Source organism: Marinobacter sp., from assembly GCF_052091845.1.
Classification (GTDB): Bacteria; Pseudomonadota; Gammaproteobacteria; order Pseudomonadales; family Oleiphilaceae; genus Marinobacter.
Genome location: NZ_JBQDCO010000016.1, coordinates 1 through 57351, shown reverse-complemented (window position 1 = coordinate 57351; position 57351 = coordinate 1). Strand labels below are relative to the sequence as shown.

Here is a 57351-nt window from a genome sequence, read left to right as displayed (position 1 = left end):
TGCACAACCCGGGGCAGTCACGACACCCGCACCGACACTCTGCGTGATCGTGCTCATCAGGCCATGCTTGAAGCCCGCCGCCGCGGTGCCGATTCTGCCTGGTTCAGCCCGGAAGAAACCCTCCGAACATGAGCAGCGACTGGCTTGCGGACCTGACCGCATGGCTAAGTGCCAACCCCGGGTGGTTGGCGTTGGCCATATTCAGCACCGCTTTTACGGAATCCTTAGCGATTGCAGGCATTATCGTACCCGGCGTCGCGCTCCTCTTTACCATTTCGGTAATGGCCGCCCAAACCGGCATGCCGCTTATGACCGTGCTAATCTGGGCCGGCCTGGGCGCGATAGCCGGTGATGTGTTGAGCTTTGCCCTTGGCCGGATTTTTCAGGGCCGGCTCACCAGCGTATGGCCATTGAGCCGCTACCCGGAACAGATCTACAAAGCAGAAGGCTTCTTTCGGCAGCACGGTGGGAAAAGCGTGATTATCGGCCGGTTCGTTGGGCCACTCCGGCCGGTCATACCTATGATTGCGGGGGCACTACTCATGCCCTGGCGTCGTTTCCTCGCATTCAATATAGGATCTGCCGTCGGCTGGGCACTGGTTTATATGTTGCCCGGATACCTGGTGGGCGGGGCTCTGACAAGCGATGTGCAGCCTCCCGCCCACGTATACCTGGTCACCGGCACAAGCTTGGCGACACTGGCGGCAATATATCTGGTTATGCTTCGCTTTCAGCTGGGCCTTGGCGGCAACGGTCGCCTTTATCACTGGCTGCAGCAAAAAATGGCGCAGTATGAAACCACTCACCACTTTTGGCGGCTATACACCAACGAACGGCCGGCAGAGGAAGGCGAGTTTCCGCTGGCCTCATTGATGCTGGCATTTGGGGCCTTGGCGCTATTTGTGCTTTGGGGTCAACTGGTGACCATGACACAGGCAATTGAGCTGTTTGATCAATTGGCTATGCAGTGGTTCGGTGATCTGCGTCAGCCGTTGCTCGATGCGCCAGCTATCGCCGCCACACTGCTGGGCGACCCGCCGGTTCTCACTGCCGCCGCTGTATTGGCTTGCCTGACACTGGCGTTTCGAGGCCACTACGCTGCTGCGGTACACATTGCGCTGGCAGCTATTGCCACCATAATATTAGTGTGGGGGCTCAAATCAGCCACCGGAATTGCACGCCCGGACCAGGTGTTCAACCCGCCCACGTCTGGCTCCTTTCCCAGCGGACATACGACCGGCATTACGGTATTTGTCACGCTGCTAGCCAGCTTTGTGGCAGCAGAAAGCCACAACCGCGAGCGCTGGAAGACCTATATTATGTTGTCCATACCACTGATTCCGGTAGCCATAAGCAGGCTTTATCTGGGCGTACACTGGTTCAGCGATATTGTAGGGGGGCTACTGCTGGGGCTCGCAATAACTGGCGCTACAAGAGCCAGCTTTAGCCGGTTTGACCGCGTGCCCCTTGCCCCGGACGTGCTGACTATTTCGGCTGGCTTGGGCTGGCTTGCTTTCGTTTGCGGTTACATCTGGGTGATGTGGTCGGATGCCGTGCAACACTACGCATCCACCCTTTGACGCCCTCACCGAATAGACAGCAACCCCTGCACCTCATCCACCCGCGCCCGCGCTTTGGTCAGAACCTCCAGACTGCGGGATGCGTTTAACTCCAGGTTGCCCAGCCTGCGATAAGCCGGCACCTGGTCAAATGGTGGCAAGCCCTGATTCTGGTTGGAACCAATCATGGCGTGAAGTTGCGCCACGATCACAACATCCACCAGCTGTGGCTCCACCTCCCGGCTCTCAAAACTCCAGTTTTCTGCGTGTCTTACCGCATCCACAAACGCGGGCGGGAACGTCCAGTTTTCCAACACAGCAATGCCGACATCTGCCCGGAGCTCGCGGATGGCATTTTGCAGGTTGGTGTCATCGGCAAACAGATTTACGTGGTGTTCTGCCTGCACAAGAACCGGCACTACGCCAATATCGTGAAGCAGGCCCGCCAACAGCGCTTCCTCAGGGTTCAGGCGGGTTGCATGGTCTGCTAACACCCAGCAAAGGGCCGCCACTTCACGGGAGTGTCGCCAAAGTTTTTCCATCTCTTTTTGTAACGACGGGTGCCGGCTTTTGAACACTTCCCGCAGCGAGAATACGGTCACCAACTGGCGGGTCGTTCGCATGCCCAGCCGAATAACCGACTCACGGACATTACGCACATCGCTGAAGCCCCGGTAAAGCGGGCTGTTGCAGGCACGTACCAACTTGGCTGCCATGGCCGGATCAGCCGATATCGCACTGGCCACCTGGTCGGCGGTGGAATCGTCTTTATCGGCCATGCGCCGCACTTCCCAGGCCACATCCGGCACACTGGGCAGTTTGAGCTGATTGGAGCGAAGCTCTGCGTAAAACTCCATTAACAGGTGATGTTCTTCGCTCTCGCCACCATCGTGCCCCTCCCCGGAATCCATCTCCACCTGGGCGACCGGCGCGGCCCGCAGAAGCTGATTGAGCACATCCTGCTCCACCACCAGAAACTCGCATGACTTTACCGCTATCACGTCGTACATTCTTGGTTGCAGCCTGGCGATAGGGTTCAATGCTTTTTCAGTCTCGGCTTCAACCACAGAGGTGCGGCCATCCACCGATTCCAGTTCGACCTTTCCGGTGACCAGAAAATAGTCCAACCCATCGCGCACACCCCGTTCCAACACACGCTGACCCGGACCGTGAACCCTGCGCTCGGCACGACTGGCAAGCAACACCAACTGCTCGTCAGTCAAACGGTTCAGCGGCTGAAATGCTTTCAAGCGGCGTAGCGGCAGGCCTTCCTGGCTAGCCATAGGCAGCCTCCTCTGTCGGCTCCGGGCGGTGAAGTGTGGCATCTGTTAACGATTGTAGTTTGAGGGCAAGGCCCGGGTTCGGGCGGTATCTTCAGCCCTGAAAGCTTATGCGCTACTAGCCACCAGCGCGGATAAGGGCGCCGTCAGGGATTTGGAGAAACCAGGCTGAGCTGATCAGAAGAACGACCAACCGCCGTCGTCCTCTTCTTCCTCAACGGCTTCTTCCTCAACAGGCTCGGGTTTGCTGGTTACAGCAGCCTGGGCTTTTTCCGGTTTGGAGGCAGGCGCGGCGGCCGCAACCTGAACGCTGATCATACCCAGTGCTTTTTTGGTTGGTTCATCCAGAATGCCGTTAGCCTGAAGCCCATTGTCTTCCTGAAAACGAGACAGTTCTGACCGGGTGGCATCGTCCATACCGGAGCTAACACTGGTAATATTATACCCGGCGCCATACAAGGCATTCTTGAGCGCAACCGATTCATCGGCAAAAGCGGCGGGCGCGAAACCCATGACAGCTACTGTGCCGACTGCGAGAGCTAAACGGCCCGTATGAGTAAACGCGTTTTTCATGATGCTCACCTGTTCTACTCCTGATATCTCTGCGATATCCGTTTCTTTCTTGTTGTGTGGCGCCCATCTCCACAGGCTGGGGCGGATCGATAAAAGCCTAGCATATTTTTGTCTCATATCGCCTTAATCGACATCAACATCTTTATCAGCGACTTTTTGCGACTCCTCACTAAACTCCCGAATAAAAATCCCCCAAAATGCCATAAACAAAGCGGCAACCAGCGGCCCCATTACAAACCCATTAATACCAAACATTGCGATGCCACCCAGGGTAGATAGCAGCACAATATAATCGGGCAGCCGGGTATCCCGGCCAACCAGAATGGGGCGTAGCAAGTTATCTGCAAGCCCTATCACCACCAGGCCGAATAGAGTGAGCACTATGGCCGGAACGGTATTGCCCACAGCAGCCAGATAAATCGCAGCCGGCACCCACACCAGCGCTGCACCTATTGCCGGCAACAGTGAAAAGATGGCCATAACCACCCCCCACAACAACGCCCCGCCAATGCCAAGAATCCAAAAAATGATGCCACCCAATGCGCCCTGAATAATGGCAATCAGCAGATTACCTTTTACCGTTGCCCGGGTTACTTCGGCAAACTTGGCAAACAGCAGGCGCTCGCGTTCATCGCCAAGGGGAAGTGCGCGAATCATCAAATCAATCAACTTGTTACCATCGCGCAACAGGAAGAACGCCAGATACACCATAAGCGCCAGCCCGAGAAAAAACTGGAAGGTATTTTGGCCAACGCCAATCGCTTGCTTGGCAAGAAACTGGCTACCGCCCACAAACAGGCTGACCACCCGATCACGAATTTCACTAAAACTAATATCAAACTGTGCCAGGAAAGACTGTATAGCCGGGAAAGACCTGTTTACCTGATCTATATACTCACCAGGCTTTATTTCGCCATCCTGAATTTTCTGATAAATGCCCACACCTTCAGCCGCCAGCGACGTCACCAACACCAGCACAGGAATCACCACAATCAGCATGCAGACCGTTAAGGTAATCAGCGCATTTATGTTTGGCCGCTCACCAAGCCGACGTACCAAAAACATCTGAAACGGATGAAAAATCAGTGCAATGGCGATAGCCCAGAAAATGGGTCCGAAAAAAGGCTTCATGAGAAGCACAAAAGCCAAAGATACTCCCACCAGCATGGCAAGAAAGGTTCGTGTCTCAAGTTTTGGGTACATAATTCCACTTTCCCGGTCGAATTCAGTCGCACTGTAGCCTAACACGCTCGCATGGCCACTGGCGTATGCTTCAGGTTATAGTGGGAAGTTATTGCTCAACTATTAAACAGGCGATGGCGTTGGAACTGGAAACCTTTACAACAGACACTGCCCTGAGCGCTGCAGCGGAACTGAGCCGGGTACTGGCCGCCAGAACTCATTGTCGAAAAGTCATGGGTCAAGAGGTTTGGGTACCGGGGCAACTAGGTGAAGCCTTGCAACTGCCAAGGATTATCAACCGCCTTCAAAGTAAGCAACAACGGTTGCGAGACCAAGGGTTGGATGGCTTTCAGGAGCTCTGGCCAACGCTGTCTGAAGCAACCCGGGAAAAGGTGCTCAACGCCATCGGCTGGTACGACCCCAAGAATCTCAGCTGGGAAGATAAACGTTCCAACCGCAAACCCAATGCCGATTTGGACAGGCCCTGATTCAAAGCTACTACGCTCTGTTACGCAACTCAAACACAGCAAGTTGCGAACTGACCTATCCTAGAGCCTGAAGATTGTTGTAACGGTTCCGGAAACGGCCAATCCGTAACAATCACGCAACCAATCAGTTAGGACAGTCGATGGCATGCGTATTCTGAGAACCGACGATGACCGCTTCGCGGGTCTTCCGGACTACCCTTTTACACCTCACTATTTAGATGTCGAGCCTGGACTTCGGATGCACTATGTGGACGAAGGCCCAGCCGACACATCGCCCGTTCTAATGCTCCATGGTGAACCGTCGTGGTCGTATCTATACCGCCACATGATTCCACTTGTCACCACTGCGGGACACCGTGTGTTGGCACCGGATCTTGTGGGCTTTGGAAAATCCGATAAGCCTGCATCGATAGACGACTACAGCTATAACCGCCACATTGCATGGCTGACCCATTGGCTGGAGGCCCTGGACCTCCGTAATATCACTCTGGTTTGCCAAAACTGGGGTTCGCTTCTGGGCCTGCGACTTGCGGCCGAGCACCCCGACAGATTCCAGCGCATTATTGTTGGCAATGGCATGCTGCCCACCGGTGAAACCCGTGCACCTGCGGCCTTCAGCGTATGGAAGGCGTTTGCGATGCATAGCCCCTGGTTTCCCGTTGGTCGCATCGTGCAACTGGGTACTGAACGAACCCTGAACAAGCATGAACTGGCAGCCTACGAGGCGCCCTTCCCCTCTGCAGACTACAAGGCTGGCGCTCGGGCTTTTCCCAAGCTGGTGCCTGTTTCCCCGGATGATCCGGCAAGCAGCGCCAACAAAGCTGCCTGGGAGGTACTAGGGCAGTGGCGCAAGCCATTTATTACCTGTTTTAGCAACGGCGACCCGATAACCCGCGGGGGCGACCGTTACATGCAACGCCGCGTTCCCGGCGCACTGGGGCAACCGCATATTATTTTGCGCGGGGGGCACTTTCTGCAGGAAGACTCCCCGGAAGACTTCGCGCAAATTATCATTGATGCTCTGAAAGCAGAACTGGCGGCCTAGGCCGCCAGCTTTTTTGAGCATTCATTCGGGCGCCTTTGGCTTTATTATCCGAATACCGTGACGGCCTGACGGCTGATGGCCAGCAATTCCCCCCGGGGCGTCCAGATTTCTGCATCGTAATGGCAATAGCCATTGCCTGCCTGATCAATCCTGGACTTATACAGCAGCCAGTCATCAGCCTCCAGGGGCGGCCTTGGGTGCACGATGTCTAGCATCCAGGTCAGTGAACTGGCAGGCACGGCCGATTTAAAGTGCTGGAGAACCGGCGCCGGCCATGCATCCACCAGCGCTACGATATGTGCATCTGTTAATACCTCAGGCACCTCCCGAAAGCGTACCCATCCACCCATCTCACGCCCGGTTCCGCCAGTAAAGGGCAGGTTACCGTATGCCCAGCGCATCTCGATATAATTTATAAAACCCGGAGTTAACCCTTCAATAAAAGGCAGCCCCTGACACTGATCCACAGGTTTTGCCTCCGGCGCAACTGCTCCCTCAACCTTGACAGCCGACTCCCGATCACCGGCAAACCCCGCCAAACACACCAGCCTGGGCTCTCCATTTTGCAAAATGCGGCCTTCCAGCTGGCTAACAGAGCGGCCTTCTCGCAGAACCTGCGCATCAAAAACAGCTGGCACATCAGGCTCTACCGGCCCCACAAATGACACATTCATAGAACGCATGGGCCTGTTTTCGGAAACCATACGCTCCATACGATCAAACAGCAGTGCCGTCACCAAACCGCCAAATGTCGCACGCCCCTGAGACCAGGCCGCAGGCATTGTCAGTTCCTTGCTGGCACGGCCAGCGGTAATGAGTTCATCAAAGGTCATATTGCCTTCCTGTTAGCAACCTATCGGTGAAAACAGAAAGATTGCCCAAAACACCCAGGTAACGCAATGGCAGTTCCCCGGCAATTACCTACAGGGCACCAAAGATTTTACGTATTAAAGTAAGCAAAAAGCGGTTATAATATCCTCACATAATGCATTGCCCGGGCGATGCTCTACCTTCCGAATTCCGAGTAAATCAATGTCAGAATTGTCCTTTGCCGAACTGGGGCTTGATCCAGCCGTACTGGAAGCTGTTTCCGCTATAGGCTACGAAACCCCAACGCCCATCCAGGCCCAGTGCATTCCCGCGCTGCTCGCTGGCAAACATCTACTGGGCGTTGCCCAGACCGGCACGGGTAAAACCGCGGCCTTTGCTCTACCACTGCTGAGTCGAGTTGACGCAACGGTAAGTGAGCCTCAGATACTGGTTCTTGCACCTACGCGGGAGCTGGCTATTCAGGTTGCGGAAGCATTTACCTCCTATGCTTCAAAATTCCGTCATTTTCATGTTTTACCGATCTACGGTGGTCAGGATTTTTACCCGCAGATCAAAGGCCTGAAACGTGGTGCCCAGGTTATTGTCGGCACCCCTGGTCGCATGCTCGACCACCTTCGCAAAGGCACGCTCAAGCTGGGAAACCTGAAGGCCCTGGTGTTGGACGAAGCAGATGAAATGCTGCGCATGGGCTTTATTGACGACGTAGAAGCTATTCTTGCCCAAACACCGGCTGACTGTCAGCGTGCGCTCTTCTCTGCAACCATGCCGCCACAGATTAAGAAAGTGGCGCAAACCTATCTCAGCGATGCGACTGAAGTAAAAATTCAGAGTGAAACCCGCACAGTCGAGCGCATTTCCCAGTTTGTATTGCCGGTGTATGCAGAGCGCAAGCTGGATGCTCTAACCCGCATTCTGGAAGTAGAGCCTTTTGAAGCGGCCATTATCTTCGTACGCACAAAAGCAGAAACCACACTTCTGGCGGAAAAAATCAGTGCCCGCGGGCACGCGGTTGCCCCTTTGAATGGTGATTTGAACCAGCGCCAGCGCGAGCAGACCGTTGAGGATCTGAAGCGAGGCAAAAAAGACATCATTGTGGCCACCGACGTAGCCGCACGCGGCCTGGACGTACCCAGAATCACCCACGTCATTAACTACGACGTTCCCTACGATTCGGAAGCTTACATTCACCGTGTCGGCCGTACTGGCCGCGCAGGGCGCACTGGCAAAGCTATTTTGCTGGTAACACCCCGGGAAAGAAGCTGGCTGCGCACCCTTGAGCGGGCCACCAACTCCCCCATGGAAGGCTACGAACTGCCGACGCCCATTGAATTGAAAAAAATGCGCGAACAGCAGTTTGAGACCCAGCTAATGGAGTTTGCCGAAGACAAGAAGCTGGCCAAGGCTATGGCGCTTCTGGATGACATTGCCGAGCGCAACGAAATGGATATTGCCATGGTTGCCGGCGCTCTGGCCTGCTGGATGGAAGCGTCTCAGCCGGGGGTGATGCCGCTAGAGCAGCCTGAAGCCCTGCCTGTTGTTTCTGCAACACCGCCACCGCGCCGTGATCGCAAGGGTGGCAAGCCCGGCAATTTCCGCAAAGGCCCGCCAAAGGGCGGCTTCAAAAAAGGCCGTGGCGGCCCGGGCGGAAAACCACCCGGCAAAGGTGGCAAGCCAGCCGGCAAGCGGCCTCCCCGTCAATCAGACGCAAAGCGCTGATAGACCACGAAACTGTAGTCGTAAGGGTTGTTATCGGACGCGGAGAAATCCTCCCGTCCGATTTCTTCCCACTCGTCCCAATTCACTTCCGGAAAATACGCATCGCCATCCACTTCGGCGTGCACCTGCGTAATGTAGATGCGGTCTACCATGGGTAGCGCTTCGGTATAGATTTGCCCTCCCCCGATAATCATCACTTCGTCACCACCATCCAGTTCGGCCTGGGCTTCGGCTTTTACCAAGGCGTCTTTCAGTGATGTTGTAGCCACGGTTCCAGCGGGCGCTTCCCGGCCTGCGTCCCGGGAAATAACGACGTTCATCCGGCCGGGCAATGGTCTGCCAATAGAATCCCAGGTTTTCCGGCCCATGATGATGGGCTTGCCCATGGTGGCTTGCTTGAAATATTTCAGGTCGCCGGGCAGGTACCAGGGCAGGTTATTGTTTTTGCCGATTACCCGGTTTCGGGACATGGCGACTATGAGGGCTTTACGCATGCTGGGATTCCTTTGATTCGGAGGCTACAAGGATTCGGGCAAATTGTGATATAGGCCTGCAAGTACTAAATAGCGATAGGCGCTTTGATAGCGGGATAAGGGTCATAACCCTCGAATTCGAAATCTTCCAATTCATAGTCAAAGATTGAGTCTGGCTTACGCTGGATAGCCAGTGTTGGCAACGCTCTTGGCTCACGCTTTAGCTGCTCGAACACTATGTCGCCGGTCAGGTGGTTCTGGTACAGATGGCAATCACCGAAGGTATGTACAAACTCACCAACGTCCAGATCACACTGCTGGGCGATCATGTGGGTTAGTAATGCATAGGATGCGATGTTGAACGGCACGCCGAGCATCAAATCTGCGCTGCGCTGATACAGCTGGCAGGAAAGTTTGCCGTCAAGCACATAGAACTGGAACAAACAGTGACAGGGCGCCAGCGCCATAAGGCCCTTCTCAGCATTTTCTTGAGGGCCAATCGATTCGTCCGGGAGCTCTGCGGGGTTCCAGGCTGAGACAATCAGGCGGCGGGAGTTTGGTTTGTTGCGAATCTGATGGATGACTTCGCTGATCTGATCCACCACCCGACCATCCGGGCACTGCCAGCTACGCCACTGTTTACCATAGATCGGCCCGAGGTCGCCGTTTTCCAGCGCCCACGCATTCCAGATAGAGACTTTACGTTCTTTCAGCCAGTTGTTGTCGGTGGAGCCCTTCAGGAACCAGAGCAATTCATAAATAATGCTGCGCAGATGCACTTTTTTGGTGGTGACCAGCGGAAAACCATCCTGCAAATTAAAACGGATCTGGCGTCCGAACACGGAGCGAGTGCCCACACCTGTGCGGTCCCCTTTGTCGAAACCATTGTCGACCACGTCGCGCATCAAATCGAGGTAGGCTTTCATTCCGCAGTTCTCCGGTAAGCAATAAACATCAGGACAGCGCCCGCAAGGATCATCGGGAAGGAAAGCACCTGCCCCATGGTAAGCCAGTCAAAGGCCAGATAACCCAGTTGAGCATCTGGCTGACGCACAAATTCTACCAGAAACCGGAAAATACCGTAGCAAACCAGAAACAAGCCGGATACCGCCATCCTCGGACGCGGTTTGGCTGAAAACCACCATAAAATCACAAAGAACAGTACGCCTTCCAGAGCAAACTGATAAAGCTGGGACGGGTGGCGCGCCAGGGCATCCGGGGCCTGGCGGAAAACCATACCCCAAGGTAAATCCGTGGGCTTGCCCCAAAGCTCCCCATTAATGAAGTTGCCAATCCGCCCGGCACCAAGGCCTATCGGCACTAACGGCGCAACAAAATCTGCAAGACGCCAGAACCCGGTTCCTATTTTTCGACCGTACCACCACATGGCAAACATAACGCCCAGGAGCCCACCGTGGAAGGACATACCACCCTCCCATACTCGCAAAAGCCAAAGCGGATCTGCCAAAAAGGCATCAAAGTTGTAGAAAATGACGTAACCAAAGCGCCCGCCCAGAATAACCCCAAGCGCGAGATAAAACAGAACATCTCCCATCTGCTCTTCGGTGATCGGAGACCAGGGCTTGCGAGCGCGCAGCCGGCCCAACCACCAGCCAGCCAGAAACCCTACCAGATAGGTAAGGCCGTACCAGTGAATCTTGAGCGGCCCGACCGCAATGGCAACCGGATCTATCTGAGGATGCTGAAGCATCAATAACCCCTTAATTCAAAAGAAAATTAAGCCCTACCAGCAGAAGCATGACAGCGAAAACCTGCTTCAGCACCTTGGCGTTGAGCCGGTGCGCCAGATTGGCACCGACCCGAGCGAACAGCACACTGGTCAGAATGATGCCTACCAGGGCCGGAATGTAGACAAAGCCCAAACTGTATTCCGGCACGTCAGTATGATTCCAGCCAGCCCAGATGTTGCCAATAGCCCCGGCAACCGCAATGGGCAAGCCACAGGCTGCAGACGTACCCACAGCCTGCTGCATACGGATATTGCACCAGCTGAGAAAAGGCACGGTCAGAGAGCCACCGCCAATACCAAATATCGCGGACGCCCAACCAATGCCTGCACCGGCAACGCCAAGGCCTGATTTACCCGGAACACTGCGGCCTGGCGACGGCTTTACGTCAAACAGCATTTTGAGACCGATCAATATGATGAACACACCGATAATAAGTTCCAGTGCCGCCCCACTTAGCAACGCGGCTGTCCAGGCCCCCAGAAACGCGCCCAGAACAATGCCCAGGGTCATAGGCCGAAAGATATCCCAGCGGATAGCGCGATACCCCTGGTGCGCCTTGATAGAGCTCAAAGAGGTGAACACAATGGTTGCCAGTGACGTGCCAACCGCCATATGTGCGGCTACGTCAGGGCTGAAGCCTTGCAAGCCAAAACTGAAAATCAGTACTGAAACGATGATGAGGCCACCGCCAATACCAAACAAACCGGCAAGAGTGCCTGCAAACGCTCCAAGTGCCAGATAAATTGCAAATACCGCTACCAGAGACATAGCCACTCACCCACCCGAGAAAACAAGGCTGGTATGATACACACCGACCATGGCAACTTCACCAGGAAGCCGTGCTCCCATTAAGCTTAAAAGAGCAACCTCTCATGTGCCTGATTGCATTTTCCCTTGGCCAGAGCCCCCGTTTTCCGCTGGTAGTGGCCGCCAACCGGGATGAGTTTTTTCGCCGACCTACCACGCCGCTGGACTGGTGGACAACCGAAAGCGGTAACCGGGTATTGTCAGGCAGAGACCTGCAATCCGGCGGCACCTGGCTGGCCATATCCCCCGGGGGCCAGGTAACAGCGGTAACCAATGTTCGCGAAGGCACGCCAGAAGCGGGCCACGCGAGCCGGGGTGAACTTCCCCTTCGGGCTCTGAAAGAGCCAGCATCACAGCTACAACAAAGCCTTGCAGATAACCCCGGCCGATACGCAGGGTTCAATCTCATCAGCCTTGACGACAGCACCGGCTGGTACGTGAGCAACCGCGACGCCGGCCCGGGCCGCAGCATTCACCGCGGCGTGTATGGCTTGAGCAACCATCTGCTGCAAACGCCATGGCCGAAGCTTTTGCGTCTGCGGGAGGCCGTGGGCCGCACCGTTACATCAGCCCAGGGCGACGCACAGTCTCTGCATAGCGATCTTACTCAGTTATTGCAGGATACAACGCCAGCACCCGACCACCTGCTCCCCGACACTGGTGTAAATCGTGATACCGAGCGCTTTCTTTCATCGCCGTTTATTACCGGTGCAGACTACGGTACTCGCGCAACCACCATTGTAAGCCTGTCTCAATCTGGCGACATTCATGTGACTGAGCAAAGCTGGGCCCCCGAGGGCCGTCCCGACGAGTTCCGGGAGTTCCATTGGCAGCGATAGCGCTCAGCGTCTGATATAATCCGCAAAACTTGTCCACCCGATCGGAGGGCCACCAATGGCCGGTCAACAAGACGCCACATCCATTGCCGACTTTGAAAAGTCTCTTGATGAGCTGGAAGCCCTGGTTCGTAACCTGGAGCAGGGAGAGTTGTCCCTGGAGCAATCCCTGACTGCCTTCGAACGAGGTGTAAAACTGACCCGTGCCTGCCAGCAAACTCTGAAAAGTGCGGAACAGCGGGTTGAGCAACTGGTTCAGAACGACGATGGCACGCTGGAAACCCGACCGTTTTCACCGGATGACGCCAGCTAATGTATAACGAAACCTCGCCTACCATGAACTTTCTTGAAACCTGCCGCAGCCAGGTGGATGCCGAACTGGATCGACGCATCACGTTGGGCTCCGCCTCTGAACGGCTCCAGGAAACCATGCGCTACAGCGTTTTGGGTGGTGGGAAACGCATCCGCCCGGCCCTGTGCCTGGCCGCCGCAAGCGCACTGGGGCAGAATAATAGCGCTGCACTGGTACCCGCCTGTGCCATAGAGCTGGTGCATGCCTATTCGCTTGTGCATGATGACCTCCCCGCGATGGATAATGACGAACTGCGTCGGGGCCGGCCAACCGTACACATAGCGTTTGACGAAGCCTCCGCCATTCTGGCCGGAGACGCCCTGCAAGCGCTTGCTTTCGAATGGCTGTCAGAAGCGCCGGGCATTGCCGCACCTGCACGACTGGCAATGGTTCAGACCCTTGCCCGGGCAGGCGGCCAGGGCGGCATGGTAGGTGGCCAGGCTATCGACCTGGAATCTGTCGGTAAAGACCTGTCTCTAGCTCAGCTGGAACGCATGCATCGACACAAAACCGGTGCGCTGATTGAAGCCAGTGTGCGCATTGGCGCGCTGACGGTACCCGGGGTTAGTGAACAGTCGCTCACCTCCTTAACGGGTTACGCTCGAGCTCTTGGGTTGGCTTTTCAGGTTCAGGATGACCTGCTCGACATTGAGGGTGATACAGCAATCATTGGCAAACCCCAGGGTTCTGATTTGGCCAAAGCCAAGCCGACCTACCCTGCTTTGCTTGGGCTGACAGGTGCAAGAGAGCACCTGGCCGCTCTGCTCGGCGATGCGCTTGATAATTTACAGGGCTTTGGGCCGGAAGCAGACCCCTTGAGAGCCATGGCAGATTATGTAGTGGCAAGAACTTATTAAGTCTTTCATTGAAGCCTGGCGCCACCAGAGCGCACACTGAACACATACATTTTGGTAACCTACGGCTCCGCATGTGTGAAACAGCTGCCCCTGTTCCCCTATAATGCCAGCCAGTTACCGACAATACCGGAAAAGACCCTAGCAGATGCAGGACACGTATATTTTTAACGAAATCCCCGCACAGCAGCCAAACACCCCGCTGCTGGACAGGGTTGACGTACCCGCCCAGTTGCGGGAGTTGCCGTCTGACCAGCTGGTTCAGTTTGCCCGGGAGTTGCGGGCCTTCCTGCTGTGGTCTGTTGGGCAAACCGGTGGCCACTTCGGGGCCGGGCTTGGCGTGCTTGAGCTTACCGTGGCTCTGCACTATGTCTTCAATACGCCAGAAGACCGCCTGGTGTGGGATGTTGGCCATCAGGCTTACCCCCACAAGATTCTCACCGGTCGTCGTAAGCAGATGGGCAGCATTCGTCGCAAAGGTGGTCTCGCCGGCTTTCCCAAGCGTGCAGAAAGCGAATACGACACTTTTGGTGTGGGGCATTCCAGTACTTCTATCAGCGCAGCACTGGGCATGGCCGTAGCGGCCCGCCAACAAAACACCGGTCGCAAAAGTATTGCGGTGATAGGTGACGGCGCCATGACAGCCGGTATGGCATTTGAGGCACTAAACCACGCCGGCCATCTGGATGCCAACATGCTGGTAATTCTGAACGACAACGACATGTCGATTTCCCGCAACGTTGGCGGCTTGTCTAATTATTTTGCCAAGCTGCTCTCCAGCCGCACCTATAATCAGGTGCGTGACAGCAGCAAAAAAGTCCTTCAGGGCGCGCCAAACCTGATGGCACTGGCCAAAAAAACCGAGGAACACTTCAAGGGCATGATTGCACCCGGCACGCTCTTCGAAGAGCTGGGATTCAATTACATCGGCCCCATCGACGGCCATGATCTGCCACTGCTGGTCGAAACCCTTGAGAACATCCGTGAACTGGAAGGCCCGCAGTTTCTCCATGTGGTGACCACCAAGGGCAAGGGCTTTGCACCGGCTGAAGCTGACCCGATTGGCTACCATGCCATCAACAAGATTGAACCCGTGCCTGCCAGCAAGCCGGAGCCGGTAAAACACGCACCGGCAAAGCAAAAATACGCAAATGTATTCGGGCAATGGCTGTGCGATGCGGCCGAGCAAGATGAGCGGGTAAGCGCCATCACTCCCGCTATGTGCGAAGGCTCGGATCTGCTGACTTTTTCCAAACGCTTCCCGGAGCGCTACTTTGATGTGGCCATTGCGGAACAGCATGCGGTCACGCTGGCCGCGGGCATGGCCTGTGACGGCGCAAAACCGGTGGTAGCGATTTACTCCACGTTTTTACAGCGAGGCTATGATCAATTAATACACGACGTGGCCATCCAGAACCTGGATGTGCTTTTCGCCATCGACCGGGCAGGCCTGGTGGGCGAAGACGGCTCGACCCACGCCGGGGCTTTTGATATCAGCTATTTGCGCTGTATTCCGAACATGGTGCTGATGACCCCCTCCGATGAAAACGAAACACGCCAGTTACTCCATACCGGCATGCTGTTCGAAGGCCCTGCGGCCGTGCGATACCCAAGGGGCACCGGGCCAGGAGCAGAAATTCAGCAAGAACTTAGGCCCCTGGAAATCGGCAAAGGACGCAAAGTTCGCGAAGGCAGCCGCATCGCCATTCTCAACTTCGGCACCCTCCTGACTCCGGCGCTGGAAGCGGCTGAGAGGCTGGATGCAACCCTGGCTGACATGCGCTTCGTGAAACCACTCGATGAGGCTTTGGTTCTTCAATTGGCAGAGCAGCACGAGCTTCTGGTTACACTGGAGGAGAACGCTATCGCTGGTGGCGCAGGGAGCTCTGTTACCGAATGCCTGAACCGGCAGGAGGTCTCCATGCCCGTGCTTCAGCTGGGTTTGCCAGACACATTCATTGACCACGGTAAACACGAAGAACTACTCAAAGACTGCGGGCTGGATACCGGGGGCATATTCACTGCCATCAGTGCCCGCATGGAGAGACTGCAAAGCCAGCGCCTGAAGGCGGTTAAATAAACGCTCTGTTTGGCAAAAGCCCGCTTTCATCAAGCGGGCTTTTTTACGCCTTAACACCAGGCCAAGCTGCCCGAATGGCAACTCAACGCCGGGGATCGTCGTCCTGGTGGTTCGCCAGCCAATGTCCAAGCTTACTCTGTTTGGTGTTCAGGTAATGCTCGTTATGGGGGTTTCGACCCACCGTCAGGGGAACACGCTCAGCAATCTGGATACCATAGGAGGTCAGGGCCTTCACTTTGCGAGGGTTGTTGGTCATCAGACGCAGGCTTTTAATGTTCAGGTGCTCCAGCATATCCTTGCACATGCTGTAATCACGCAGATCTGCCGCAAAACCAAGGCGCTCATTCGCTTCTACCGTATCCGCTCCCTGATCCTGCAGATTGTAGGCACGAATTTTATTGAGCAAACCAATACCACGGCCTTCCTGGCGCAGATACATCAACACACCGCGCCCTTCACGGGCAATGCTGCGTAATGCTTCTTCAAGCTGATAACCGCAATCGCAGCGCATGCTGTATAGCGCATCGCCGGTCAAACACTCGGAGTGGGTACGGGCCAACATGGGTTCGTCACCGCCCAACGACCCCAGGGTCAGGGCAACATGCTCCTTTCCCGTGTCCGGTTCTTCAAAGCCGTGCATATCAAACACCCCGAATGGAGTGGGCAACCGGCAGGTCTCGATGTAACGAACAGCCACAGTGTTTCCTCGTGGTTCAATAAATCGGGGGCGCGTATTCTACCATGGCCAGCCGCGCTGTGCAGAAACGATATTAATGTTCGCCCGCCTTCCAGTGCCCGCTGCGGCCACCTTTTTTCTCCAGCAGGCGCACGCTACCTATTTCCATGCCCTTGTCGACAGCCTTACACATGTCGTACAGTGTAAGGGCCGCCACGCTGGCAGCCGTTAACGCTTCCATTTCAACACCTGTCTGACCCGAAAGTTTGCAGCGGGTTAATATGTGCACCGATGCGCCGTCGTCTCCCGGAGCAAGCTCTACCTTCACCGAGGTGAGGTTTAACACGTGGCACAACGGGATCAGATCGTGGGTCTTTTTAGCCGCCATAATGCCTGCAATACGCGCAACGGCCAGAACATCTCCTTTCGGATGCTCTCCTTCGGTGATCATTCTGAGGGTGTCCTTGTTCATGTGAATCCGTGCTTCGGCACGGGCCTCGCGCTCCGTTACGGTTTTATCCGTAACGTCTACCATGCGGGCTTCGCCTTTTTCATCAAGATGGGTCAATTTACTCACGTCGTCTCCCGAAGATCAGATTCAAATCCGTGGTGAAAGAGTTGGCACTGCGCCCTAATCAGAACCGCAGAGCATACGAAAAGCGCCCACCGGCTCGTCTGAGCATTCTCAGCTTTATGGCCACCAATAGCGGATGCCGGCCACACCCTGGCCACCCGCCTGTTGAACAGCATCAAGGTCGGTTGGCTCCAGCCCACCCAGCCCAAACACAGGGATTGGCGCACAGGCGACCAGCTCGCGAAACTGCGCCCAACCCAGGGCGGCTGTTCCGGGGTGGGTAGCCGTTGGTTTCACTGGCCCGAGGGTCACATAATCTGCACCCATGGCGACCGCGTGATTTATTTCGTTGGCGTTGTGGCAGGAAACACCCAACAAGACGCCCTCGGGCACCGGCCTCGCCTCAAGCTTTTGCGCCTCATGCCAAGGCAAGTGCAGCCCTGCTGCATCCGGGTTATCATCAAACACCCCAAGCGAGCCATGAACCAGAAGCTGAGCGCCGGCCGCCTCGCAAACATCTAATGCAGCCTCGGCCAAAAAATCATAATCCGCTTTAGCCATACCCGGTGCTCTTAACAGCACCAACCTGACCTTCTCACCCGTTGCTGCGCTGGAAAGTGCCTTTTGTAGCTGCTTGAGACCTATTTCGCTGGTATTTATGCCACCGGTTATCGCCAGAAAAAAAGGTAACTGCAATGCCTGGATAATGGGGCGGTTAGCCGCGGGAAAATCTTCATCCCGCAGGTTTTCCGGGCTCATCCATTCTACGGGCTGCCCCTCAAGGCCATGGGCTTCACCCTGGGCCTGCTCTGTTCTCCAAACATCCAGAAACACCCGCTTATCGCCGTAATCATGGCGAATACCAATGACCGGGTGCAGGGATTCCACCGGTATCTGCAGCCCGGTCTCCTCGGCAATTTCACGGACCAGCGCAGCCTGCACAGTTTCTTCGGGCTCGACCTTGCCACCGGGGAACTCAAGCATGCCTCCCTGGTGAACATGGTCCGGCCTGCGGGCAATAAGGACCCGCCCCTCCCGAACAATCACTCCGACTGCTACATGGATTTCCCGAACGTTCGCTTTTGCTGTCGTCATACTTAGCTACGGTAGTCTGCGTTAATGCTTACATACTCGTGGGACAGATCACAGGTCCAAACCGTTTCACTGACATCACCCCGTTTCAGGTCAATGCCGATGGTGATTTCTTCCTGGTGCATAACCGCCTGGCCACGCTCCTCAGTATAGTCTTCGGCCCGGCCACCATCGCGCACCAGGCAAACATCGCCGAGGTAAATCTCCAGAGCGTTAATATCCAGACCCGCAACACCCGCTCGCCCTACTGCGGCCAAAACCCGCCCCCAGTTGGCGTCCGCTGCAAACAGCGCGGTTTTCACCAAAGGTGAGTGCGCCACCGTATAAGCCACATCCAGCGCCTCTTGCTGCGTCGCAGCGCCACTGACCTGAATGGTGACAAATTTCGTCGCACCTTCGCCATCACGCACGATGGCGTGCGCGAGGTCCAGATAAACCATTTTCAGGGCCTCACGAAGCACTGGCAAGTGCGGGCTGTCCAGAGTGATTTCCGGGCCGCCGTATTGGCCACTGGCTATCAGTGTGCAGGCATCGTTGGTGGAAGTATCGCCGTCGATGGTGATCCGGTTAAACGACAGCTCGCCAAGTTCCGATGCCAGCATTTGCAGCGCATCTGGTGCGATGCGGGCGTCCGTAGCAATAAAACCGAGCATTGTGGCCATGTTCGGGCGAATCATGCCAGCACCTTTACTGATGCCGGAAATAGTAACCTTGTGTTCACCCAGGTCAACCTGTACAGAAGCCCCTTTAGGGCGAGTGTCGGTCGTCATAATGCCACTGGCAGCTTCCGCCCAGCGGTTGCCTTCAGCATTGGCCAGCGCCTCCGGCAGCACGCTCAGAATTTTTTGAACCGGCAAGGGTTCACCAATCACGCCAGTGGAGAATGGCAGCACTTCTGAGGCAGTCACGCCGGCATTACCTGCCAAAGCCTGGCAGCAGGCAAGCGCGTCTTCCATGCCTCGAGCGCCCGTACCCGCATTAGCATTGCCCGTGTTGACCAAAAGGTAACGCGGCGCTTTTTCGGCCAGGTGCTGGCGGCACACCGTAACCGGCGCAGCGCAGAACTGATTGCGGGTAAACAGGCCAGCCACCCGACTACCTGGCGCCAGCTCAAACACCACTACATCGTTGCGCCCGGGGGTTTTAATGCCTGCACTGGCAATGCCAAGCCTGACACCCGCTACGGGAAAAAACTCGGGTAAGGCTCCGGGTCCGACCGCCATCCTGCCACTCCTTCATCTATGAATCTGTCTTAAAACGAAAAGCCCGCAGTCTACCAGGCAGCTGGTTGATTGCGGGCTCCGTTCCTTGCTTTCTTTTCGGGCGTTACGGCTAGCTTACCTTGCCACAACACTGCTTGAATTTTTTGCCGGATCCGCATGGGCAGGGCTCATTTCGCCCCACTTTGCGCTCCTGTCGCACAAAGGTTTCTGGCGTTGTTTGCCGGGAATCACTGGCGCCGCCATCGTCCCTTTTTTCGTCTTCGCCCTGTGCCGTAGCGCTGGTCTCATCGTGGCGCAGGCGCGCCTTGGCCAGCTCCTGCTCAAGCTCCTCTTTGCGGCGACGTTCAACTTCTTCCAGCTCCTCCCGGCTCTGAACCCGAACATGACAAAGCACGCGGGCGACGTCACGCTTCATGGTTTCAAGCATGGCTTCAAACATGTTGAAGGCTTCACGCTTGTATTCCTGTTTCGGGTTCTTCTGTGCATAGCCCCGCAAATGGATACCACGGCGCAGGTGGTCCATGTTTGAGAGGTGCTCTTTCCAAAGCGTATCGAGAACCTGCAGAAAAACCTGCTTCTCGAATTTACGCATGGATTCAGCCCCGGCCACCTCTTCCTTGGCCCGGTAGGCAGCCACAATTTCGTCCAGAATCTTCTGGCGCAAATTCTCTTCAAATAACTTGCTGTCTTCTTCCAGCCAGGACTGAACGGGCAGATCGATACCCATTTCTGATTGCAGCTGACTTTCGAGGCCCGCTATATCCCATTGCTCGGGCATACTCTGGGGCGGAATATGTTCGCTAATCAGCACATCCACAACGTCTTCACGAATGGTGTCGACCATCTCGGAGACATCCTCGGATGACATTACTTCGTTCCGCTGATCATAGATAACCGTGCGCTGGTCGTTGGCAACGTCATCGTACTCAAGCAGCGTTTTACGCATATCGAAGTTACGCCCCTCAACCTTGCGCTGGGACTTCTCAATAGCGTTGGTAACCATACGATGCTCAATGGCCTCGCCCTGCTTCATACCCATCGCCTGCATCAGGCTCTTAACCTTGTCTGGCGCAAAAATACGCATCAGATTATCTTCAAGGGAGAGGAAGAAGCGGGAAGAACCCGGGTCACCCTGGCGACCTGCACGGCCACGCAGCTGGTTGTCGATACGGCGGGATTCGTGGCGCTCGGTACCCACAATGTGCAAGCCGCCGGCATCCAGAACCTGATTATGACGCTCGGTCCACTCGGCTTTGAGGCGCGCAACTTCCTCCTCTGTCGCGTCTCCCATGGCAGCCGCCTCGTGCTCCCAGTTACCGCCCAATACAATATCCGTACCCCGGCCAGCCATGTTGGTCGCGATGGTAACCGCTCCCGGACGACCGGCCTGGGCAATAATCTGTGCCTCTGACTCATGCTGCTTGGCGTTGAGGATCTTGTGCTCAATACGAGCCTTTTTCAGCAGCATAGAGAGCATTTCAGACGCCTCGATAGACGCCGTACCCACAAGAATAGGCCTGCCCTCGCCCGTCACATCCTTGATCTCATCAATGATGGCGTGGAACTTCTCATCCTGAGTCAGGTAAACAAGATCGTTGTAATCCGTACGCTGGATCGGCTTGTTAGGCGGTATAACCACCACATCAAGCCCGTATATCTGGCGGAACTCGAAGGCTTCGGTATCAGCCGTGCCCGTCATGCCGCCAAGCTTGTTATACAGCCGGAAGTAATTCTGGAACGTGGTCGACGCCAGAGTCTGGCTCTCAGCCTGAATTTTCAGACCTTCCTTTGCTTCCATTGCCTGGTGCAGGCCTTCACTCCAGCGACGGCCTGGCATGGTGCGGCCGGTGTGTTCGTCAACAATGACAACCTGGCCGCCCTGAACAATATAATCCACATCTTTTTGGAACAGATGATGGGCACGAAGTGCTGAGTGCACATGATGCAGCAAGCTAAGATTAGCAGCAGAGTAAAGACTTTCGCCTTCTTGCAGCAGTTCGCGGCTCAGCAGCAGTTCTTCGACTCTTTCGTGGCCTGCTTCTGTCAACTCAACCTGCCGCGATTTTTCATCAATGGTGAAGTCGCCAGAGGGTTCCCCCTCCTCACTTTCCTCGCCTAACTCCAAACCCGGGATCAGTTCATTGATCGCCAGATAGGCCTTGGAGCTATCTTCCGCAGCACCGGAAATAATGAGTGGCGTGCGCGCTTCATCGATAAGAATGGAGTCAACTTCGTCCACAATGGCGTAGTTAAGACCACGCTGCACCTTGTCTTCGGTGCTGAAAGCCATGTTGTCACGCAGGTAATCAAAGCCAAACTCGTTGTTGGTGCCATAGGTGATATCAGCTTGATACGCAGCACGCTTGTCTTCAGGTGCCTGACCGGCAACAACCACGCCTACCTGCAACCCGAGGAAACGATAAAGCTTGCCCATCCACTCCGCATCACGGCTGGCCAGATAGTCGTTCACGGTTATCACGTGCACACCCTTGCCCGGGATAGCGTTGAGGTACACAGCAGCCGTTGCAACCAGCGTTTTACCCTCACCGGTCTTCATCTCCGCAATCCGACCCTCGTGCAGAGTGATACCGCCAATCAACTGCACATCGTAGTGGCGCATCCCCATAACACGCCGCCCGGCTTCACGAACCGTGGCAAAAGCCTCGGGCAGCAGTGCATCCAGGCTCTCGCCTTCGTCGAGTCGGCGACGGAACTCGGCCGTTTTGCCCTGCAACTCGGTGTCCGCCAGATTGCCAAACTGCTCTTCAAGCTCATTAACACGCAAAGTCAACTTGCGCATTCTCTTGATTTCTCTGGCATTTTTACTGCCGAACATCTTGGTTGCAAACTTTGAGAACATAGACCAATGCTTCTTTGATTAAACGGAGGAAGCCGGCATTCTAACCTTATTTAGTGACAGGACAAAAGGCAGGGCTCACATAGCCGAGGTTCAGGGGCTATCCTGTGCCAAATACCGGGAAAAAATGTAGCTGATGGGACTGAGGGGGGGCTAAACACGCGTCAAGCGAAACCTGACAAATTAACGACTTGCCCTTTTAATGTACGTTTCGGGGTTCTCGGTTTTACCATTGCGGATAACCTCAAAATGCACATGGGGGCCAGTTGAGCGACCAGTGCTTCCCATCAGCGCCAGTACCTGCCCTTTCTGTACAACGTCACCCGTCTTGACCTTTACGGTCTTGCAGTGCGCATAGCGGGTCACCAGGCCATCCCCATGGTCTACTTCAACCAGATTACCATAACCATACCGCTCAGCCGCATAAGTGACTACCCCACCTGCCACAGAAATAATATCGCTGCCGTCTTTGCCGGCAAGATCCACTCCTGCATGCCAGGTACGCTTTCCGTTGAACGGGTCCGAACGGTAGCCGTAACGCGAGGATAGCCAACCCCAGTTAATTGGGCGGCCTTCCAGATACAGTTCATCTTCCAGTTTTTGACGTGAAGAAACCTGATCCAACAAGCGTAGCTGTTGCTCCCGGTCCTGGATCTTGTGTTCCAGCTCATCGATCATTCGAGTGAGCTCTGGCGCCGAAAACGAATCAGCAGGGAGCGATTCTTCAGGGCCACCCACTGCAGCCGGTTGGTTGAAATCGAACTCGTCACTGGCAACCAGACCAGACTCAACAAAACGCTGCCCCAAGGCATCGAGTCGCAACAAGCGGCCCTGAATCTCACCAAGCCGCAACGTAAGCGCGTCTACCTGATCCTGAACGTTCTGCTGCACGCCGGCCAACTCGGTTTTTTGTTCGCTGAGCTTGCTTCGCCACTCCGTTATTAGCTGCGAATCCGAAGGTTCCCGGGCATCCGCCTGGTTTAGCGCCACGCTGTACCCCGCCCAGCCCGCGGCAGCAATTAATGCCGCCCCAGCAAGCGCCAGGGCAAATGTAATTGGACCATTAAGCGCCAGCACACGGGATTTTCCGTGGCTTTTGCCAACAAGAATGATATTCATAGTGTCTTCTGAATTCATGGATGAGCCGCAACCATTTCCTGTAGTGTCGCAGCCCGGAATAATCCGAGCGGGTCTGCCATCCTTAGCAACAACTACGTACTGATTAAATCGTAGCGCCCGGTAGACATACTCAGTTACAACAAGGTAAAACAAGAGCAGCGCTGGCACCACGTACAAAAGGTGCCGAAGTGTAACCAATCGTTATCGTGGCCGTCGAGCGGAAAACGCCTTATGAAAGGAAGAAATGAGCAAAAAATGACCTTCGACAACCTGGGAAGAACCCCGGTACTGCGAGAACTGATGGCAAAAGCCAACACCCACAGCATGGCAGAAGAGCAGGTGCGGGCCTCGTTACCAACTGCGTTGCAGGCGGGCACCCGCTTTGTTAGCTGCTCGGATGGAGAGTTGGTCTTATCTGCAGAGAGTGCCGGAAAAGCCAGCCAGATCCGTTTCCGCCAACATGAAATCATGGAAAATGTGCGGGAGAACGAGCTGTTCCGATTTGTATGGAAGCTTAAGGTAAAAGTGGTACCGCCACGGTTTCATGATAAGCCGCCAGCGAAAAAAATCCCTCTAAGTAAAGAAAATGCCCAGCTTCTGAAAGAAGAAGCCGGGCACACGAAGGACACAAAACTACGCGAGATTCTCGAAAAACTCGCAAGCCACGTTCGGGATTAAGGCTTCCCGCCTTAAACCGGTACCGCCAGCACAGGCTTCATGTAGGAGATAGGTGCGGTTTCTTCATTATCAAAGGTAACCACCTCCCATGCATCTTCTTCCGCTCTGAGCTTGCGTAGCAGCTTGTTATTCAGACCATGACCGGATTTAATGCCGCGGAACTCGCCAATCAGGCTATTGCCTAACAGGTACAGATCTCCGATTGCATCCAGCACTTTGTGTTTGACGAACTCGTCATCGTAGCGAAGACCGTCTTCGTTCAGAATTTTGTAGTCGTCTACCACGATGGCGTTGTCTACACTGCCACCTAGCGCCAGGTTCATCGCCCGCAGTTTTTCAATGTCACGCATAAACCCGAAAGTCCGTGCGCGGCTGACTTCCTTTACGAAAGACGTGCTTGAAAAATCTACGGTCGCGGTCTGGGCACGGCCTTTGAACACCGGGTGATCAAAGTCGATACCAAAGCTCACTTTAAAACCTTCAAACGGCAGGAAAGTTGCCTTTTTGTCGTCTTCTTCAAGGGTCACTTCCCGCTTGATGCGAATGAACCGCTTGGCAGCTTCCTGCTCGGCAATGCCGGCAGACTGCAACAGAAAGACGAACGGACCGGCAGAACCGTCCATAATCGGCACTTCTGAAGCGCTCAGCTCAACAAAGCAGTTATCGATACCGAGACCAGCCATAGCCGACAACAAATGCTCAATTGTCGCCACACGGACACCGTCTTTTACCAGCGTCGTGGACAGCATGGTCTCACCCACATTTTCGGCGCAGGCTTTGATTTCGACCACGGGGTCAAGATCTGTACGCCGGAAAATGATTCCCGAATCTACCGGAGCTGGCTTCAGGGTAAGGTAAACCTTTTCCCCCGAATGCAGTCCTACGCCGGTAGCACGGATCGTGTTTTTAAGTGTCCGTTGTCTGATCATCGGTTCGTTATTCCGTCAATAATTGGCAATATTCTAAACAAAACTTCGCGTCAGAATATCAAAAAACACGACTGAGTACCATTTGCACAATTCGATATTGCTTAAATTTCACGCAATACGACCATCGGCAATCAGCGCATCGTGGTTCGAACTGGTGGCCCGTCTGCACAGGCACAGCCCCACTTCAAACATCAGTCGTCCCAGATTATCAGTCTGCCTGCCTGCGAAGGAATGCGGGAATATCGAGATAGTCCACTCCCTGCTCTTCGCTTTCTTTGCTCTGGTCAACCGCCACATTACCGTGAGATACCGCACGGCGACGCAGGATTGCAGGGCGGTCCAGCTGGTTGTAATCGGTTTTTCCATCCAGGGTGCGGGTGTTATCCACGACTTTGGTTGGCTTTTCATGATCCCCGCCAAGCCCCGTGGCAACAACCGTGACCTTCAACTCTTCGGTCATATCCGGATCTATAACAGTACCTACAACAACTGTCGCTGAATCGGAAGCAAACTCACGCACAATGTCACCCACCTCGGAGAATTCACCCAGGTTGAGATCCATGCCAGCGGTAATGTTAACCAGAATACCCTTGGCACCCTGCAGGTTAACGTCTTCCAGAAGCGGACTCTTGATAGCGGCTTCAGCTGCTTCCCGCGCACGGTTCTCGCCAGTGGCCCGTGCCGTACCCATCATGGCCATACCCATCTCGGACATCACTGTCTTCACGTCGGCAAAGTCAACGTTAATCATGCCGTTGCGAGTAATAAGATCTGCAATACCCTGAACCGCGCCAAGCAGCACATCGTTCGCCGCAGCAAATGCGTCTAGCAGGCTGGTTTTCTTGCCCAGCACTGCAAGCAGCTTTTCGTTAGGAATGGTGATCAACGAATCAACGCTGTCTTCCAGTTCCCTCAGCCCCTCATCTGCCAGGCTCATCCGCTTGCCGCCTTCAAAACTGAAAGGCTTGGTGACCACGGCGACTGTCAGAATGCCCATTTCCCGGGCAACCTCGGCAACTACAGGTGCAGCACCTGTGCCAGTACCGCCGCCCATGCCAGCGGTAATAAACACCATATCCGCGCCTTTGATGGCTTCGGCAATGCGATCACGATCTTCCAGGGCAGATTGACGACCGATTTCCGGATTCGCCCCTGCGCCCAGGCCCTTTGTAATATTACCGCCCAACTGGATAATTTGACGCGCATCCATATCAGTCAGCGCCTGGGCATCTGTGTTGGCGCAGATAAACTCTACACCCTCGACGTCACTATTGAGCATGTGTCGCACGGCGTTACCACCGCCACCACCGACACCCACTACTTTAATGACAGCGTTTTGTTGGACATTATCGACTAGTTCAAACATTCCCCTTCTCCTTCGTGCTGTGTCAGCCTTGTTCCAGGCTGTTTATTCGAGATTTTATTTTCGAGATATCGTCTTTTCTGCTTTCCCGGAACCGTCAGAAATGACCGGTAAACCAGGCTTTCATGCGCTCAATCAGCGAAGGTGCATCTTCACCTTTGAGCACAGGTGTCCGGCCAAGATCCATTTGCCGAAAACCATGAATCAATAACCCCACGCCTGTCGCGTATATCGGGTTATCAACAACTTCTGTCATACCGGATACCGCCTGCGGGCAGGCCAGCCTTACCGGCATGTGGAAGATTTCTTCAGCCAGCTCCACCACACCCTCCATGGTGGAGGAGCCGCCGGTAATCACGATGCCTGCAGGAATGAGATCCTCGAACCCTGAACGACGCAGTTCTGACTGCACCAGGGCAAACAGCTCTTCGTAGCGTGGCTCAACCACCTCTGCCAGGGCTTGCCGTGAGAGATCCCGGGGCGCACGATCACCAACGCTTGGTACCTTGATGGTTTCGTCGGCGCCGGCCAGTTGCGTCAGGGCGCAGGCGTATTTGATTTTGATCTCTTCCGCGTTCTGCGTGGGCGTGCGCAGTGCCATAGCGATGTCGTTAGTAACCTGGTCGCCGGCAATGGGTATAACGGCTGTGTGGCGGATAGCGCCGCCCGTAAATACCGCAATGTCCGTAGTGCCACCCCCCATATCAACAACGCAGACACCCAGCTCTTTTTCGTCTTCGGTGAGGATTGCGTGGCTGGAAGCCAGCTGCTCCAAAATGACATCGTCTGCCTCAAGGCCGCAGCGGCGAATGCACTTTTCGATGTTCTGGGCAGCGTTGACAGCACAGGTCACAAGATGGACCTTGGCTTCCAGACGTACACCAGACATCCCCATGGGCTCCTTAATGCCTTCCTGGTTATCGATGACAAATTCCTGGGGCAAAATGTGCAGGATTTTCTGATCGGCAGGAATGGCAACCGCCTGGGCCGCGTCTATCACGCGATCAATATCCGCCTGAGTCACTTCCCGGTCGCGAATGGCGACAATGCCGTGGGAGTTAAGGCTTTTTATATGGCTGCCTGCGATCCCGGCATACACAGAGTGGATACGGCAACCTGCCATCAGCTCGGCCTCTTCCACCGCGCGCTGGATCGCCTGAACCGTGGTTTCTATATTGACCACCACGCCCCGCTTCAGTCCCCGGGACGGGTGAGAACCAATACCCACCACCTCAATGGTTCCGTCCATTTTGCGTTTGCCGACGATCGCAACCACTTTCGAGGTTCCGATATCCAAGCCGACAATCATGTTTTCCGTTTCAACCGATGACATGTATTCCACCAAACCGTAGGTCTGAATTTACTGTTTCTATGTTTTCGGGCTGGAAGCGACCTGGGCCTGCTTCCATTGAACCGCTACACCATTGGTGTAGCGGGCATCTACCCGGCTAACTTCGTCCGACCTTGATATCAGCCGGTTTTCATACACTGTGATAAAGCGCTCAAAACGCTTCGCGACCTGGTCCCGGCCGAGCACTACTTCAATTCCGTTTGACAGGCGAAGAGTCCAGGCCCCCCGACGCTCCAAAGAAAGCGCAGAAAACCCCAGACCGTGCCCTACTAACTTGTCGCTCATGGTGCGCGCCATACTGATCACGTCGCGCACCCGCTCATCAGGGCCCGCAAGCTTTGGCAAACGCCCTGCCACCTCCGGATTGGGCGGCATAAACAACTCGCCTGTGCGGCTGACCAGGCGCCCGTCGTTCCAGTAGGCCAAAGGCTTTTTCTCCCGAATGTCTATTTCCAGCCGATCCGGCCATACCCGACGCACAGCGACCGTCTCAACCCAGGGACGCTTCTCAAGATCGGCCTTAATGTCCGAAAGATCCGTTGAGAAGTAGCTTTTGCCAATCCAGCTCCCTGCCTGGCGCTCAATCGCAACGCGGCTGTCGCCAATAAACTCGCCATTAACATCAATCGCCAAAATTTGCTGATCCATAGCGCCCAGCACTTTGCCTGTTGCCCAGGGCACCAAACCTGCCGCCAGCAAAATGGCGATCCCCATACCCGCTTGCAGCCAGGGCACCGCCGCCAATACAGCTTTCAACACACCAAACCGGTCCTTCTCCGGCCCAAGGGAGGTTGCTCCCCGGCGCCGGGGAGGGTCGGACGGTACCGCCCCACTCCGGATCAGCAGTGTTTCAAGCATCGGCGTCCTCCAATGTGTCTTGAAGTATGCGCACCACCAACTCTTCGAAACTGATGCCTGCGGCTTTCGCAGCCATGGGCACCAGGCTGTGATCAGTCATGCCAGGTACTGTGTTCACTTCCAGCAGCCAAAACTCGCCGACGGCATCCTGCATGATGTCTACCCGGCCCCAGGTACGACAGCCCACTACCCGAAAGGCTTCCAGTGCGAGGTTTTGCAACGTCACTTCATCCTGGGGCGCAAGCCCGCAAGGAATCCGGTAGCGGGTGTCGTCTGCCAGGTATTTCGCGTCATAGTCGTAGAACACATGATCTGTGCTCAATCCGATAGCCGGCAGAGCACTGTCTTGCAACACGCTAACGGTAAACTCCGGTCCTTCTACCCACTCTTCTATGAGTACCGAGGTATCCAGCGCAGCAGCCGCTTCGTAGGCTTCAACCAGCTCAGCGGCACTGTTTACCTTGCGAATCCCGATGCTGGAGCCTTCGCGGGATGGTTTAACACTCAGCGGCAGGCGCAGCGCCTGAACAATTTGTTCCGCTTCCGCAGCGGCCGACATGGTTCTGAATTTTGGTGTTGCCAGCCCACAACCCGCAAACACATATTTTGTGCGTAATTTGTCCATCGCCAGAGCCGACGCCATCACTTCACTACCGGTATAGGGAATACCCGCCTGGGAAAGAATGGCTTGCAGCGTTCCGTCTTCGCCGCCCCGACCGTGCAAGGCTATAAACACCCGATCAAACTGAGGATTTTCGACCGTTTTCAGGAGGCAGCCCTGAACATCCATAGCGAAGGCATCAACGCCGGCAGACACCAGCGCTGCCAGAACCGCCTTACCGCTGCTGAGAGAAACCTCACGCTCAGCAGAGTCTCCGCCCATAAACACAGCCACACGCCCTAGCGCCCGAACCAGTTCTGGCTCGGCTTGATACGCGGGAATCTGGGGATGCTGCATATCACTCACCTGCAATCACTCCTGCTGCTGCCAACCGGGTCACTACACCGGCAATGTCGCCTGCGCCCTGTGTCATCAGGAGGTCACCATCTTGCAGAACACCCTGCAGCAGGCTCTCGATTTCGCGATTATCTTCTATAAATATGGGTTCTATCTTGCCGCGCTGACGTATGCTGCGGCACAAAGCTCTGCCATCTGCGCCCGGGATGGCGGCTTCGCCGGCAGAGTAAACATCCATCAATAGCAAGCCATCGACTTCTGACAGTACCCGCACAAAATCTTCATACAAATCACGGGTTCTGGAGAATCTGTGAGGCTGGTACAACATCACCAGGCGCCTTCCGGGCCAGGCATCGTGAGCTGCGCGAATCACCGCTTCTACTTCAGTGGGGTGGTGACCATAATCATCAACCAGCGTGATCATGCCTTTCGGTGTCTGGTAGTCGCCATAAACCTGAAAACGACGACCAACACCCGCAAAAACTGCCAACCCCTTACAAATCGCCTCGTCCGCAACGCCGTCATCGGTTGCTACGGCAATAGCAGCCAGCGCATTGAGGACGTTGTGGCGTCCGGGCATTTTCAGTTCTACCGTCAGATCACTGCGGTCACCTGGACGCTTGACTAAAAAGTGAGTTCTCAGGCCGTCGGTGACTATGTTCTCGGCCCGATAATCAGCATCCGGGTTGTCGATGCCGTAGGTGATAATCGCCCGGGCAATCCGGGGGATAATCTCTTGCACATAACCATCATCCACACACATCACAGCCAGGCCGTAAAACGGTAGGTTATGGAGGAAATCCACAAACGTTTGCTTGAGTTTTTCAACGTCGCCGCCGTAGGTATCCATGTGGTCGGCTTCGATATTGGTTACCACCGAAATCGTTGGCGTGAGATGCAAGAAGGAGGCATCGCTCTCGTCCGCCTCAGCGACCAGATAGCGTGAGCCACCTAGCTTGGCATTGGTGCCTGCACTATTGAGCTTGCCGCCGATTACAAAAGTGGGATCAAGCCCTGCCTCACCCAGCACCGAAGCAATCAGGCTGGTGGTAGTGGTTTTGCCATGGGTGCCCGCTACCGCAATACCATGGCGGTAGCGCATGACCTCAGCCAGCATTTCTGCCCGGGGCACAATAGGCACTCTGCGGCTGCGAGCTGAAGCTACTTCCGGGTTATCAGAGCTTACAGCGGAAGAAATCACGACCACATCGGCTTGCGCGCTGTTCTCTTCCCGGTGTCCAATCTGAACCTCAATACCCATAGCCTTGAGACGACCTGTGACCACACCTTCTTTCAGGTCTGATCCAGATACGTCATAACCCTGGTTTTTAAGGACTTCTGCAATGCCGCTCATGCCGGCGCCACCGATACCCACAAAATGAATGTGGCGAATTCGGCGCATTTCCGGTACTTGAAAAACAAGTGGCGGATTGGTTGTATCAGCCATTAACGGCCTCCAGACAATAATTCACGACCCGCTCCGTTGCATCGGGGCGAGCCAACGTACGTGCAGCCTTGGCCATATCCATAACCCGGGCCCGATCCCTGGCGAGATCGCCCAGGGTTTCTGCCAGCACAGCTGGTGTCAGCTGCGACTGAGGTATAAGCACGGCAGCTTTGGCACTCACCATTTGCTGGCCGTTTTTCGTTTGGTGGTCATCTACAGCGTGAGGAAATGGCACCAAAATAGCCCCGATGCCCGCTGCACACAGCTCAGAAACCGTTAAAGCCCCGGCACGGCACAGCACAACGTCTGCCCAGCTGTATGCTTCTGCCATGTTTTTTATAAACGGCTCAACATCGGCTTTAATGCCGTTGCGCTGGTAAGATGCTTGCGCCTCTTCCACATGCTTTCTGCCACACTGGTGGCGAAGCAACGGCCGCTCCTGCTCCGGCAGCATTGCCAGGGCCTCTGGTAACTGCTGGTTAAACACTTGAGCGCCCAAACTGCCGCCGACAACCAACACCCGTAACGCAGGCTTTTTGGTATCTGGCCCACAGTTGCGTGTAGCCATTCTCTGCTCCGGTTCTGGCAGGGCTGCCAGATCTGCCCGTACCGGGTTGCCGGTACACCGGGTAATTACATCCGGGCCAAAGCTGCCAGGAAAGGCCTCCAATACAGCTTTTGCGAAGCGCACCAGAATACGGTTGGTCATGCCGGCAATGGCATTTTGTTCATGGATCACCAAAGGCGTTTTCGTAAGCCATGCCGCCACACCACCAGGGCCGGTTACAAACCCACCCATGCCAATCACGCAATCCGGGCGAATACGGCGCATAATGGTGAAAGCCTCGCCCAGCGCCCGCATCAGCCGGAACGGCGCCATAAGCAAGGCCAACTTACCCTTACCCCTAAGCCCCGAAATATGTATCAGTGACAGAGGAATGCCGGTGTCACCAATCAGTTGCTCCTCCATGCCTCCGGTAGCACCCAGCCAATGCACTTGATGCCCTTCGGCCTCAAGCGCCCGAGCGGTTGCCAGCGCCGGAAACACATGGCCTCCGGTACCTCCGGCCATCATCAAAAAACTGCGCGACTCACTCATGAGGCACCTCCCCGCTTACGAGGGGTGGCTTTATCCGTCGTTTGCTTTTCCTTATCCAGACGCTCCATCTCAACCCTGGCTAAAACCCCGATACATACACAGTTGACCATCAAACTGGAGCCGCCGTAGCTTACCAGTGGCAAGGTCAGACCTTTTGTGGGCAGCAAACCGGTGCTGACCGCCATGTTGATTCCCGCTTGCAGGCCAATCAGCAGCGTAATGCCATAGGCGAAACAGGCACCAAAAGGCATGCCCGCCTTCTCGGCCCGACGGGCAATGACAAAACCGGCAACAACAAGCGCTGTAAATAGCCCCAACACCAACAATGAACCCAACAACCCGAACTCTTCGGCAATAATTGCGAAAATAAAGTCTGTGTGAGCTTCTGGCAGAAAAAACAGCTTCTGTATTGAGTCGCCCAAGCCAACGCCGGTCCATTCGCCGCGCCCGAATGCAATCAACGACTGGGTTAGCTGATAGCCGCTGTCAAACTGATCTTTCCAGGGGTCCAGATAGCTCACGACGCGCTTCAGGCGATAAGGTTGAGTCAGTATCAGAATAACCCCGAGCACCACCAATGTTGCGATCAGCGGTACAAACCGGCTAAGGCGCACGCCACTCAGGAAAATCATGCCAGCGGCGGCTGAAACCAGAACCACGGTGGCGCCAAAATCCGGTTGAATCACCAACAGAGCAGACGCCAGGCCCAAAACTACCAAAGGCTTCAGAAAGCCCGGCCAGGTATTTAATAACTGGTCACGCCGGCGCACTACATAGCCGGCCAGATAAGCGATCAAACACAGCTTCGCAACTTCCGACACCTGCACATTGAACAGGCCAAACGGAATCCAGCGGGTTGAACCATTGACCGTGCGACCCAACGGTGTCAGAACCAGCATCAATACAAGCATGCCTATGCCCAGTAGCAGCCAGCCACTGCGCTCCCACCAGGCCACTGGCACATTAACTGACACCAAAGCGAGCATGCAGCCCATCACAGCGAACACAAGCTGACGAATGACATAGTGATAACCATTGCCCATGGTTTCTACAGCCACATCCATGGAGGCTGAAGAGATCATCACTACGCCGATAATCAGCAGCGCAACCGAGCTGAGTATGAGAACAGCCAAAGGCTGGAGGTTTCCCGGCCACTGCGTTCGTATGGGTGAGGTTGAGAGCCCTGCCTGTATCACAGCCCCTCCCCCAGAGAAAGAACCAGGCCCCGAAACTGATCGCCACGATCGCCATAGTCACGGAACATGTCGAAACTGGCACAAGCCGGGGAAAACAAAACCCGATCGCCTTCCAGCGCCAACCCAGCAGATTTTTCGACCGCCCCGGCCAGTGTTTCGGCTCGATAAACCGCGACGTCAGACCCTAAAGCTTCGCCAATGCGATTTGCATCACTACCGATCAGCACCACCGCCCGGCAATAAGTTGCGACCGGCGCCGCCAGATCAGAAAACTCCGCACCCTTACCCTCGCCGCCGGCGATCAGTACTATTTTTCCGCCTTCTGGCGCCAGACTTTTTATAGCGGCGACAGACGCCCCTACATTGGTGCCTTTTGAATCATTGATATAATCCACAGCGGCGAGCCTGCGCACGAACTCACACCTGTGCGGCAGGCCGCTGAATGTTCGCGCCGCTGCCAACATGGCATCCATCGGCAACCGGGCTGCGCACCCCAGTGCCAGTGCCGCCATTACATTACTGAGGTTGTGCCAACCCACCAGTTTCAGTTCGCTGGCATTCAATATGTCATCGGACCCGTAGGTTAACCAAAGGCCCTGGCCATCCTCCCGGGTGCTAAAAGTGTCCGGATTGACACAACCAAATCCGAAATAGCGAGACCATCCACTGCCCTGTTCCATGGGTGCGCTTTGGTGGTCGTCCAGGTTCACAATGGCGTTCTGGCAGCCCTGAAATATTCGCTGCTTGGCCTTAAAGTAATTCACCTTGTTCGGGTAGCGGTCCAAATGGTCGTCGCTAACATTAAGCACCGTGGCCGCCAGCGCATTCAGTCGGGAGGTGGTTTCCAGCTGAAAGCTGGAGAGCTCAAGCACATACAGCTCAGCACCCAGTCCCAACAAATCCAGTGCCGGAATGCCAATGTTTCCGCCAACCTCAACATGACGACCAGCCGCGCGAGCCATTTCGGCTACCAGTGTGGCGACCGTGGTTTTGCCATTGGAACCGGTTATTGCGATAACGGGCGCATCGGCAACCTCGGCAAATACATCAATATCACCACGGATGCGCGCGCCTGCTTCGGCCGCATAAGCAATTGCAGGCTCAGCAATGCTGACACCCGGGCTTACGATCAACTCGCCGAAGCCGGCAAACCGCTCAGGGTCAAACTGGCCAAGATACACAGGTATATCAGGCCACCCGGCACGCAGATCATTCAGGCACGGCGGCGATTCACGGTTATCAGCCACCGCGATTTCCCGACCTTGTGCAAACAGATAGCGCACGCAGGAGAGCCCGGTTTTACCGAGCCCCACTACCAGTGTGCGATTATCTGACATGATGACACTCATAATGCGTCCGGTTTCCTATCGTAACTTCAGACTGGCCAGGCCAATCAGAACAAGAACCACGGTAATCACCCAAAAACGAACAATTACCCGCGGCTCTGGCCAACCCTTGAGTTCAAAATGATGGTGCAGTGGTGCCATCCGGAATATCCGGCGACCCGTTAATCTGAATGAAGCCACCTGCAAAATCACCGAGACTGTTTCCATCACAAACACGCCGCCCATAATGAAAAGAACAATTTCCTGGCGCACGATTACCGCAACCACACCCAGGGCCGCACCCAGGGCCAAGGCACCCACATCGCCCATAAAAACCTGAGCGGGGTAGGTGTTAAACCACAAAAAGCCGAGTCCGGCGCCAACCAGGGCTCCACAAAAAACAATAAGCTCGCCGGTCCCGGGCAAGTGTGGGATCAACAGGTAGTTTGAAAACTGAACGTTGCCAGACACATACGCAAAGATGCCCAAGGCACCCGCAACCATAACGGTGGGCATGATCGCCAAGCCGTCCAGGCCATCCGTCAGGTTGACCGCATTGCTGCTGCCGACGATCACAAAATATGTCAGCAGAATGAAAAATACCGGCCCAAGGGTCAGTGAGACGTTTTTCACAAAAGGCAGGTACAGGGATGTCTCCTGGGGCAGCGCAGAACTGAAATACAACGCCACAGCTGCAGCGGCGCCGATCAACGATTGCCAGAAATATTTCCAACGCCCCGGCAACCCGCGAGGGTTACGCTCCACCACCTTGCGATAATCGTCTACCCAGCCAATGGCACCAAACAGCAGGGTCACCAGCAGGGTTACCCAGATATAGCGACTGGTAAGGTCCGCCCACAACAGAGTGCTGATGCCTATTGCCACCAGAATCAATGCGCCCCCCATGGTTGGCGTGCCTGCTTTGCTCAGGTGCGTTTGCGGCCCGTCATCCCGAACCGCCTGGCCAATCTGGTACTGGCCTAGCTTCCGGATCATCAGTGGGCCAATAAACAGAGAAATCAACAAAGCCGTGAGCACCCCCAAAATCCCGCGCAGGGTAAGGTACTGAAACACCGTCAGCGCTGAAAAATATTCCGATAAAACCCCTGTTAACCAGAGAAGCATGCGCTAGTCACCTTGTTTTTTATTTCTTCCACCACGAGATCCATGGCTGAGCTTCTGGACCCTTTCACCAGCACGGTCATCGGCGGCTCGTTAGTACGAACGATGGCCTCAGCAGCCTCGTCGTGTGTTTGATATCTCTCGGCTGCCGCTCCAAAACCATCGGCATAACCATCACAGCCAGCACCTACCGTTAACAGGCGGTCAATTCTGAGATCAGCGGCAAGGGCTCCAACTTCGCGATGCAGATCGTAGGCCGTCGGCCCCAGTTCTCCCATGGCCCCAAAGACAGCAATGCGCACGCCCTCGCGTTTTACGAGCACTCTCAAAGCGGCTTTCATGGAGGCAGGATTGGCGTTATAGCTGTCATCAATAACCGACAAATCACCTGGCAGATTAATTTCCTGCAAGCGGCCGGGCACCGATTCCAGACAGGCCAGCCCGTCGGTAATAGCACGATCAGTCGCGCCTAATTCCCGGGTTGCCGCAATCGCAAGAAGGGTATTGGTTATATTATGCTCCCCTTCCAGCAACAGCCTGATTGCGCATGACCAGCCATCAGGCCCGGTTACCGCGACTTCGCCCCCCTGAACGTGCTCTGGTTCCACCACAGCTTTATAGTCAGCGGCGGGGTGGCCACAAAGGCTTACACTCACAACGCGCCGGTCACCGGCACGGTGCATCCACTGCTCAAACGCCGGGTCGTCACGGTTCAAAACCACCAGCCCGCCTTCGACTACCCCTTCGATAATTTCACCTTTGGCCTGCACGATGTTTTCGTAGCTGCCAAACCCTTCAAGGTGCGCTTCGCCTGCATTTGTGAGAATCACAACCTGCGGCTTGGTAATGGCGACGGTGTGAGCAACTTCACCCATTCCACTGGCGCCAAGTTCAATAACGCCATACTGATGCGTGGGCTCTAAACCAAACAGCGTTAACGGCACACCAATATGGTTATTCAGATTGCCTTGCGTCGCCAGGGTATTGCCCATGCGAGCCAGAATGGTCGAGCTGATCTCTTTGACAGTGGTTTTACCACTGCTGCCGGTTATCGCAATCAGCTTTGCATCGCTTTGGGCCCGGTTACCTGCTGCCAGGCTCCCCAGCGCCTCAACGGTATCGGCTACCACCAACTGGGGCATGTCCAAGCCGTCGTCAAAGGTGTCCACGACCGCAGCACAGGCTCCAAGCTCCCGGGCAGCCTGCAAAAATTTGTGACCATCGAAATTTTCGCCACGCAGAGCAACAAACAAATCCCCCGGCCTCAGCGCGCGCGTATCGGTAGACACAGAGGCATATGGCGTAGTATCCAGCCCCTCAGACACACAAGACGCGCCGGTAAACTGCACAGCCTGGGCCAGTGAGAAAGTGCCTATCATGCCGAGCCCCCTTCAATCTTCAGCATCCGCCGAACCTGAGCGGCATCACTGAACGGTAATTTTTTGCCAGCAATTTCCTGCCAACACTCATGGCCTTTTCCAGCGATCAGAATCAGGTCATCTGCGTTGGCCATGCTGATCGCGGCACGTATGGCCTCGGCGCGATCGTGAATCACCGCTACAGAATCCCGGAATGAAAAGCCAGCAAGAATGCCCTCCACAATCTCTCCAGGACTTTCTGTGCGGGGGTTGTCATCGGTAACGATGATGAAATCCGCACTCTTCTGGGCTTCTTTTGCCATTTCCGGGCGTTTGCCGCTGTCGCGGTCACCGCCACAGCCAAATACACAAATCAACCGACCGGTTACGTGTGGCCGCAACGCAGCCAGTGCATTTGCCAGGGCATCTGGTGTGTGCGCATAGTCAACAACTGCGCGCACACCACTTGGGCCACAAAAGCGCTCAAGCCGGCCGGCGGGCGGAACCAGTTGCGCCGCTGCCCGCTGCAGCTGTTCAACCGTCATGCCCAACGTTAAAGCAGTGGCAGCAGCGGCTAGCAGGTTACTGGCGTTAAAACTGCCCATGAGAGGAACAGACAACTCAAAGCCGCCCCACTCACCATCAATGAAAGCTTTAAAACCATCATCGGTGGGCTGGAAGTCTTTCAGCCAAAGCTCTGTCTCGGATTCGTGGCGGCTGTATCGAACACGATCACATTTACCGTCCAGGTTTTCGTATAATTGTCGACCAAATGGGTCATCAAAATTAATCACCGAAAAATGCACATCTTCGCGCTCAAACAAGCGCGCTTTGGCAGCCCCGTAGGCCTCCATTGAGCCGTGATAGTCGAGGTGATCCCGTGTCAGATTGGTAAAAACTGCCCCGGTGATGGTCAAGCCATCCACACGCCCCTGGTCCAGCCCATGGGAGGATACTTCCATGGCAGCCGCCCGGCCGCCTTTAGCAAGAATGTCAGTCAGTACCTTGTTAATCTGAAGCACGTCAGGGGTGGTATGAGAAGCCTCCTGCAAAGCAGGCGGCATGCCATAGCCCAGCGTTCCCAGAACACCGCACGGCGTTCCAGCGTGGCCTAACAACTGAGCCACGTAATGGCTCACAGAGGTTTTACCATTGGTACCGGTAACGCCTACCAACCGCAGTCTGCGAGACGGATGCTCATAAAAACGCGCAGCAATTTTTCCGAGCAGTTGCCGCAGTCCCGCAACAGGTACAACGAGCGTTCCCTGATGTTCCCAGCACTCCAGCTGGTTTTCCGACTCCAGGAGCACCACAGTTGCGCCTGCGGCTATGGCCATATCCATATAATAGTCAGCCGGCGTTTTCGCACCGGCGAGCGCAACAAAAGCATCGCCAGAGCCAACATCACGACTGTCGGTTTGTAACCCATGAATGGTTACATCAAATACGGAAGGCACAGATACAATGCCCTGCAACAAGGTGCTAAGAGATGTTATGCACATAGGCTTATCCCCTTTCCCCTGTTCGTTCCGCGCGCAGGCCAGCGGTGCCAACTTCCAGTTCGGGCTTGACGTTCAGCAGGCGGAGGGCATCACTCATCACCCTTGAAAACACCGGTGCAGCCACTTCGCCACCGTAATACTCCCCTGACTGCGGCGCATCTACTGCTACAACCGTTACAATTTTCGGGTTATCAATGGGCGCCATTCCAGCAAAAATTGCCTTGTACTGGCTGTCCTCATAGCCTCGCGCTCCCACCAGGTGAACCGTTCCTGTTTTACCTCCAGCACTGTAAAAGCCAGGCTGAGCTCGCTTACCCGTTCCCCGGGCAACCGCCTCGCCCAACATAGTGCGAACATCTTGCGTAACCTTTTCAGACAGCACGCGTTGACCAACGGGTTTGCCATCAAGCTTCATCAGGCTAAGGGGATACCGCGTGCCGCCATTGGCGATAACCATGTAAGCCTGAGCTAGCTGAAGGGCATTCACACTCATGCCATAACCGTAGGAAAGCGTGGCTTCCTCGACAGGGCGCCATTTGGGCGGCGCTGGCAGTACGCCTACGGCCTCTCCCGGAAAGCCAACACCAGTGGGCTGCCCAAGCCCGAGCCGTGCATAAAGATTGCGGATAGTCTCGCCACCCAGGTCCGTGGCAATCTTGCTAATACCGACGTTGCTGGATTTAACAATAATGTCGGTCAGGCTCATAACCCCATAGTTGCGGTGATCACGAATCGTGAACCGACCGAAACGGCGATAGCCGGGCGATGTATCAATCGTTTGTTTTGCCGAGTACTGGCCAGATTCCAACGCGGCCGCCATGGTGATCGGCTTCATGGTGGAACCTGGCTCAAACAGGTCGGTAATCGCTTTGTTGCGGAGATTTTCCGGTGCCAACTGGCTGCGATCGTTCGGGTTATAAGAGCCTTGATTAACCATAGCTAACACCTCACCAGTGCCAACATCCAGCATAACAAGGGTTCCGCCACGGGCGTCGTGAGCGCCCACCACAGCCTTTAGCTCGCGATAAGCCAGGTACTGCAAACGTAAATCAATGCTCAACTCAAGGTTGTGCCCGGGGCTGGCATCGCGAATAAGTGTAAGGTCCTTGATCACACGCCCGCGATTGTCTTTCAAAACACGCTTGCGGCCCGACTCGCCAGACAACCACTCATTGTATGCCAGTTCCATGCCTTCCTGACCGCGCTCATCAATATTGGTGAACCCGACAACATGGGCCGTTACTTCGCCCGCCGGATAGTAACGGCGATACTCCTGGCGCGTATAAACACCGGAAATATCCAAATCCATCGCCTTTGAGGCCAGCCCGGGCTGAACCTTTCGGCGCAGATAAATAAACTCACGCCCAGCGTAAGTCGCCAGGCGCTCACGTAGCTTCGCCTCGCCGATATCCAGCAACCGGGCAAGATTTGCCAGGCGCGGCTCGCCAGGGTCCGTCTCTGAAGGGTTAGCCCAAAGGGTTTGTACCGGTGTGCTTACGGCTAGCGGCTCTCCATAACGATCGGTTACCACGCCGCGATGTGCATCAATTGTCTCGACGCGAATGGTGCGAACATCACCCTGTTTGCGCAGAAAATCATTATCGACAACATGCAGGTCTACCAGTCGCCAGCCAAGTGTCAGCACGACCACAAGGAAAACGCCCAACACAGAGTAAAAGCGCCAGGCACTCAAGCCTGCCAACACTTTTTGACCCAGTGTTCTTGCTGTTTCCTGAGTGGCCAATCAGATCACCCTACAGATTCGTGTCACCGTGAATTACCTGGCTGCCAAGGGCGTCATCAACGGCACCAGAACAATGTCCTGCCGCCCTGGAACCGCCATACCAAAACGCTCAGAAGCAAGCCTCTCTACCCGGCCATGGCCTCCTAGCGCACTTTGCTCTAAAAGCAATTGACTCCATTCAGCCTGAAAACTGTCACGCTCTGCCTGCAGTTGCGACAATGTGTTGAAAAGCTCACGGTTCTCATGGGCACTGACAACAACACCAATAGAGGAACCCACAAGCAGCACAGCCAGGGCCAACGTCACCAGAACTCTTTTCTGCCGCGTTGCCTCAAACACCCGCCGGGAAATGCGAACGGCCGCAACAACCCCCTCGCGAACCTTTTCTTTATTGAGCTTGGCCGGCTTCACTGCCGGCTCTATGGCTACTGCGCCCATAGTCACGCGCTCCCTTGGGGTTTCTGTTGTTTATCAATACGCTCAAGCACCCGCATAACCGCGCTGCGGGCGCGAACGTTCTCACCAACCTCGCCAGCTCCGGCTTTGTTAGCCTTGCCTATCAAGCGAAAATCCGATGCCTCCTGATCGGCCGTCACGGGTATGCCTTTGGGCAACCTGGGGCCACGGGCAAGGTCTCGCATAAAACGCTTTACCAGCCTGTCTTCCAGCGAGTGAAAACTGATCACAACCAGCCGGCCACCAGGTGCCAGCCGGTCAACTGCCTGCTTTAGCCCGACTTCCAAATCTTCCAGCTCGCGATTAATGAAAATGCGAACGGCTTGAAAGGTTCGGGTCGCTGGATGCTTGTGCTTTTCTTTTTTCGGCACCGCCGCGCTGACCAGCTCGGCAAGCTCGAGTGTGGTTTCAACAGGCGCCTCCTGGCGGCGCTCGACAATCGAGCGGGCAATACGGCGGGAAAACCGCTCCTCGCCGTAGCGAAAGATCACATCGGCAATATCGCGCTCTTCAGCGCTAGCCAGCCACTCGGCCGCACTTGGCGATTGCTGCGGATTCATTCGCATATCCAGTGGGCCCTCGCGCATAAAGCTGAACCCCCGCGCGGCGTCGTCAAGCTGCGGGGAAGAAACCCCGAGATCCATCAGCACACCATCTACGCCGTTCCAGCCAGCCTCGGACACTGCGCGGCCGAGCTCAGCAAATGAACCGTGAAAGTACCCGAAGCGGGGGTCGGCTGTTGCTAAATCCTTAGCTACACTGATGGCTTCAGGGTCTTTATCAATACCCAGTAACTGGCCTGACGAACCAAGGCGCCCAAGGATAAGCTGACTATGCCCACCACGGCCAAACGTGCCATCCACATAGCTTCCACCGGGGTCACTGACCATGTAGTCGACCGCCGAATCCAGAAGTACCGAGCGGTGGGAAAACGCCGCCCCGGCCTCCGGTTTGTGGTCAGAGGTCATAACGACAACGCCTCCATCTCGGGCGGCATGTCTTCGTCGCAGGAAGACTCGTCAAGCCAGGCAAACCAGCGTTCCTCACTCCATAACTCCAGCTTTTTGCCCTGTCCGATCAGCATCAGTTTTTTCTCAAGATGGGCATAACTACGCAACGTGGGCGGCACCAATATGCGCCCGGCAGAATCCATTTCCATGGGCGCGGCGTTACCAAGCAACAAACGCTGCAGGCGGCGCGCAGCCTTGTTCATGTTGGGAAGGGCTTCAATTTTAGGACGAAGAACCTCCCACTCGGGCTCCGGATACACCAGCAGACATCGTTCTTCATCGGCGTTTGCGGTCAATACAATGCGGCCACCACAGGCTTGCGCGAGACCCTCGCGTACCTTGGCGGGGATCGCCAGGCGACCCTTTGCATCCATATTGATGGCATGACTGCCGAGAAAATTACTCATTCAACTCGTCTCTGGAGACCTGAAAAACCACAAATAACCACTAGAAACCACTTTTTCCCACTTGTGCACACTATAGAAACACGCAATTCACAATGCAAGCGCCGCAAACAGCGGCTCTCTTGGAAAAGTTCCTTTTATGACAACAAGTTACGGCCCGAGACTTAAGAGAAGGGTGACATTACAAATAAGAAAAGAAGGAAAATCAACTACCTGCAAAACTGTCTGAAGAAGACAAGTGAGGTTTAAGATTTTTTGGCTATAAGCGGCGTACCTTGAGAATAAATACGCCTTACTGAAAGAAGGGAAAACGAGCTCGCCGATAAGCCGGGTTCTGTCTTGGACAGTCATTCATCTAGGGCCTGCGTCACCACAGGCCTCAAGCAACCTACCCGAGTCCAGCGCGGGCAACGCCAACGGACTCCTATTTGGTCTTGCTCCAGGTGGGGTTTACCATCGCCGTGAACTGTTGCCAGTCACGCGGTGCGCTCTTACCGCACCGTTTCACCCTTACCGGTGTTCGTGAACAGGTCACGAGCACTTAGGCGGTCTGCTTTCTGTTGCACTTTCCGTCGGCTCACGCCGCCCAGGCGTTACCTGGCACCTTGCCCTGTGGAGCCCGGACTTTCCTCCCCCGGTAAACCGGCGGCGACTGTCTGGCGAGCTCGGGCCAGACAATACTCCTGCGCCAGGCACCATGCAAGGAAAAGCGCACACCCTGGCCTCAGCCTTCCTTGAGGCCCAGAGCACGCTGGTACAACTCATTCTTGCTCATGCCTGTCAGCTCAGAGGCGATTTTGGCTGCTTTTTTTATCGGCAGCTCAGCCATCAGGAGGCTTAGCAATGTATCCACATTGAGCTCACCTGCCATTAAATCACTCGCGGCTTTCTCAGCCCCCCGCACCACAACAACAAACTCGCCCCGGTTACCGTGGGGATCTTCCATGAGCGCTGCGTGCACATCCGCAGCGCCGCCAGAGTAGAAGGTTTCAAAGGTTTTGGTGATTTCCCTGCCCAGCACAACCTCCCTTTGCGCCCCCATCACGTCCGCTATGTCCGCGACGGTGGCCTGTATTCGGTGCGGCGACTCATAAAAGACAAGCGTCGCAACCTCCTTACGGATTTCATCTAAAGCAGTACGCCGGCCTGTGCGCTTCGCTGGCAAAAAACCCACAAACAAAAAGCGGTCGGTAGGCAGACCTGCGGCGCTCAGGGCGGCAACCAGCGCACAAGGGCCTGGAATGGGGCTCACTCGCAACCCTTCAGCCCTGACCTCCCTTACCAACACATAGCCAGGATCTGAAATCAATGGCGTGCCGGCATCGGAAATCAGCGCCACATCCTCGCCGGCCAGCAACTGCTCCACAATACTTTGAACCCGGCCCCGCTCATTGTGGTCATGTAATGCGATCAACGGCTTGCTGATACCAAGATGTTGCAGCAATCGACCACTATGGCGAGTATCCTCTGCCGCAATAACCGCCACACTGGAGAGCACGCTAACGGCGCGCGAAGACATGTCTTCCAGGTTGCCAATAGGGGTGGCCACAATATAGAGCGTTCCCCGGCCATCACCGGGTTTCATTACCTGCATGACTGTCTGGTCCGATTCAGATTTCAAAATGTACGCCTCGCGTATGAAAACGGCGCCAGCATGACACCTGCGTCATGTGAATTGGCCCGGGAGCTGTTAAACTTGCCACCATCAGATCGGCGCCACAAGCCCAAAATCCCGGAATCTATAGAGCTTGCCATGACCAAGAACCTTAATAATCACCGCGCCCTGGCCGGTATATTCGCACTCGCCCTGCTATTTACCGGCTGCGCCAGTATCGACCTGGACGCACAGGTTGCCCAATCCCCATCCCAGGCATTGGAGCTTGCTGCAAGGGAAAGCAACACGGAAAAGGCTCAACACTACTTGTTAGAGGTCGCCAGCCGGTTCCAGGAACGCGACGAGCATCGGGCGGCCCGCACATTACTCCAGAGCTCTCAGCTCGCGCAACCTGCTCCGGCACTCCAGATGCAGAAGCAGTTACTCGCCATGACAAGCGCTGTGGCATTGGAAGATCAAAAGTGGGCAGGTAGCATCGCGACCACTCTCTCGCCGGAGAGCTTCAGGGACTACAGCCCCGGCGTGATTAGCCAGGCCGCCATACTTCAGGCTGAGACCTATGCCCTGACAGGCGACAATTTCTCCGCAGCCATCACCCTAATGCTGCTTTCCCAGACCGACAGCAAAGTAAATCCACAACAGGTTCACGATCAGATTTGGGAGTATCTGAAGACCACGCCGGATCAAAAGCTGGAATCCGCGAACGAGAGCATTATCGGGTTTGAAACCGAAGGCTGGCTGGAGCTTGCCGGAAGCATTCGCGCCCCGGAACTGAGCATTGATGACCAGGGCCGCATCATCCGGCGCTGGCAAAATAACTGGCCAGGCCACCCGGCTGCACAAGTGTTACCTTCCGAGCTTAAGCTCATGGCCAGCCTGTCCGAAAACCGACCCGAAAAAATCGCCCTGGCCTTGCCACTGCGGGGCGGACTTGCCAGCGCCGGCAAAGCTATTCGCGATGGGTTTCTGGCCGCCTACTACCAGGACAAAACAGCCGACCAGAGCAAAACCGACATCCGCATAGTGGATACTTCCGAGCAACCCTTTGATGCGCTTTATAAGGAACTGGCTAATCAGGACATAGATCTGATTATCGGCCCTCTTGAGAAAGAAGCCCTGACAAGCCTGACCAACATGAAAACACTGCCGGTTCCCGCGTTAGGGCTAAACTACCTGCCCGACGAACAAAAGGTGCCTGATGGCTTGTACCAGTTCGGCCTGTCGGCAGAAGACGAAGCCCGGCAGATTGCCGACAAACTCTCCGCACAAAGCCTTGATCAAGTGCTCGTACTGATTCCGGATGGGGAGTGGGGCGACCGGGTAGAGGCAGCCCTGCTAAACCGCATGCAGCAAAACGGTGCAGTAGCATTGGATGTTGAACGGTTCTTCCGCGAGGACAACCTGCGCGCCGTTACCGCAGACTTACTGGGCATAACAGCATCCCGGGACCGGGCCATCAAGGTAGAGCGCACCATTGGCCTGAACGTCGAATTCGAGCCGCGCCGCCGCCAGGATGCCGAAGCCATTGTCATGGTGGCCGCACCAGCCATAGCCCGCCAGTTCAAACCTCTGTTTGCGTACTACTTTGGCGGCAATTTACCCGTCTACTCACCTTCCATTATTTATGAGGGCACACCAGACGCTGGCCGGGATCGCGACCTTAACCAGGTAGTGTTCACAGACATCCCCTGGGTGCTAGACGACAAAAACCCACTGCGCAATGAAGCCAGCAAAGTGCTGCCTGGAACCCACGGACAACTGGGCAGGCTGTTCGCCATGGGCGCAGACGCATGGCAACTGAGCAAGCGCCTCCCCCTGCTTCGCCAAATTGAGACTGCAGCAATCGACGGTCAAACCGGACAACTGACCATGACCCGGCAGGGCAGCATTCACCGCAACCAACGCTGGGCACAGTTCAAGAACGGAACGCCTGAACTCCTGCCACAGCCAACTGCTACCAGCGACGAAGAAGGCACCAGACCAGAGGTGCTGAGCGACTAACATTGCCACATAATCAAGGGAAGGCAGAGCCATGGAAGGCCGCAAAGCTATCGGAACACACTTCGAGGGTGTTGCCGCCCGCTATCTTGCCTCTCGCGGTGTGAAGATCCGGGAGCGCAATGTTTATAATCGCGGCGGTGAAATCGACCTGATAGGACAAGACGAAGACACCCTCGTATTTTTTGAGGTGCGCTACCGGGGCAGCGGCAGCCTCGTTGACCCGGCAAGCTCCATCTCTTATTCCAAACAACAGCGGCTCCTGAAAGCTGTTTCATTTTACCTTCATCGGCACCATTTGCGGGACACTCTCTGCCGTATAGATGTGGTGGCAATCAGCCCGGGAACCCTTAAAAAATACCGGGTACAATGGATCAAAAATGCAATCCAGGCGGGCGTATAAACTCTGATGGACAATATGGAAAACCGGATCAACCAGTTATTTGCGAGCCACATGGAGCACACCGCTCAGGCAGCCAGCACCGTCGGGCCAGCCATAGAGGAAGCCGCAGACGCCTTTGTAAGTGCTCTTCTGAATGACGGGAAAATCGTTACCTGCGCCAACGGTAACGCTAACGTCGTCGCCCAGTATTTCTGTACGGCGTTCCTGAACCGCTTTGAGCAGGACCGACCTGCCCTGCCCGCCATTAACCTCGGCGCTGACGCGACCACTTATTCTGCCATTTGTCGTGACAACCGCTTTAACGATACCTTCTCACGCCAGGTTAAGGCCATAGGCAAACCGGGCGACCTGCTATTCGTCATTGTTGACGACGGCCACAAAGCCAACCTTATTCAGGCTATTCAGGCCGCCCACGACCGGGAGATGAATGTGGTTGTGCTGAGCGCCAAGGAGAAGTCTGATATAACCTCACTGATGCACACAGAAGATCATGAAATTGCCCTGAACGACCTTTCGCCAACGGAGGCCACGCCTCTGCTTTTGGTTGTGATTAACGCTCTGTGCTCACTTGTCGATGGGAAACTTTTCGGGGGCTGACAAAAAAGCCGACGAAAGGTCGGCTTTTTTGGTCAAACTGCTGTTCGCTGAACTCTACTTCACAACCTTTAGCGTGGGCCGACCAGAAGGTCTGTCTTCCTGACCAGACTGCCTGGCACTCTCACTGTCACCAGCGCCATCAGGGTCAGGCGAACCCGGCTCACTCCCAAACACCATACCTTCACCATTTTCTTTGGCGTAGATAGCCAGAACAGCCTGTAGCGGTATAAATACCTGCATCGGTACCCCACCAAAACGGGCACTAAACTCCAGCGCACCATTACCAACGACCAGGCCACGCACAGCACCAGGGCAAATGTTCAAAACAATTTGCCCGTTTGCTACGTGTTCCGTGGGTACCTGAACACCCTGAATGCTTGCGTCCACAACGATATAGGGCGTGCAGTCGTTATCCAGTATCCACTCATTAAAAGCACGAACCAGATATGGACGGCTGGATGTCGTGGTGATTTTGTTGTCAGGCACTTATAGCCTCCTGTTCCCTGTTGCGGAACCTTACCGAATCAATCAACTACGGATATCTTCTTCAAGATCGGAAAGACTTGCCTTAAAGCCTTCGCGCTCGAAAATACTATCCATATACTTCTGCAAGGGCTTTGCCTGCTTGTCATTAAGCTCAATGCCGAGCGCAGGCAAGCGCCAAAGAATGGGTGCGATGCAGCAGTCTACAATGGTGAACTCCTCAGAGAGGAAAAACGGCATTTCACCAAACAACGGCGCAGTTGCGAGAAGACTCTCACGCAGCTCCTTGCGCGCCACCTCAGAAGCCTTGGCGTTTGGCTGGCTCAGAATCTGATCGACAAAACCACACCAGTCTTTCTGGATCCGATGGATCATCAGCCGGCTATTCGCGCGGGCTACCGGATAAACTGGCAACAGTGGCGGATGCGGAAAGCGCTCATCGAGATATTCCATCATGATGTTGGGTTCATACAGAACCAAGTCACGATCCACCAGAGTTGGCAGGGCGTTATACGGATTCAGATCAGCCAGCTCTGCCGGTGGATTATCCGGGTCGACATCAACGATATCAACGGTAACACCCTTCTCTGCCAGCACAATGCGCACTCTGTGGCTGTAGTGGCTAGTGGGATCCGAGAAAAACGTCATCGATGACCGCTTGGTAACAACGCCCATAGTACTCCCTCACGAGTAAACAAATCGAAATGGCCCTGAAAAACGCAAAAATTCCAGCGGGCCGGTTAGCGCCCACTGGAACTCAGGGAACGGGATTATACCCTATTTCTCAGTGTACGTCTTTCCAGTACTCACGATTGAGCAGGTAGGCGAAGACAAAGAAAATAGCAACAAAGATCAACACAAAAATTCCCAGGCGCTCACGCTCAACCTTGATCGGATCTGCCATGTAGGACATGAAGTTGGTCAGATCGTACATGGCACTATCGAACTCCGCTCCAGTCATGCTGCCTTCTGTAGCGTACTCCGGGCAAACGCTCCCATTGTTGATATTGCCACTCAAGGGCTCAACACTGGATTTTTTGCCAATGTTCGGCTCAACCGCACACAAACCCTGAAGGTCGACCAATACGTGGGGCATGCCCACTTTGTCGAATACCACGTTATTTACACCCAACGGCCGTGACTCATCTTTATAAAAGCCACGCAAATAGGAGTAAACCCAGGATTCGCCGCGCAGACGACTCTCCAGTGTCAGGTCCGGTGGCGGTGCGCCAAACCAGTCCGCTGCCATGTCCTTATTCATGGAGTTTTTCATAAGCTCGCCAATCTGGGCGCCGGTGAAAATAAGATTCTCTTCGAATAACTTCGCAGGAATCTCAAGATCCTCAGCCACCCTCTTGTAGCGCGCATACTCCATGGAGTGACACCCCATGCAATAGTTGGTGAATGTCGCCGCACCACGCTGGAGAGACGCCTTATCCGTGTGATCCGTCTCGATAGGATCAAGGTGAACACCACCTGCCGCCAGGCCGAGCACCGGCAGGAATGCGATGAAAAGACCAAAAATCAGCTTTCTCATTATCCTGTCACCCTCTCTGGTACTGGCTTGGTTTTCTCCATGCGCGTATAGAACGGCATCAGAATGAAGTAGAGGAAGTACAACACTGTCAGTATCTGGGCAACAGTGGTACGACCCTCGGTGGTGGGTACAAGACCAAGATAACCAAGAATAACGAAACTCACTGCGAACAACGCCAGTGCAATCTTGCTCAGCCAGCCTTTGTAGCGGATAGAGCGCACAGGGCTTCTGTCCAACCACGGCAGAACAAACAGAATCGCAATGGCTCCGCCCATCACAACCACACCCCAAAACTTCGCTGGCAGACCGAACAGGTCAACCGTTACCGCTCGCAACATGGCGTAGAACGGCGTGAAGTACCAAACAGGCGCAATATGTTCTGGTGTTTTCAGAGCATTTGCAGGCTCGAAGTTCGGCCTCTCAATAAACATGCCACCCATTTCCGGGAAGAAAAACACCACAATAAAGAAGATGAAGAAGAATACCGCGACGCCCACAAGGTCGTGCACTGAGTAGTACGGGTGGAACGGAATACCGTCTTTTGGAATGCCGTTTTCGTCTTTGTTCTTCTTGATGTCGATGCCGTCCGGGTTGTTGGAACCCACTTCGTGCAATGCAAGAATATGAAGAACCACAAGACCCAACAGAACAATTGGCAAAGCAACGACGTGCAAGGCAAAGAAGCGGTTAAGGGTAATACCCGAGATGAGGTAATCGCCACGAATCCACAAAGACAGATCTTCACCGATGACAGGAATCGCGCCAAACAGGTTGACGATAACCTGCGCACCCCAGTAGGACATTTGCCCCCAAGGCAGCAGATAACCCATGAACGCTTCTGCCATCAACACCAGATAGATCAGCATGCCAAACAGCCAGATCAGCTCACGAGGCTTCTGGTAGGAGCCATACATCAGGCCTCGGAACATGTGAAGGTAAACCACAATGAAGAAAGCCGAGGCACCCGTGGAGTGCAAATAGCGCAAGAGCCAGCCCCACTGTACATCACGCATGATGTACTCAACGGAAGCGAACGCACCCTCACCCGTCGGGTTGTAACTCATGGTAAGCCAGATACCGGTCACCAGCTGGTTGACCAGTACAAGCATTGCCAAAGAGCCGAAGAAATACCAGAAGTTGAAGTTTTTCGGCGCGTAGTATTTTGCCAGGTGATTATTCCAGGCATCAACAACTGGCAGACGCTCGTCTACCCAATTAAGAAGCTTTCGCATTACGCTGCCTCCGGATCAAGACCAATGGTGAGAGTCTCATCATCGTCGTAACGATAAGGCGGAACCTGCAAATTCAGCGGAGCAGGCTGCGCGGTGTAGACTCGCCCGGCCATGTCGTAACGTGACCCGTGACAAGGACAGAACAGGCCACCCAGCCACTCGTCACCCAAGTCTGCCGGAGCTACTTCCGGCCGATAGGATGGCACGCAGCCAAGATGGGTGCACAGACCAACAAGAACAGCCATCTCTGGCTTGAGTGAACGCAAAGCACCCTCAATGTAAGGCGGCTGCTGCGGAGTTTCAGACTGGGGATCTTTCACCTTGTCGTTGAGCTTCTTTATGTTGCTCACCATCTCATCTGTACGGCGGATCAGCCACACTGGCATACCCCGCCACGCAACGGTGATCTGCTGACCCGGTTCAATCTTGCTGATATTGACGGTTACCGGCGCACCAGCCGCTTCCGCTTTGGCACTGGGATTCCAGGATGCCACGAAAGGAACTGCCGCACCGACGACGCCGACTCCACCGACCGCGGCCGTAGCACCGATCAGAAATCGGCGTCGACCTTGGCTCACGTCGCCATTATTCATTATGGTTTTCTCCCATCAGGCGATGTCACAGCCCGCAAGAAAGCCGGCAATGCGCATCAAAAAGAACTTCACAACCCAAAATTATAAGCGACCAAATAGTAATAAAATTACCTTGCCCTTACAAGTCGGAAAGCCGCAGCCAGCGCTCGCTCTCTGCCCCGGATCAATTCGAACAGTATTGACCCTGAAACAAAAAAACCCGACCAAAAGCCGGGTTTTTCTGAGACCTGCGCCAGCGTAACTTAACGCTTGGAGAACTGAGGACGCTTACGCGCTTTACGCAGACCCACTTTCTTACGCTCGACTGCACGAGCATCACGGGTCACGTAACCCGCTGCACGCATCGACGGACGCAAGGTCTCGTCGTAATCCATCAGCGCGCGAGTCAGACCGTGGCGAATTGCACCCGCCTGACCACTGCTGCCACCACCTTTTACGGTGATATTGATATCAAACCGATCCGCAGATTCTGAAACAACCAGAGGCTGGCGCACGATCATGCGAAGCGTCTCACGACCGAAAAATTCTTCGATTGTGCGACCGTTGATAGAAATGTTACCGCTTCCCGGCTTGATAAACACCCGAGCCGTGGACGTTTTGCGGCGACCAGTACCGTAATTTTGTGCTACAGACATATCCGCCTTCCGTTAAATGTCGAGTTCTTTGGGCTGCTGGGCTGTATGAGGATGCTCAGCGCCGGCATAGACTTTCATCTTTTTGAACATGGCGCGACCAAGCGGGCCCTTCGGAAGCATGCCTTTAACAGACTTCTGAATAACTTGCTCAGGCGCCTTATCTACCAGCTTCTCGAAGCTGATGGACTTGATCCCACCCGGAAAGCCGGTATGACTGTAGTACATCTTGTCAGATGACTTATTGCCCGTAACCCGCACTTGGCCCGCATTGATCACAACAATGTAATCGCCAGTGTCTACATGAGGGGTATACTCAGGCTTATGCTTGCCCCGCAGACGACGGGCGATTTCGGTTGACAGACGACCCAGCGTCTTGCCGGCTGCGTCTACAACGTACCAGTCACGTTTTACGGTTTCTGGTTTCGCACTCAGAGTCTTCATTGATTCCGCCTTGAACGCTATAAAAAGAAACGTTAAAAACCACCACCGAGAATTGTAATACACCCAGTGAGGTTATGTACCTGTAATTTGATCGGCAGTGACACTATTCGGGGCTGAGATAGCGGCATCGCCTTGAAAAGCCAGGGCGCGAAGTATACTCGAACGATTCCTGAAAGCCAACCCTGCTGCGCATTGTTTTATGCCCACTTAACGCCACAGCGGCCGATCGTATAGTAAATGCGTATTAGCCAGTAACGCCGAGGCCAGGTCTTCCGGGTGCTCATCGCGTATCTCAGCCAGGCATTCAAAGATTCGGCGCAGATAAAACGGGGAGTTGGCACCCGCCTCTACGCCCTCAGGGGCCATATCAGGGGCGTCTGTTTCAAGCACCAGGGATTCCAGCGGCAAACGTGCAACTGCATCCCGGGTTTTGCTTGCCCGGCGGTGCGTAATAACACCCCCGACCCCTATGAAACACCCTCTGTCTACCAGCTTGGCAGCTTGCTGATAGCTACCTGAAAACCCATGCACCAGCGCCCTTCCGTGCCAGCCCTTGCGCTTCAATCTGACATAAACGTCGTCGTGGGCTTTCACCGAATGAATAATCAAGGGCAAACCAAGGCTGGACGCCAACTCAATCTGAGCATCAAACCAGGGAGCCTGAACACTCATATCGCCATGTAAACGATCCAGGCCGCACTCCCCTAGCGCAACACAACGCTCTGGCCTCTGGCTCAAGATCTGTTCCAGACTCTCCAGATCCGTGCTGGAATGTTCTTCAACAAACCACGGGTGGATGCCGAGGCAGTAATACAGCCCTGAGTGAGCCAATGCTGTTACTCGCACCCTGTTCCAATCCGCACGACGCACACCGGGAATGACCAAGCCAACAACACACTGGCTATGGGCGGCTTCAAGCTCATCGAACCGGCGGCCATCAAACTGTTGAAAATCAAAATGGCAATGTGCATCAACCAGTTTCAACTCAACCTCCACCGGTTATAGTGTCAATGCTCCCGGGTTTTATGGAACTCAACGTCCGGATAACGCTCTTGAGACAAGTTGAGGTTTACCATGGTTGGCGCGATATAGGCCAGGCGATCGCCGCCATCCAGCGCCAGATTATCGTTGTTCTTGCGCTGAAACTCGTCCAGCTTACGATCATCAGAACAGGTTACCCAGCGGGCGGTGGCAACGTTGATCGGCTCGTAAATGGCCTCTACCTTGTATTCGGTCCTAAGACGGCTGACCACCACATCAAACTGCAGAACACCAACCGCACCCACAATCAGATCATTATTTCGTAGCGGCCGGAAGACCTGAACTGCACCCTCTTCTGAAAGCTGAATCAGGCCTTTCTGAAGCTGCTTCGCTTTCAGGGGGTCTTTCAGACGAATACGGCGGAACAGTTCTGGCGCAAAATTGGGAATGCCGGTGAATTTCATGCCTTCACCAGCGGTGAACGTGTCACCCAGCTGAATAGTACCGTGGTTGTGAAGGCCAATAATGTCGCCGGCAAAGGCCTCCTCGGCATGCTCGCGATCTCCGGCCATAAACGTCAGCGCATCTGAAAACCGTACATCTTTACCGATTCTTACGTGGCGAGCCTTCATACCCTGCTTGTACTTGCCAGAGACAAGGCGCATAAAAGCGACCCTGTCCCGATGCTGCGGATCCATATTCGCCTGGATTTTGAATACAAACCCCGAAAAGCCTTCATCATCCGGCTGTACCAGCCGCTGATCAGTTTCTCTGGGCTGAGGCTCAGGTGCCCAATCCACCAAGCCATCCAGCATGTGGTCAACACCAAAATTACCCAGGGCGGTCCCAAAAAACACCGGGGTCAGCTTGCCTGCCAAAAAGGCGTCCCGATCAAACTCGTGAGAGGCGCCTTTAACCAATTCTACCTCATCACGCAATTCGTTCGCGTATTCGCCAAGAACTGCATCAAGTTCAGTATTATCCAGCCCACTGATTACCCGCTCATCTTGAATGGTGTGACCATGGCCACTCTGATAAAGAATAACTTCGTCCCGAAGCAGGTGATAAACGCCCTTGAAACTTTTACCCATGCCAATGGGCCAGGTAATTGGCGCACAGGCAATTTTAAGAACATCTTCCACTTCGTCCATGAGCTCAACCGGATCACGGGTATCGCGGTCAAGTTTGTTCATAAAGGTTAGAATCGGTGTATCCCTGAGGCGTGTAACCTCCATGAGTTTGATGGTGCGATCCTCAACACCCTTGGCGCTGTCAATCACCATCAAGCACGAATCCACGGCCGTCAGAGTGCGGTAAGTATCTTCCGAGAAGTCTTCGTGGCCCGGCGTATCCAGCAGGTTTACCAGCTTTTGGCTATAGGGAAACTGCATCACCGACGTGGTTACAGAGATGCCCCGCTCCTTCTCCATTTGCATCCAGTCAGATTTGGCATGCTGACCGGACTTCTTTCCCTTCACTGTCCCTGCTTTTTGCAAGGCGTGCCCGAACAAAAGCACTTTTTCGGTAATCGTGGTTTTACCGGCGTCTGGGTGAGAAATGATTGCAAAGGTGCGGCGCTTGGCCACTTCCTGGGAAAGGTGAGACATAGTCGAAAAAAAACCTGCGTCAGATGTTCTGAGAAAGGCAAACATTATAGGGACAATAAGGGTATTACGCGAACAGAAGCCGTAATCTTCAGGCGTGCAAGAGCAAAGACATTACTCTCGCATCTTCTCGCCCTGAAGGAGCGGGGTAATAGCCAGGCCGACGGCCGATTTCTTCAAAGCCCTCGTGCCGATAAAGCTTGCACGCAACGGTATTAGTCAGCCGAACCTCAAGCACAACCTGATTCATGCTTTCACGGATTGCTTCTGCAATCAGATGGCGCAGCAACAGCTTGCCTACGCCATCACCACGAGCCCCGGGCTGAACACAAAGATTCAAAAGCTGAACTTCATCAAGTACATAAACGACCACCGCATAACCTACCAGGGAACCGCCCAAACAAGCGCCCCAAAGACGATAACCGGACTTAAAACAATCCCGGAATACCCCCTCGGTCCAGGGATGAGAATAACCCTGGCGCTCTATATCAAGCATCTTTGGCAAATCTTCGGCCTGCAAAGGCCGGATTGTCAGCTCGAGTCCCTGGGTTGGGCTGTACACCTTGTCTGTTTTCTGCATCAGGTTGCGGCCAGCGGTTTGAGGTGCTGCCAGAGAGCGCGCTTCAACCGGGGATTACTAGCGAGTTCCGCCAAAGCGTATTCGAATTCAACTTCGGGAGTTCGTTGCAGAACATCGGCCAACCAGCCTCTGCTCTCTGCACCTTCACCGAATGAACCCAGAACGATCACTTTTTTGTTACCGGAGCCCGCCAAAACCTGCTCCATTACAGTCATCAAATCACTCAAGGCAGAACCTGGCACAAGGCGATTATTGAACACTGGCCAACGAACCCATTCAGGCTGTTGCAGCGACTTATCGCCCAGGCTCTTTAATATATTAGTGGCAAGTGTTTCTTGCAGCTGCAAACTCGCCTCTTTGGATATATGTGCAAGAAGAATATGCCGATTACCGGAAAACACCCCCATACTCACATTCAGAGCGCGGATAACGCCCCTCTGTGATTGCGGGGCTAACGCAACGGCATCTTCAGAGTCTTCGACAGCCTGGCCTGGAGGCTCAGGAGAGTGCGATCCCCGCTCTGCTTTGGTCGGCGCCGGCTCCTTTTTGCTCTCCATCATAGCCTGAAGGTTGGCAATTTGCTGGATACCCTGCTGACCGGTTTCAGAGGGTGATGCAGTGGCCTTGGCTGAGTCAGAAACCGCTGCCACGGGAAGCTCGCCCAGCACAGGTTGGCGCTCCAGCCCCTCAGGCTCCGGAAACTGGAACTCCGGGCTGGGAGCGGCGCCAGGGAGAGGCTCACGGGCGTACCATAAACGGATGCCCGCAACCCCCAGGTAAAACTGTCGCTGGGCTTCAGTCTGGTTCATTCAAACATCCGCAACCTGTGGGTGTTGCCGGATACCACCGCGACTGATCAGGTTTAGCGCCTCGATGTAGGCCTTGGCAGACGCGATGATAATATCTGTATCCGAGCCTACGCCGTTTACAATACGCCCACCCCGCTCTAGCCGGACTGTCACTTCGCCCTGAGCGTCTGTGCCGCTGGTAATGTTATTCACTGAGTACAGTTGCAGGTTGCAGCCAGAATCAACCAGAGACTCAATCGCCTTGAACGTGGCATCTACCGGGCCACTCCCTTCTGCTTCAACCTTGTGCTCTTTTCCGTCCATGGTCAGGGTCAGAACGGCTTTCGGCATTACGCCGGTTTCAGAACATACCTGGAGGCACACAAGGCCATAACGCTCATCTTCATCTTTCTGCCGAGTATCACTGGCAATAGCTTGCAGGTCTTCGTCAAAGATCTCATGTTTGAGATCAGCCAGAGCCTTGAACCGGGTGAACGCTTCATTCAATTCGGTTTCTGTTTCAAACTGTATACCTAGCTCTAGCAATCTGGTGCGAAAAGCATTTCGCCCGGAATGCTTGCCCAGCACCAAGCTGTTGGTGTGCCAGCCAACATCTTCAGCTCGCATAATTTCGTAGGTTTCACGATGCTTAAGCACACCGTCTTGATGAATGCCGGATTCATGGGCAAATGCGTTCGCCCCAACAATGGCTTTATTGGGCTGCACAGGGAAACCGGTTATCGTTGAAACTAACCGCGACGCTGGAACGATATGGCTGCTATCAATCCGGGTGTCTATGTTGAACAGATCCTGGCGGGTGCGCACGGCCATCACGACTTCTTCCAGAGAAGCATTACCTGCTCGCTCGCCCAAACCATTAATGGTGCATTCCACCTGCCTCGCACCACTGGTTACTGCAGCCAGCGAGTTGGCCACGGCAAGTCCTAAATCGTTATGACAATGTACCGAAAAAATGGCCTTGTCGGCGTTAGGAATACGATTCATCAACTGGTGGATGGTTTCAGCGAACTGTTCTGGAATGGCGTAACCAACGGTATCCGGAATATTAATGGTACTGGCACCGGCATCAATGGCCGCCTCAATAATCCGGCAAAGGAAATCCAGCTCCGAGCGCCCAGCATCTTCACAGGAGAACTCAACGTCGGCAACGTGGCCTCGTGCCCGCTTAACGGACCGAACCGCCTGTTCAATTACCTCGTCCGGCTGCATTTGCAGCTTATGCTTCATGTGGATAGGCGAGGTGGCGATAAATGTATGAATGCGCCCACGCTCAGCTGGGCGGATGGCCTCAGCGGCACGATCGATATCTTTGTCCAGCGCGCGAGCGAGACTGCAAATGGTTGATTCCTTGATGGTTTCCGCAATGGATTTAACGGCATCAAAATCACCCTGGCTTGCAATAGCAAAACCCGCCTCGATCACATCCACCCGGAGTTTCTCAAGAGCCTTGGCGATCCGAAGCTTCTCTGCCTTATTCATGGTGGCACCGGGGCTTTGTTCACCATCCCGGAGAGTCGTATCAAAGATGACCAAATGATCGTTGCCAGACATTGAGGTGCTCCATATCGCGTTTGGTTTTGTCAGCAGAGTATATCACCGGGAAGTAGAGCGAGCAGTCTTCCCCGGAATGATTAGACAAATAGCAGGCAAAAAAAACCCCCACCGGCGCGCCGAT

The 57351-nt window shown here is 54.9% G+C and carries 55 protein-coding genes, 1 other RNA gene and 2 pseudogenes (1 of these 58 only partly in view); 14 read left to right on the top strand and 44 right to left on the bottom strand.

All coding sequences use genetic code 11. The features are described from left to right. Positions 1-132, top strand: the end of a protein-coding gene (locus ACTHYN_RS07380) for a GGDEF domain-containing protein (protein WP_441811814.1). 867 nt of this gene lie to the left of the window's left edge; only the last 132 of its 999 coding nucleotides appear in the window; its start codon lies beyond the left edge, outside the window; its stop codon occupies positions 130-132. Continuing rightward, positions 129-1580 carry a bifunctional DedA family/phosphatase PAP2 family protein gene (locus ACTHYN_RS07375; RefSeq protein ID WP_441811813.1) on the top strand — a complete coding sequence of 484 codons (1452 nt, stop codon included), beginning with the start codon at positions 129-131 and terminating at the stop codon, positions 1578-1580. The genes ACTHYN_RS07380 and ACTHYN_RS07375 overlap by 4 nt, the downstream gene beginning before the upstream one ends. A 5-nt stretch (positions 1581-1585) precedes the next feature. Here the strand turns inward: ACTHYN_RS07375 and ACTHYN_RS07370 are convergent, their stop codons facing one another. After that, a complete protein-coding gene (locus ACTHYN_RS07370; RefSeq protein ID WP_441811812.1) occupies positions 1586-2842 on the bottom strand; it encodes an HDOD domain-containing protein in 1257 nt (418 codons plus the stop codon). 73 nt (positions 2843-2915) lie between these two features. On the opposite strand from ACTHYN_RS07370, the pseudogene ACTHYN_RS07365 reads away from it, so the two are divergent. Beyond that, positions 2916-3011: pseudogene (locus ACTHYN_RS07365) on the top strand (hypothetical protein); the annotation flags it as partial. Between the two features lie 5 nt (positions 3012-3016). Here the strand turns inward: ACTHYN_RS07365 and ACTHYN_RS07360 are convergent. Beyond that, positions 3017-3412 carry a peptidoglycan-binding domain-containing protein gene (locus tag ACTHYN_RS07360; RefSeq protein WP_441811820.1) on the bottom strand — a complete coding sequence of 132 codons (396 nt, stop codon included), beginning with the start codon at positions 3410-3412 and terminating at the stop codon, positions 3017-3019. 123 nt (positions 3413-3535) lie between these two features. Beyond that, positions 3536-4615: an AI-2E family transporter gene (locus ACTHYN_RS07355; protein WP_441811811.1), complete on the bottom strand. Its 1080-nt coding sequence runs from the start codon at positions 4613-4615 to the stop codon at positions 3536-3538. Between the two features lie 113 nt (positions 4616-4728). Between ACTHYN_RS07355 and ACTHYN_RS07350 the strand changes: the two genes are divergently transcribed. Together ACTHYN_RS07350 and ACTHYN_RS07345 are read left to right on the top strand one after the other, a co-directional pair. Beyond that, a complete protein-coding gene (locus ACTHYN_RS07350) occupies positions 4729-5082 on the top strand; it encodes a hypothetical protein (protein ID WP_441811819.1) in 354 nt (117 codons plus the stop codon). Between the two features lie 145 nt (positions 5083-5227). Continuing rightward, a complete protein-coding gene (locus ACTHYN_RS07345) occupies positions 5228-6127 on the top strand; it encodes a haloalkane dehalogenase (RefSeq protein ID WP_441811810.1) in 900 nt (299 codons plus the stop codon). 44 nt (positions 6128-6171) lie between these two features. Here ACTHYN_RS07345 and ACTHYN_RS07340 read toward each other — a convergent pair whose 3' ends face one another. Next, positions 6172-6960 (bottom strand): acyl-CoA thioesterase, encoded by a 789-nt coding sequence (locus tag ACTHYN_RS07340; protein ID WP_441811809.1) that lies wholly within the window; start codon positions 6958-6960, stop codon positions 6172-6174. Positions 6961-7159: 199 nt separating this feature from the next. On the opposite strand from ACTHYN_RS07340, the gene ACTHYN_RS07335 reads away from it, so the two are divergent. Continuing rightward, complete coding sequence (locus tag ACTHYN_RS07335; RefSeq protein ID WP_441811808.1) at positions 7160-8674, top strand: DEAD/DEAH box helicase; 1515 nt, start codon at positions 7160-7162, stop codon at positions 8672-8674. Here the strand turns inward: ACTHYN_RS07335 and ACTHYN_RS07330 are convergent. The 4 genes from ACTHYN_RS07330 to ACTHYN_RS07315 all read right to left on the bottom strand — a co-directional run bounded on the left by ACTHYN_RS07330 (position 8653) and on the right by ACTHYN_RS07315 (position 11666). Then, positions 8653-9168 (bottom strand): dihydrofolate reductase, encoded by a 516-nt coding sequence (locus ACTHYN_RS07330; RefSeq protein WP_441811807.1) that lies wholly within the window; start codon positions 9166-9168, stop codon positions 8653-8655. The two genes, ACTHYN_RS07335 and ACTHYN_RS07330, sit on opposite strands and share 22 nt — an antisense overlap. Before the next feature lie 65 nt (positions 9169-9233). Then, on the bottom strand, positions 9234-10073 hold the full coding sequence (locus tag ACTHYN_RS07325) for a thymidylate synthase (protein ID WP_441811806.1): 840 nt from the start codon (positions 10071-10073) through the stop codon (positions 9234-9236). Continuing rightward, a complete protein-coding gene (lgt, locus tag ACTHYN_RS07320; RefSeq protein ID WP_441811805.1) occupies positions 10070-10858 on the bottom strand; it encodes a prolipoprotein diacylglyceryl transferase in 789 nt (262 codons plus the stop codon). Before lgt ends, ACTHYN_RS07325 begins: the two co-directional genes overlap by 4 nt. Before the next feature lie 10 nt (positions 10859-10868). After that, on the bottom strand, positions 10869-11666 hold the full coding sequence (locus ACTHYN_RS07315) for a sulfite exporter TauE/SafE family protein (RefSeq protein WP_441811804.1): 798 nt from the start codon (positions 11664-11666) through the stop codon (positions 10869-10871). A gap of 104 nt (positions 11667-11770) precedes the next feature. Here ACTHYN_RS07315 and ACTHYN_RS07310 point away from each other — a divergent pair, with 104 nt between their 5' ends. From ACTHYN_RS07310 to dxs, 4 genes are all read left to right on the top strand, one after another. Continuing rightward, on the top strand, positions 11771-12544 hold the full coding sequence (locus tag ACTHYN_RS07310) for an NRDE family protein (protein WP_441811803.1): 774 nt from the start codon (positions 11771-11773) through the stop codon (positions 12542-12544). Between the two features lie 55 nt (positions 12545-12599). Next, positions 12600-12854 carry an exodeoxyribonuclease VII small subunit gene (locus tag ACTHYN_RS07305; protein WP_441811802.1) on the top strand — a complete coding sequence of 85 codons (255 nt, stop codon included), beginning with the start codon at positions 12600-12602 and terminating at the stop codon, positions 12852-12854. Continuing rightward, positions 12854-13750, top strand: coding sequence for a polyprenyl synthetase family protein (locus tag ACTHYN_RS07300; RefSeq protein WP_441811801.1), 897 nt, complete (start codon positions 12854-12856; stop codon positions 13748-13750). The genes ACTHYN_RS07305 and ACTHYN_RS07300 overlap by 1 nt, the downstream gene beginning before the upstream one ends. Before the next feature lie 145 nt (positions 13751-13895). Further along, positions 13896-15827, top strand: coding sequence for a 1-deoxy-D-xylulose-5-phosphate synthase (dxs, locus tag ACTHYN_RS07295; RefSeq protein ID WP_441811800.1), 1932 nt, complete (start codon positions 13896-13898; stop codon positions 15825-15827). 82 nt (positions 15828-15909) lie between these two features. Here the strand turns inward: dxs and ribA are convergent, their stop codons facing one another. The 6 genes from ribA to ACTHYN_RS07265 all read right to left on the bottom strand — a co-directional run bounded on the left by ribA (position 15910) and on the right by ACTHYN_RS07265 (position 23386). Next, the gene (ribA, locus tag ACTHYN_RS07290; protein ID WP_441811799.1) at positions 15910-16524 is read right to left on the bottom strand and encodes a GTP cyclohydrolase II; all 615 of its coding nucleotides are present in this window, start codon (positions 16522-16524) and stop codon (positions 15910-15912) included. 73 nt (positions 16525-16597) lie between these two features. Continuing rightward, on the bottom strand, positions 16598-17080 hold the full coding sequence (gene moaC / locus ACTHYN_RS07285; RefSeq protein ID WP_441811798.1) for a cyclic pyranopterin monophosphate synthase MoaC: 483 nt from the start codon (positions 17078-17080) through the stop codon (positions 16598-16600). Between the two features lie 114 nt (positions 17081-17194). After that, positions 17195-18172, bottom strand: a complete 978-nt coding sequence (locus ACTHYN_RS07280) for a Nudix family hydrolase (protein ID WP_441811797.1) — start codon at positions 18170-18172, stop codon at positions 17195-17197. Between the two features lie 2 nt (positions 18173-18174). Next, positions 18175-19392, bottom strand: coding sequence for a bifunctional glutamate N-acetyltransferase/amino-acid acetyltransferase ArgJ (argJ, locus tag ACTHYN_RS07275; RefSeq protein WP_441811796.1), 1218 nt, complete (start codon positions 19390-19392; stop codon positions 18175-18177). A gap of 109 nt (positions 19393-19501) precedes the next feature. Further along, positions 19502-22252, bottom strand: a complete 2751-nt coding sequence (gene secA / locus ACTHYN_RS07270) for a preprotein translocase subunit SecA (RefSeq protein WP_441811795.1) — start codon at positions 22250-22252, stop codon at positions 19502-19504. 180 nt (positions 22253-22432) lie between these two features. After that, positions 22433-23386 (bottom strand): M23 family metallopeptidase, encoded by a 954-nt coding sequence (locus tag ACTHYN_RS07265; RefSeq protein WP_441811794.1) that lies wholly within the window; start codon positions 23384-23386, stop codon positions 22433-22435. Positions 23387-23599: 213 nt separating this feature from the next. On the opposite strand from ACTHYN_RS07265, the gene ACTHYN_RS07260 reads away from it, so the two are divergent. After that, entirely contained in the window at positions 23600-24046 is a 447-nt protein-coding gene (locus tag ACTHYN_RS07260) for a DciA family protein (RefSeq protein WP_441811793.1), read from the top strand. Positions 24047-24057: 11 nt separating this feature from the next. Here the strand turns inward: ACTHYN_RS07260 and lpxC are convergent, their stop codons facing one another. The 18 genes and pseudogenes from lpxC to rsmI all read right to left on the bottom strand — a co-directional run bounded on the left by lpxC (position 24058) and on the right by rsmI (position 43762). Further along, positions 24058-24975, bottom strand: coding sequence for a UDP-3-O-acyl-N-acetylglucosamine deacetylase (lpxC, locus tag ACTHYN_RS07255; protein WP_441811792.1), 918 nt, complete (start codon positions 24973-24975; stop codon positions 24058-24060). Positions 24976-25299: 324 nt separating this feature from the next. Then, a pseudogene (gene ftsZ, locus ACTHYN_RS07250) lies at positions 25300-26341 on the bottom strand (cell division protein FtsZ); the annotation flags it as partial. A 94-nt stretch (positions 26342-26435) separates the two neighbouring features. Beyond that, positions 26436-27671, bottom strand: a complete 1236-nt coding sequence (gene ftsA / locus ACTHYN_RS07245; RefSeq protein ID WP_441811791.1) for a cell division protein FtsA — start codon at positions 27669-27671, stop codon at positions 26436-26438. Positions 27672-27707: 36 nt separating this feature from the next. After that, positions 27708-28547 (bottom strand): cell division protein FtsQ/DivIB, encoded by an 840-nt coding sequence (locus ACTHYN_RS07240; RefSeq protein ID WP_441811790.1) that lies wholly within the window; start codon positions 28545-28547, stop codon positions 27708-27710. Next, positions 28540-29505, bottom strand: coding sequence for a D-alanine--D-alanine ligase (locus ACTHYN_RS07235; protein WP_441811789.1), 966 nt, complete (start codon positions 29503-29505; stop codon positions 28540-28542). Before ACTHYN_RS07235 ends, ACTHYN_RS07240 begins: the two co-directional genes overlap by 8 nt. A 1-nt stretch (position 29506) precedes the next feature. Beyond that, positions 29507-30952 carry a UDP-N-acetylmuramate--L-alanine ligase gene (gene murC / locus ACTHYN_RS07230; RefSeq protein WP_441811788.1) on the bottom strand — a complete coding sequence of 482 codons (1446 nt, stop codon included), beginning with the start codon at positions 30950-30952 and terminating at the stop codon, positions 29507-29509. Continuing rightward, complete coding sequence (murG, locus tag ACTHYN_RS07225; protein ID WP_441811787.1) at positions 30945-32051, bottom strand: undecaprenyldiphospho-muramoylpentapeptide beta-N-acetylglucosaminyltransferase; 1107 nt, start codon at positions 32049-32051, stop codon at positions 30945-30947. The genes murC and murG overlap by 8 nt, the downstream gene beginning before the upstream one ends. Next, on the bottom strand, positions 32048-33244 hold the full coding sequence (ftsW, locus tag ACTHYN_RS07220) for a putative lipid II flippase FtsW (protein WP_441811818.1): 1197 nt from the start codon (positions 33242-33244) through the stop codon (positions 32048-32050). The genes murG and ftsW overlap by 4 nt, the downstream gene beginning before the upstream one ends. Continuing rightward, complete coding sequence (gene murD, locus ACTHYN_RS07215; protein ID WP_441811786.1) at positions 33244-34596, bottom strand: UDP-N-acetylmuramoyl-L-alanine--D-glutamate ligase; 1353 nt, start codon at positions 34594-34596, stop codon at positions 33244-33246. Before murD ends, ftsW begins: the two co-directional genes overlap by 1 nt. Positions 34597-34611: 15 nt before the next feature. Further along, positions 34612-35697 (bottom strand): phospho-N-acetylmuramoyl-pentapeptide-transferase, encoded by a 1086-nt coding sequence (gene mraY, locus ACTHYN_RS07210; RefSeq protein ID WP_441811785.1) that lies wholly within the window; start codon positions 35695-35697, stop codon positions 34612-34614. After that, entirely contained in the window at positions 35682-37073 is a 1392-nt protein-coding gene (locus ACTHYN_RS07205; RefSeq protein ID WP_441811784.1) for a UDP-N-acetylmuramoyl-tripeptide--D-alanyl-D-alanine ligase, read from the bottom strand. The genes mraY and ACTHYN_RS07205 overlap by 16 nt, the downstream gene beginning before the upstream one ends. Then, on the bottom strand, positions 37070-38554 hold the full coding sequence (locus tag ACTHYN_RS07200; RefSeq protein ID WP_441811783.1) for a UDP-N-acetylmuramoyl-L-alanyl-D-glutamate--2,6-diaminopimelate ligase: 1485 nt from the start codon (positions 38552-38554) through the stop codon (positions 37070-37072). Before ACTHYN_RS07200 ends, ACTHYN_RS07205 begins: the two co-directional genes overlap by 4 nt. Before the next feature lie 4 nt (positions 38555-38558). After that, on the bottom strand, positions 38559-40298 hold the full coding sequence (locus tag ACTHYN_RS07195; protein WP_441811782.1) for a peptidoglycan D,D-transpeptidase FtsI family protein: 1740 nt from the start codon (positions 40296-40298) through the stop codon (positions 38559-38561). A gap of 33 nt (positions 40299-40331) precedes the next feature. Further along, a complete protein-coding gene (ftsL, locus tag ACTHYN_RS07190) occupies positions 40332-40736 on the bottom strand; it encodes a cell division protein FtsL (RefSeq protein WP_441811781.1) in 405 nt (134 codons plus the stop codon). Between the two features lie 2 nt (positions 40737-40738). Then, a complete protein-coding gene (gene rsmH / locus ACTHYN_RS07185) occupies positions 40739-41722 on the bottom strand; it encodes a 16S rRNA (cytosine(1402)-N(4))-methyltransferase RsmH (RefSeq protein ID WP_441811780.1) in 984 nt (327 codons plus the stop codon). Then, positions 41719-42171 carry a division/cell wall cluster transcriptional repressor MraZ gene (mraZ, locus tag ACTHYN_RS07180; RefSeq protein WP_441811779.1) on the bottom strand — a complete coding sequence of 151 codons (453 nt, stop codon included), beginning with the start codon at positions 42169-42171 and terminating at the stop codon, positions 41719-41721. The genes rsmH and mraZ overlap by 4 nt, the downstream gene beginning before the upstream one ends. 304 nt (positions 42172-42475) lie before the next feature. Next, positions 42476-42836: RNase P RNA component class A (rnpB, locus tag ACTHYN_RS07175), an RNA gene on the bottom strand. Positions 42837-42892: 56 nt separating this feature from the next. Then, complete coding sequence (gene rsmI / locus ACTHYN_RS07170) at positions 42893-43762, bottom strand: 16S rRNA (cytidine(1402)-2'-O)-methyltransferase (protein WP_441811817.1); 870 nt, start codon at positions 43760-43762, stop codon at positions 42893-42895. A gap of 102 nt (positions 43763-43864) precedes the next feature. Here rsmI and ACTHYN_RS07165 point away from each other — a divergent pair, with 102 nt between their 5' ends. Genes ACTHYN_RS07165 through ACTHYN_RS07155 form a run of 3 tightly spaced genes read left to right on the top strand, consistent with a single transcriptional unit; the run spans position 43865 to position 46781 of the window. After that, positions 43865-45784, top strand: coding sequence for a penicillin-binding protein activator (locus tag ACTHYN_RS07165; protein WP_441811778.1), 1920 nt, complete (start codon positions 43865-43867; stop codon positions 45782-45784). Between the two features lie 31 nt (positions 45785-45815). Next, positions 45816-46184: a YraN family protein gene (locus ACTHYN_RS07160; RefSeq protein WP_441811777.1), complete on the top strand. Its 369-nt coding sequence runs from the start codon at positions 45816-45818 to the stop codon at positions 46182-46184. A gap of 6 nt (positions 46185-46190) precedes the next feature. Beyond that, positions 46191-46781: a D-sedoheptulose-7-phosphate isomerase gene (locus tag ACTHYN_RS07155; protein WP_441811776.1), complete on the top strand. Its 591-nt coding sequence runs from the start codon at positions 46191-46193 to the stop codon at positions 46779-46781. A 54-nt stretch (positions 46782-46835) separates the two neighbouring features. Here the strand turns inward: ACTHYN_RS07155 and ACTHYN_RS07150 are convergent, their stop codons facing one another. From ACTHYN_RS07150 to ACTHYN_RS07095, 12 genes are all read right to left on the bottom strand, one after another. Next, entirely contained in the window at positions 46836-47267 is a 432-nt protein-coding gene (locus ACTHYN_RS07150) for a ClpXP protease specificity-enhancing factor (RefSeq protein ID WP_441811775.1), read from the bottom strand. Positions 47268-47309: 42 nt separating this feature from the next. Further along, the gene (locus tag ACTHYN_RS07145) at positions 47310-47939 is read right to left on the bottom strand and encodes a glutathione S-transferase N-terminal domain-containing protein (RefSeq protein WP_441811774.1); all 630 of its coding nucleotides are present in this window, start codon (positions 47937-47939) and stop codon (positions 47310-47312) included. A 109-nt stretch (positions 47940-48048) separates the two neighbouring features. Next, positions 48049-48801, bottom strand: a complete 753-nt coding sequence (locus ACTHYN_RS07140; RefSeq protein ID WP_441811773.1) for a cytochrome c1 — start codon at positions 48799-48801, stop codon at positions 48049-48051. Further along, positions 48801-50033: a cytochrome b gene (locus ACTHYN_RS07135; RefSeq protein WP_441811772.1), complete on the bottom strand. Its 1233-nt coding sequence runs from the start codon at positions 50031-50033 to the stop codon at positions 48801-48803. Before ACTHYN_RS07135 ends, ACTHYN_RS07140 begins: the two co-directional genes overlap by 1 nt. Beyond that, the gene (petA, locus tag ACTHYN_RS07130) at positions 50033-50626 is read right to left on the bottom strand and encodes a ubiquinol-cytochrome c reductase iron-sulfur subunit (protein WP_441811771.1); all 594 of its coding nucleotides are present in this window, start codon (positions 50624-50626) and stop codon (positions 50033-50035) included. Before petA ends, ACTHYN_RS07135 begins: the two co-directional genes overlap by 1 nt. A gap of 242 nt (positions 50627-50868) precedes the next feature. Further along, entirely contained in the window at positions 50869-51261 is a 393-nt protein-coding gene (gene rpsI / locus ACTHYN_RS07125) for a 30S ribosomal protein S9 (RefSeq protein ID WP_441811770.1), read from the bottom strand. 12 nt (positions 51262-51273) lie between these two features. Continuing rightward, positions 51274-51702 carry a 50S ribosomal protein L13 gene (gene rplM / locus ACTHYN_RS07120; RefSeq protein WP_441811769.1) on the bottom strand — a complete coding sequence of 143 codons (429 nt, stop codon included), beginning with the start codon at positions 51700-51702 and terminating at the stop codon, positions 51274-51276. A 207-nt stretch (positions 51703-51909) separates the two neighbouring features. After that, positions 51910-52686 carry a TatD family hydrolase gene (locus ACTHYN_RS07115; RefSeq protein WP_441811768.1) on the bottom strand — a complete coding sequence of 259 codons (777 nt, stop codon included), beginning with the start codon at positions 52684-52686 and terminating at the stop codon, positions 51910-51912. Positions 52687-52709: 23 nt separating this feature from the next. Beyond that, the gene (prfC, locus tag ACTHYN_RS07110; RefSeq protein WP_441811767.1) at positions 52710-54290 is read right to left on the bottom strand and encodes a peptide chain release factor 3; all 1581 of its coding nucleotides are present in this window, start codon (positions 54288-54290) and stop codon (positions 52710-52712) included. A gap of 88 nt (positions 54291-54378) precedes the next feature. Further along, entirely contained in the window at positions 54379-54867 is a 489-nt protein-coding gene (rimI, locus tag ACTHYN_RS07105; RefSeq protein ID WP_441811766.1) for a ribosomal protein S18-alanine N-acetyltransferase, read from the bottom strand. Next, positions 54867-55676 (bottom strand): 2-isopropylmalate synthase, encoded by an 810-nt coding sequence (locus ACTHYN_RS07100; protein WP_441811765.1) that lies wholly within the window; start codon positions 55674-55676, stop codon positions 54867-54869. Before ACTHYN_RS07100 ends, rimI begins: the two co-directional genes overlap by 1 nt. Next, positions 55677-57227, bottom strand: a complete 1551-nt coding sequence (locus ACTHYN_RS07095) for a 2-isopropylmalate synthase (RefSeq protein WP_441811764.1) — start codon at positions 57225-57227, stop codon at positions 55677-55679. Between the last annotated feature and the right edge of the window lie 124 nt (positions 57228-57351).

Bases quoted from the DNA above. Each gene is read 5' to 3' on its own strand.
- ACTHYN_RS07375 (WP_441811813.1), top strand. From the start codon at position 129: ATGAGCAGCGACTGGCTTGCGGACCTGACCGCATGGCTAAGTGCCAAC.
- ACTHYN_RS07370 (WP_441811812.1), bottom strand. From the start codon at position 2,842: ATGGCTAGCCAGGAAGGCCTGCCGCTACGCCGCTTGAAAGCATTTCAG.
- ACTHYN_RS07360 (WP_441811820.1), bottom strand. From the start codon at position 3,412: ATGAAAAACGCGTTTACTCATACGGGCCGTTTAGCTCTCGCAGTCGGC.
- ACTHYN_RS07355 (WP_441811811.1), bottom strand. From the start codon at position 4,615: ATGTACCCAAAACTTGAGACACGAACCTTTCTTGCCATGCTGGTGGGA.
- ACTHYN_RS07350 (WP_441811819.1), top strand. From the start codon at position 4,729: ATGGCGTTGGAACTGGAAACCTTTACAACAGACACTGCCCTGAGCGCT.
- ACTHYN_RS07345 (WP_441811810.1), top strand. From the start codon at position 5,228: ATGCGTATTCTGAGAACCGACGATGACCGCTTCGCGGGTCTTCCGGAC.
- ACTHYN_RS07340 (WP_441811809.1), bottom strand. From the start codon at position 6,960: ATGACCTTTGATGAACTCATTACCGCTGGCCGTGCCAGCAAGGAACTG.
- ACTHYN_RS07335 (WP_441811808.1), top strand. From the start codon at position 7,160: ATGTCAGAATTGTCCTTTGCCGAACTGGGGCTTGATCCAGCCGTACTG.
- ACTHYN_RS07330 (WP_441811807.1), bottom strand. From the start codon at position 9,168: ATGCGTAAAGCCCTCATAGTCGCCATGTCCCGAAACCGGGTAATCGGC.
- ACTHYN_RS07325 (WP_441811806.1), bottom strand. From the start codon at position 10,073: ATGAAAGCCTACCTCGATTTGATGCGCGACGTGGTCGACAATGGTTTC.
- lgt (WP_441811805.1), bottom strand. From the start codon at position 10,858: ATGCTTCAGCATCCTCAGATAGATCCGGTTGCCATTGCGGTCGGGCCG.
- ACTHYN_RS07315 (WP_441811804.1), bottom strand. From the start codon at position 11,666: ATGTCTCTGGTAGCGGTATTTGCAATTTATCTGGCACTTGGAGCGTTT.
- ACTHYN_RS07310 (WP_441811803.1), top strand. From the start codon at position 11,771: ATGTGCCTGATTGCATTTTCCCTTGGCCAGAGCCCCCGTTTTCCGCTG.
- ACTHYN_RS07305 (WP_441811802.1), top strand. From the start codon at position 12,600: ATGGCCGGTCAACAAGACGCCACATCCATTGCCGACTTTGAAAAGTCT.
- ACTHYN_RS07300 (WP_441811801.1), top strand. From the start codon at position 12,854: ATGTATAACGAAACCTCGCCTACCATGAACTTTCTTGAAACCTGCCGC.
- dxs (WP_441811800.1), top strand. From the start codon at position 13,896: ATGCAGGACACGTATATTTTTAACGAAATCCCCGCACAGCAGCCAAAC.
- ACTHYN_RS07280 (WP_441811797.1), bottom strand. From the start codon at position 18,172: ATGACGACAGCAAAAGCGAACGTTCGGGAAATCCATGTAGCAGTCGGA.
- argJ (WP_441811796.1), bottom strand. From the start codon at position 19,392: ATGGCGGTCGGACCCGGAGCCTTACCCGAGTTTTTTCCCGTAGCGGGT.
- secA (WP_441811795.1), bottom strand. From the start codon at position 22,252: ATGTTCTCAAAGTTTGCAACCAAGATGTTCGGCAGTAAAAATGCCAGA.
- ACTHYN_RS07265 (WP_441811794.1), bottom strand. From the start codon at position 23,386: ATGAATTCAGAAGACACTATGAATATCATTCTTGTTGGCAAAAGCCAC.
- ACTHYN_RS07260 (WP_441811793.1), top strand. From the start codon at position 23,600: ATGAAAGGAAGAAATGAGCAAAAAATGACCTTCGACAACCTGGGAAGA.
- lpxC (WP_441811792.1), bottom strand. From the start codon at position 24,975: ATGATCAGACAACGGACACTTAAAAACACGATCCGTGCTACCGGCGTA.
- ftsA (WP_441811791.1), bottom strand. From the start codon at position 27,671: ATGTCATCGGTTGAAACGGAAAACATGATTGTCGGCTTGGATATCGGA.
- ACTHYN_RS07240 (WP_441811790.1), bottom strand. From the start codon at position 28,547: ATGCTTGAAACACTGCTGATCCGGAGTGGGGCGGTACCGTCCGACCCT.
- ACTHYN_RS07235 (WP_441811789.1), bottom strand. From the start codon at position 29,505: ATGCAGCATCCCCAGATTCCCGCGTATCAAGCCGAGCCAGAACTGGTT.
- murC (WP_441811788.1), bottom strand. From the start codon at position 30,952: ATGGCTGATACAACCAATCCGCCACTTGTTTTTCAAGTACCGGAAATG.
- murG (WP_441811787.1), bottom strand. From the start codon at position 32,051: ATGAGTGAGTCGCGCAGTTTTTTGATGATGGCCGGAGGTACCGGAGGC.
- murD (WP_441811786.1), bottom strand. From the start codon at position 34,596: ATGAGTGTCATCATGTCAGATAATCGCACACTGGTAGTGGGGCTCGGT.
- mraY (WP_441811785.1), bottom strand. From the start codon at position 35,697: ATGCTTCTCTGGTTAACAGGGGTTTTATCGGAATATTTTTCAGCGCTG.
- ACTHYN_RS07205 (WP_441811784.1), bottom strand. From the start codon at position 37,073: ATGATAGGCACTTTCTCACTGGCCCAGGCTGTGCAGTTTACCGGCGCG.
- ACTHYN_RS07200 (WP_441811783.1), bottom strand. From the start codon at position 38,554: ATGTGCATAACATCTCTTAGCACCTTGTTGCAGGGCATTGTATCTGTG.
- ftsL (WP_441811781.1), bottom strand. From the start codon at position 40,736: ATGGGCGCAGTAGCCATAGAGCCGGCAGTGAAGCCGGCCAAGCTCAAT.
- rsmH (WP_441811780.1), bottom strand. From the start codon at position 41,722: ATGACCTCTGACCACAAACCGGAGGCCGGGGCGGCGTTTTCCCACCGC.
- mraZ (WP_441811779.1), bottom strand. From the start codon at position 42,171: ATGAGTAATTTTCTCGGCAGTCATGCCATCAATATGGATGCAAAGGGT.
- rsmI (WP_441811817.1), bottom strand. From the start codon at position 43,762: ATGCAGGTAATGAAACCCGGTGATGGCCGGGGAACGCTCTATATTGTG.
- ACTHYN_RS07160 (WP_441811777.1), top strand. From the start codon at position 45,816: ATGGAAGGCCGCAAAGCTATCGGAACACACTTCGAGGGTGTTGCCGCC.
- ACTHYN_RS07155 (WP_441811776.1), top strand. From the start codon at position 46,191: ATGGACAATATGGAAAACCGGATCAACCAGTTATTTGCGAGCCACATG.
- ACTHYN_RS07145 (WP_441811774.1), bottom strand. From the start codon at position 47,939: ATGGGCGTTGTTACCAAGCGGTCATCGATGACGTTTTTCTCGGATCCC.
- ACTHYN_RS07140 (WP_441811773.1), bottom strand. From the start codon at position 48,801: ATGAGAAAGCTGATTTTTGGTCTTTTCATCGCATTCCTGCCGGTGCTC.
- ACTHYN_RS07135 (WP_441811772.1), bottom strand. From the start codon at position 50,033: ATGCGAAAGCTTCTTAATTGGGTAGACGAGCGTCTGCCAGTTGTTGAT.
- petA (WP_441811771.1), bottom strand. From the start codon at position 50,626: ATGAATAATGGCGACGTGAGCCAAGGTCGACGCCGATTTCTGATCGGT.
- rpsI (WP_441811770.1), bottom strand. From the start codon at position 51,261: ATGTCTGTAGCACAAAATTACGGTACTGGTCGCCGCAAAACGTCCACG.
- rplM (WP_441811769.1), bottom strand. From the start codon at position 51,702: ATGAAGACTCTGAGTGCGAAACCAGAAACCGTAAAACGTGACTGGTAC.
- prfC (WP_441811767.1), bottom strand. From the start codon at position 54,290: ATGTCTCACCTTTCCCAGGAAGTGGCCAAGCGCCGCACCTTTGCAATC.
- rimI (WP_441811766.1), bottom strand. From the start codon at position 54,867: ATGCAGAAAACAGACAAGGTGTACAGCCCAACCCAGGGACTCGAGCTG.
- ACTHYN_RS07100 (WP_441811765.1), bottom strand. From the start codon at position 55,676: ATGAACCAGACTGAAGCCCAGCGACAGTTTTACCTGGGGGTTGCGGGC.
- ACTHYN_RS07095 (WP_441811764.1), bottom strand. From the start codon at position 57,227: ATGTCTGGCAACGATCATTTGGTCATCTTTGATACGACTCTCCGGGAT.